The 56384-nt window shown below is 61.0% G+C and carries 54 protein-coding genes and 5 pseudogenes (1 of these 59 running past the window's edge); 23 read left to right on the top strand and 36 right to left on the bottom strand.

The genetic code is table 11. The annotated features are described in order from the left end of the window. From ABK249_RS28000 to ABK249_RS27980, 5 genes are all read right to left on the bottom strand, one after another. Positions 1 to 334, bottom strand: partial view of a CaiB/BaiF CoA transferase family protein gene (locus ABK249_RS28000; protein WP_024706834.1) — the 5' portion only. 911 nt of this gene lie to the left of the window's left edge; only the first 334 of its 1245 coding nucleotides appear in the window; its start codon is at positions 332 to 334; its stop codon lies off the left edge, out of view. 66 nt (positions 335 to 400) lie between these two features. Next, on the bottom strand, positions 401 to 1048 hold the full coding sequence (gene maiA, locus ABK249_RS27995) for a maleylacetoacetate isomerase (RefSeq protein ID WP_024706835.1): 648 nt from the start codon (positions 1046 to 1048) through the stop codon (positions 401 to 403). Beyond that, entirely contained in the window at positions 1045 to 1755 is a 711-nt protein-coding gene (locus tag ABK249_RS27990) for a fumarylacetoacetate hydrolase family protein (protein ID WP_024706836.1), read from the bottom strand. Before ABK249_RS27990 ends, maiA begins: the two co-directional genes overlap by 4 nt. A 59-nt stretch (positions 1756 to 1814) precedes the next feature. Next, the gene (locus tag ABK249_RS27985) at positions 1815 to 3692 is read right to left on the bottom strand and encodes a TRAP transporter permease (RefSeq protein WP_227705966.1); all 1878 of its coding nucleotides are present in this window, start codon (positions 3690 to 3692) and stop codon (positions 1815 to 1817) included. Between the two features lie 147 nt (positions 3693 to 3839). Beyond that, positions 3840 to 4811 (bottom strand): TAXI family TRAP transporter solute-binding subunit, encoded by a 972-nt coding sequence (locus tag ABK249_RS27980; protein ID WP_210057210.1) that lies wholly within the window; start codon positions 4809 to 4811, stop codon positions 3840 to 3842. Positions 4812 to 4992: 181 nt separating this feature from the next. Between ABK249_RS27980 and ABK249_RS27975 the strand changes: the two genes are divergently transcribed. The 5 genes from ABK249_RS27975 (at position 4993) to ABK249_RS27955 (ending at position 9756) form a co-directional block, all read left to right on the top strand. Beyond that, entirely contained in the window at positions 4993 to 6357 is a 1365-nt protein-coding gene (locus ABK249_RS27975; protein ID WP_036236102.1) for an aromatic ring-hydroxylating dioxygenase subunit alpha, read from the top strand. 84 nt (positions 6358 to 6441) lie between these two features. Then, positions 6442 to 6999: an aromatic-ring-hydroxylating dioxygenase subunit beta gene (locus ABK249_RS27970; RefSeq protein ID WP_024706840.1), complete on the top strand. Its 558-nt coding sequence runs from the start codon at positions 6442 to 6444 to the stop codon at positions 6997 to 6999. 10 nt (positions 7000 to 7009) lie between these two features. After that, on the top strand, positions 7010 to 7315 hold the full coding sequence (locus tag ABK249_RS27965; RefSeq protein WP_024706841.1) for a non-heme iron oxygenase ferredoxin subunit: 306 nt from the start codon (positions 7010 to 7012) through the stop codon (positions 7313 to 7315). A 31-nt stretch (positions 7316 to 7346) separates the two neighbouring features. Continuing rightward, positions 7347 to 8180 (top strand): 3-(cis-5,6-dihydroxycyclohexa-1,3-dien-1-yl)propanoate dehydrogenase, encoded by an 834-nt coding sequence (gene hcaB / locus ABK249_RS27960; RefSeq protein ID WP_024706842.1) that lies wholly within the window; start codon positions 7347 to 7349, stop codon positions 8178 to 8180. Between the two features lie 124 nt (positions 8181 to 8304). After that, the gene (locus ABK249_RS27955; protein ID WP_024706843.1) at positions 8305 to 9756 is read left to right on the top strand and encodes an aldehyde dehydrogenase; all 1452 of its coding nucleotides are present in this window, start codon (positions 8305 to 8307) and stop codon (positions 9754 to 9756) included. Positions 9757 to 10771: 1015 nt separating this feature from the next. On the opposite strand, the gene ABK249_RS27950 is transcribed toward ABK249_RS27955, so the two are convergent. Beyond that, on the bottom strand, positions 10772 to 11353 hold the full coding sequence (locus tag ABK249_RS27950; RefSeq protein WP_035218831.1) for a recombinase family protein: 582 nt from the start codon (positions 11351 to 11353) through the stop codon (positions 10772 to 10774). 165 nt (positions 11354 to 11518) lie between these two features. Here ABK249_RS27950 and ABK249_RS27945 point away from each other — a divergent pair, with 165 nt between their 5' ends. The 4 genes and pseudogenes from ABK249_RS27945 to istB all read left to right on the top strand — a co-directional run. Beyond that, complete coding sequence (locus ABK249_RS27945) at positions 11519 to 11845, top strand: DUF4158 domain-containing protein (RefSeq protein WP_227705912.1); 327 nt, start codon at positions 11519 to 11521, stop codon at positions 11843 to 11845. A 107-nt stretch (positions 11846 to 11952) separates the two neighbouring features. Next, positions 11953 to 12558: a recombinase family protein gene (locus ABK249_RS27940; protein WP_055971942.1), complete on the top strand. Its 606-nt coding sequence runs from the start codon at positions 11953 to 11955 to the stop codon at positions 12556 to 12558. Between the two features lie 15 nt (positions 12559 to 12573). Then, complete coding sequence (locus ABK249_RS27935) at positions 12574 to 15543, top strand: Tn3 family transposase (RefSeq protein ID WP_210057208.1); 2970 nt, start codon at positions 12574 to 12576, stop codon at positions 15541 to 15543. A gap of 33 nt (positions 15544 to 15576) precedes the next feature. After that, positions 15577 to 16073, top strand: a pseudogene (gene istB, locus ABK249_RS27930) (IS21-like element helper ATPase IstB); the annotation flags it as partial. Positions 16074 to 16257: 184 nt separating this feature from the next. On the opposite strand, the gene ABK249_RS27925 reads toward istB, so the two are convergent. The 23 genes and pseudogenes from ABK249_RS27925 to ABK249_RS27815 form a co-directional block, all read right to left on the bottom strand. Beyond that, the gene (locus tag ABK249_RS27925) at positions 16258 to 16416 is read right to left on the bottom strand and encodes a hypothetical protein (protein ID WP_210057206.1); all 159 of its coding nucleotides are present in this window, start codon (positions 16414 to 16416) and stop codon (positions 16258 to 16260) included. A gap of 393 nt (positions 16417 to 16809) precedes the next feature. Continuing rightward, a pseudogene (locus ABK249_RS33950) lies at positions 16810 to 16914 on the bottom strand (electron transfer flavoprotein subunit alpha/FixB family protein); the annotation flags it as partial. A 26-nt stretch (positions 16915 to 16940) separates the two neighbouring features. After that, a complete protein-coding gene (locus ABK249_RS27915) occupies positions 16941 to 17690 on the bottom strand; it encodes an electron transfer flavoprotein subunit beta/FixA family protein (RefSeq protein ID WP_210057204.1) in 750 nt (249 codons plus the stop codon). A gap of 4 nt (positions 17691 to 17694) precedes the next feature. Then, a complete protein-coding gene (locus ABK249_RS27910; protein WP_210057202.1) occupies positions 17695 to 18552 on the bottom strand; it encodes a PaaI family thioesterase in 858 nt (285 codons plus the stop codon). Positions 18553 to 18616: 64 nt separating this feature from the next. Beyond that, positions 18617 to 19261, bottom strand: coding sequence for a TetR/AcrR family transcriptional regulator (locus ABK249_RS27905; protein ID WP_210057200.1), 645 nt, complete (start codon positions 19259 to 19261; stop codon positions 18617 to 18619). Between the two features lie 96 nt (positions 19262 to 19357). Beyond that, entirely contained in the window at positions 19358 to 20974 is a 1617-nt protein-coding gene (locus tag ABK249_RS27900; RefSeq protein ID WP_210057198.1) for an AMP-binding protein, read from the bottom strand. A 25-nt stretch (positions 20975 to 20999) separates the two neighbouring features. Further along, positions 21000 to 21704 carry an ABC transporter ATP-binding protein gene (locus ABK249_RS27895; RefSeq protein WP_210057197.1) on the bottom strand — a complete coding sequence of 235 codons (705 nt, stop codon included), beginning with the start codon at positions 21702 to 21704 and terminating at the stop codon, positions 21000 to 21002. Beyond that, positions 21697 to 22467, bottom strand: coding sequence for an ABC transporter ATP-binding protein (locus ABK249_RS27890; protein WP_210057358.1), 771 nt, complete (start codon positions 22465 to 22467; stop codon positions 21697 to 21699). The genes ABK249_RS27895 and ABK249_RS27890 overlap by 8 nt, the downstream gene beginning before the upstream one ends. Continuing rightward, positions 22451 to 23461 (bottom strand): branched-chain amino acid ABC transporter permease, encoded by a 1011-nt coding sequence (locus tag ABK249_RS27885; protein ID WP_210057195.1) that lies wholly within the window; start codon positions 23459 to 23461, stop codon positions 22451 to 22453. The genes ABK249_RS27890 and ABK249_RS27885 overlap by 17 nt, the downstream gene beginning before the upstream one ends. Positions 23462 to 23464: 3 nt before the next feature. Continuing rightward, entirely contained in the window at positions 23465 to 24346 is an 882-nt protein-coding gene (locus tag ABK249_RS27880; RefSeq protein ID WP_210057192.1) for a branched-chain amino acid ABC transporter permease, read from the bottom strand. Positions 24347 to 24418: 72 nt separating this feature from the next. After that, positions 24419 to 25672 (bottom strand): ABC transporter substrate-binding protein, encoded by a 1254-nt coding sequence (locus ABK249_RS27875; RefSeq protein WP_210057190.1) that lies wholly within the window; start codon positions 25670 to 25672, stop codon positions 24419 to 24421. 40 nt (positions 25673 to 25712) lie between these two features. Next, positions 25713 to 27323, bottom strand: a complete 1611-nt coding sequence (locus ABK249_RS27870) for a class I adenylate-forming enzyme family protein (RefSeq protein WP_210057188.1) — start codon at positions 27321 to 27323, stop codon at positions 25713 to 25715. Positions 27324 to 27328: 5 nt separating this feature from the next. Continuing rightward, complete coding sequence (locus tag ABK249_RS27865; RefSeq protein ID WP_210057186.1) at positions 27329 to 28126, bottom strand: SDR family NAD(P)-dependent oxidoreductase; 798 nt, start codon at positions 28124 to 28126, stop codon at positions 27329 to 27331. A gap of 34 nt (positions 28127 to 28160) precedes the next feature. Beyond that, entirely contained in the window at positions 28161 to 29324 is a 1164-nt protein-coding gene (locus ABK249_RS27860) for an acyl-CoA dehydrogenase family protein (protein ID WP_210057184.1), read from the bottom strand. 33 nt (positions 29325 to 29357) lie between these two features. Continuing rightward, positions 29358 to 30152 carry an enoyl-CoA hydratase/isomerase family protein gene (locus tag ABK249_RS27855; RefSeq protein WP_210057182.1) on the bottom strand — a complete coding sequence of 265 codons (795 nt, stop codon included), beginning with the start codon at positions 30150 to 30152 and terminating at the stop codon, positions 29358 to 29360. A 197-nt stretch (positions 30153 to 30349) separates the two neighbouring features. After that, complete coding sequence (locus ABK249_RS27850; RefSeq protein WP_210057180.1) at positions 30350 to 31600, bottom strand: ABC transporter substrate-binding protein; 1251 nt, start codon at positions 31598 to 31600, stop codon at positions 30350 to 30352. 742 nt (positions 31601 to 32342) lie between these two features. After that, positions 32343 to 33113 (bottom strand): SDR family NAD(P)-dependent oxidoreductase, encoded by a 771-nt coding sequence (locus tag ABK249_RS27845; RefSeq protein WP_210057178.1) that lies wholly within the window; start codon positions 33111 to 33113, stop codon positions 32343 to 32345. A 771-nt stretch (positions 33114 to 33884) separates the two neighbouring features. Further along, positions 33885 to 35315 carry an NAD-dependent succinate-semialdehyde dehydrogenase gene (locus ABK249_RS27840; protein ID WP_210057176.1) on the bottom strand — a complete coding sequence of 477 codons (1431 nt, stop codon included), beginning with the start codon at positions 35313 to 35315 and terminating at the stop codon, positions 33885 to 33887. 2 nt (positions 35316 to 35317) lie between these two features. Beyond that, entirely contained in the window at positions 35318 to 36547 is a 1230-nt protein-coding gene (locus ABK249_RS27835) for a CaiB/BaiF CoA transferase family protein (protein WP_210057175.1), read from the bottom strand. After that, on the bottom strand, positions 36544 to 37338 hold the full coding sequence (locus tag ABK249_RS27830) for a crotonase/enoyl-CoA hydratase family protein (RefSeq protein WP_210057173.1): 795 nt from the start codon (positions 37336 to 37338) through the stop codon (positions 36544 to 36546). The genes ABK249_RS27835 and ABK249_RS27830 overlap by 4 nt, the downstream gene beginning before the upstream one ends. A 17-nt stretch (positions 37339 to 37355) precedes the next feature. Continuing rightward, positions 37356 to 38492 (bottom strand): acyl-CoA dehydrogenase family protein, encoded by a 1137-nt coding sequence (locus ABK249_RS27825; RefSeq protein ID WP_210057171.1) that lies wholly within the window; start codon positions 38490 to 38492, stop codon positions 37356 to 37358. Beyond that, positions 38492 to 39496, bottom strand: coding sequence for an acyl-CoA dehydrogenase family protein (locus ABK249_RS27820; protein WP_210057169.1), 1005 nt, complete (start codon positions 39494 to 39496; stop codon positions 38492 to 38494). Before ABK249_RS27820 ends, ABK249_RS27825 begins: the two co-directional genes overlap by 1 nt. A 10-nt stretch (positions 39497 to 39506) precedes the next feature. Next, positions 39507 to 39677 (bottom strand): hypothetical protein, encoded by a 171-nt coding sequence (locus ABK249_RS27815; RefSeq protein ID WP_210057167.1) that lies wholly within the window; start codon positions 39675 to 39677, stop codon positions 39507 to 39509. Positions 39678 to 39944: 267 nt separating this feature from the next. Between ABK249_RS27815 and ABK249_RS27810 the strand changes: the two genes are divergently transcribed. Next, positions 39945 to 40706 (top strand): IclR family transcriptional regulator domain-containing protein, encoded by a 762-nt coding sequence (locus tag ABK249_RS27810; protein WP_320443070.1) that lies wholly within the window; start codon positions 39945 to 39947, stop codon positions 40704 to 40706. 182 nt (positions 40707 to 40888) lie between these two features. On the opposite strand, the pseudogene ABK249_RS27805 reads toward ABK249_RS27810, so the two are convergent. Further along, a pseudogene (locus ABK249_RS27805) lies at positions 40889 to 41008 on the bottom strand (GNAT family N-acetyltransferase); the annotation flags it as partial. Between ABK249_RS27805 and ABK249_RS27800 the strand changes: the two are divergent. Continuing rightward, positions 41001 to 41273 (top strand): hypothetical protein, encoded by a 273-nt coding sequence (locus ABK249_RS27800; RefSeq protein WP_210057366.1) that lies wholly within the window; start codon positions 41001 to 41003, stop codon positions 41271 to 41273. The pseudogene ABK249_RS27805 and the gene ABK249_RS27800 overlap by 8 nt on opposite strands. Here ABK249_RS27800 and ABK249_RS27795 read toward each other — a convergent pair. Beyond that, positions 41201 to 41704 (bottom strand): annotated as a pseudogene (locus ABK249_RS27795) (transposase); the annotation flags it as partial. The gene ABK249_RS27800 and the pseudogene ABK249_RS27795 sit on opposite strands and share 73 nt — an antisense overlap. Between ABK249_RS27795 and ABK249_RS27790 the strand changes: the two are divergent. From ABK249_RS27790 to ABK249_RS27735, 12 genes are all read left to right on the top strand, one after another. After that, complete coding sequence (locus ABK249_RS27790) at positions 41589 to 43076, top strand: acetate--CoA ligase family protein (protein WP_320443069.1); 1488 nt, start codon at positions 41589 to 41591, stop codon at positions 43074 to 43076. The pseudogene ABK249_RS27795 and the gene ABK249_RS27790 sit on opposite strands and share 116 nt — an antisense overlap. Next, complete coding sequence (locus ABK249_RS27785) at positions 43073 to 43294, top strand: acetate--CoA ligase family protein (RefSeq protein WP_210057162.1); 222 nt, start codon at positions 43073 to 43075, stop codon at positions 43292 to 43294. Before ABK249_RS27790 ends, ABK249_RS27785 begins: the two co-directional genes overlap by 4 nt. Continuing rightward, positions 43291 to 44136: a MaoC/PaaZ C-terminal domain-containing protein gene (locus ABK249_RS27780; protein WP_227705910.1), complete on the top strand. Its 846-nt coding sequence runs from the start codon at positions 43291 to 43293 to the stop codon at positions 44134 to 44136. Before ABK249_RS27785 ends, ABK249_RS27780 begins: the two co-directional genes overlap by 4 nt. A 13-nt stretch (positions 44137 to 44149) precedes the next feature. Further along, a complete protein-coding gene (locus ABK249_RS27775) occupies positions 44150 to 45208 on the top strand; it encodes an acyl-CoA dehydrogenase family protein (protein WP_210057161.1) in 1059 nt (352 codons plus the stop codon). Further along, a complete protein-coding gene (locus tag ABK249_RS27770; RefSeq protein ID WP_210057160.1) occupies positions 45205 to 45966 on the top strand; it encodes an enoyl-CoA hydratase/isomerase family protein in 762 nt (253 codons plus the stop codon). Before ABK249_RS27775 ends, ABK249_RS27770 begins: the two co-directional genes overlap by 4 nt. Before the next feature lies 1 nt (position 45967). Then, on the top strand, positions 45968 to 47143 hold the full coding sequence (locus ABK249_RS27765) for an acyl-CoA dehydrogenase family protein (protein WP_210057159.1): 1176 nt from the start codon (positions 45968 to 45970) through the stop codon (positions 47141 to 47143). 27 nt (positions 47144 to 47170) lie between these two features. After that, the gene (locus ABK249_RS27760) at positions 47171 to 48094 is read left to right on the top strand and encodes an SDR family NAD(P)-dependent oxidoreductase (RefSeq protein ID WP_062653569.1); all 924 of its coding nucleotides are present in this window, start codon (positions 47171 to 47173) and stop codon (positions 48092 to 48094) included. 50 nt (positions 48095 to 48144) lie between these two features. Continuing rightward, positions 48145 to 48360 (top strand): hypothetical protein, encoded by a 216-nt coding sequence (locus tag ABK249_RS27755; protein ID WP_062653571.1) that lies wholly within the window; start codon positions 48145 to 48147, stop codon positions 48358 to 48360. After that, complete coding sequence (locus ABK249_RS27750; RefSeq protein WP_210057158.1) at positions 48357 to 48611, top strand: IS1096 element passenger TnpR family protein; 255 nt, start codon at positions 48357 to 48359, stop codon at positions 48609 to 48611. Before ABK249_RS27755 ends, ABK249_RS27750 begins: the two co-directional genes overlap by 4 nt. A 73-nt stretch (positions 48612 to 48684) precedes the next feature. After that, positions 48685 to 50301, top strand: coding sequence for a Mu transposase C-terminal domain-containing protein (locus ABK249_RS27745; RefSeq protein WP_210057157.1), 1617 nt, complete (start codon positions 48685 to 48687; stop codon positions 50299 to 50301). A gap of 6 nt (positions 50302 to 50307) precedes the next feature. Further along, positions 50308 to 51189: a TniB family NTP-binding protein gene (locus tag ABK249_RS27740; protein WP_092938780.1), complete on the top strand. Its 882-nt coding sequence runs from the start codon at positions 50308 to 50310 to the stop codon at positions 51187 to 51189. Further along, on the top strand, positions 51167 to 52042 hold the full coding sequence (locus ABK249_RS27735; RefSeq protein WP_210057156.1) for a TniQ family protein: 876 nt from the start codon (positions 51167 to 51169) through the stop codon (positions 52040 to 52042). Before ABK249_RS27740 ends, ABK249_RS27735 begins: the two co-directional genes overlap by 23 nt. Before the next feature lie 138 nt (positions 52043 to 52180). Here the strand turns inward: ABK249_RS27735 and ABK249_RS27730 are convergent, their stop codons facing one another. From ABK249_RS27730 to ABK249_RS27710, 5 genes and pseudogenes are all read right to left on the bottom strand, one after another. Further along, positions 52181 to 53164, bottom strand: coding sequence for a branched-chain amino acid ABC transporter permease (locus tag ABK249_RS27730; RefSeq protein ID WP_210057155.1), 984 nt, complete (start codon positions 53162 to 53164; stop codon positions 52181 to 52183). Continuing rightward, complete coding sequence (locus tag ABK249_RS27725) at positions 53161 to 54048, bottom strand: branched-chain amino acid ABC transporter permease (protein WP_210057153.1); 888 nt, start codon at positions 54046 to 54048, stop codon at positions 53161 to 53163. The genes ABK249_RS27730 and ABK249_RS27725 overlap by 4 nt, the downstream gene beginning before the upstream one ends. A 9-nt stretch (positions 54049 to 54057) precedes the next feature. Then, positions 54058 to 54777: an ABC transporter ATP-binding protein gene (locus tag ABK249_RS27720; RefSeq protein ID WP_210057151.1), complete on the bottom strand. Its 720-nt coding sequence runs from the start codon at positions 54775 to 54777 to the stop codon at positions 54058 to 54060. Beyond that, positions 54770 to 55558: an ABC transporter ATP-binding protein gene (locus ABK249_RS27715; RefSeq protein WP_227705965.1), complete on the bottom strand. Its 789-nt coding sequence runs from the start codon at positions 55556 to 55558 to the stop codon at positions 54770 to 54772. Before ABK249_RS27715 ends, ABK249_RS27720 begins: the two co-directional genes overlap by 8 nt. Positions 55559 to 55615: 57 nt before the next feature. Then, positions 55616 to 56218 (bottom strand): annotated as a pseudogene (locus tag ABK249_RS27710) (CoA transferase); the annotation flags it as partial. Between the last annotated feature and the right edge of the window lie 166 nt (positions 56219 to 56384).

Genomic DNA, 56384 nt, shown 5'->3' with positions numbered 1-56384 from the left:
CGAAGCCGAGACGCGCCAGACCGCCGGGGCGCTGATTCTCGATCAGCGCATCAGAGCGCGCGATGACACGTCCCACGGCCTCGACCCCTTCGGGGCTTTTGAGATCGACCGCGACCGAACGCTTGTTGCGACCATGAACGCTCCACCACAGCGACGCACCGTTGGATTGCGCGCCCCAGCCCCGCACAGGATCCCCATCGGGCGGTTCGATCTTGATGATTTCGGCGCCAAGATCGCCGAGAACGCGAGTGGCGAACGGAGCGGCAATGAAGTGGCCGATTTCGACAATGCGGATGCCGCTAAGGGGTGGCGGGGCTTCTGGTCTGGTGTCCATGTGTCCTCTTCGAGATATCCGGCGTCTCACTCGCTTCAGGAGAGTCCGGCTTCTGTCGGTATTGCGTCATACCGCATCTGGTTGATGTGCTGGCGCGGCGTCGCGGAAAGCGGGCAGCGCGTCGGCCGCCTGGAATATCCTCGCGATGGTGGGCCAGCGGCTTGTATCAATGTCGAAACGTCGGTTGTTCCAGACCTGCGCATAAAGGCAGCAATCAGCGAACCCCGGCGTGTCACCGTGGCAGAAACGGCCGGTGCGACTGTCTTGCGCCAGCATGATTTCGAGCGGGTCAAAGGTGGTTGCGACCCATTCGGTGAACCAGGCTTTCTGCGCGGCCTCGTCGGCGCCGAATTGCTCGGCCAGGCGGGTCAGGACGCGCAGGTTGTTCAGGGGGTGGATCTCGCAGGCGATCATGTATGAAAGCGCGCGCACGCGCGCGCGCGCGTCTGCCCCCTCAGGCAAGAGCTGCGGCCCGGGCTGGGTTTCGTCGAGCCATTCGATAATGGCAAGCGACTGCACGAGAACCTGGCCATCGTCGCGTTCCAGAACCGGCACAAGTCCGGCAGGGTTCATTGCCAGGAATTCGGGCGTGCGGGTTTCTCCCTTGCGCAGGACATAGGGCACATAGTCATAGGCGACGCCCTTGAGGTTGAGGGCAGCGCGCAGCCGCGTCGAGGTCGATGAGCGGAAGAAATTGTGAAGGCGGAAGGTCATCCGACGGGTCCCTTCGCGCGCGGTCCGATGGTCGTGGTGATCTCTCCCAGCCGACTGATCGAGACGACGCATACATCGCCCACCTGCATCGCGCCGACACCCGCAGGCGTGCCTGTCATCACCAGATCGCCGGGCCGGATCTCCATCGACCGCGACAGGATCGAGATGATCTCTGGCACCGACCAGATCAGGTCTTGCAGATCGGCGCTTTGCTTGACGGTGCCATTCAGCGTCAACTGGATCCGGCCATGCTCGGGCTTGCCGACCGGCGCGCCAGTGTGGATCGGACCTATCACCGCCGAGCGATCAAACGACTTGCCCCAGTCCCAGGGCCGGCCTGCCGCGCGAGCAGCAAGCTGCAAGTCCCGCCGCGTCAGGTCGTTGCCGATGGCGTAGCCGAAGATGTGGTCGCGCGCCTGTTCCTCGGGAATATCCGTGCCAGCCTTGCCGATGGCGATCACCAGTTCGGCTTCATAGTGGAAGTTCTGCGTTTCGGGCGGATAGGCGACGGTCTGCCCATCTTCGACAACGGCATCGGCGGGTTTGGTGAAGAAAAACGGCGGATCGCGGTCCGGATCCTTGCCCATCTCTCGCGCATGCTCTGCATAGTTGCGTCCGACGCAGAAGACCCGACGCACAGGAAAACGCTCATCCCGACCGGCGATAGGCAGGCTGACGGCAGGAGGCAGCGGGAAGCTGTAATTCATGGAGGTTATTGTCCTTTCCTCGTGGTTGTAATTCAGCGATGTGGCATCGTAGGATGCATTTATCCCGGCACCATCGCCCTGCGCAGCCACTGAAGTGCCACCATGATTGCGACACCCAGGCCATGGAGCATGAGGGTGTACCCGCCACCCAATGCTTCCGGCATAAGAAGCAGCACTCCGCCAAAGCCCAGGACTGCGCGTTCGTAGCCTGACAACATGCCCCCGAACCAGCCAACCATGGCGGCGGATATGGCATAGACCCCAATTGCCGCGGCAGACGCGGCCAGAAAGATTTCAACCGGGGTTCCCTGCATCAGCAGGGCGGGCGTGACCACGAAGATGAAGGGAATGATGTAGGCTGTCCAGCCGAGGCGCATCGAGACGAATGCGGTCTGCATCGGCGGGGCCCCGGCCAGCGCGGCGGCGAAGAAGGCGCCGATGCCGACAGGCGGGGTCACCATTGACATCATGCCCAGGTAGAAGATGAAGAAATGGGCGGCCATCGGTGTGATCCCGGCCTCTACCAGAGGCGGGGTAAGAAGGACCGCCAGCAAAAGATAGACGGCAACCGTCGGCATCCCCATGCCAAGAACAACACTGGCAACGGCCGTGAGGAACAAGAGCAGCGGAAGGTTGCCCCGACCGATCTCGGCCAGCGCGAAGGTGCCGACAAAACCCAGCCCGGTGATGTTGAGAACGCCAATGATGAAGCCGGCGGCAGCGGCGATCATCAGGATCTCGGTCATGGAGATGCCGGCGTCGGCGAGCGATTGCCAGATCATCCGCAGCGTGATGCGCCGACCACCGTAGCCGTATGCGATGCCGCAGATCAGGGCAACGCCGGCCGCCCAGAGTGCCGCCGTTTCCGGCCGCTGGCCCAGCCAGAACATGCCGATCACGATCACGGCAAACGGCAGGATGAAGATACCCCCGCGACGCAGAGTGCCGAGCGCAGAAGGAATTTCATCCTCATGCAGGGGGGCGATATTGGCCTTGGCGGCCTCAAGATCAACCTGACAGTACACCGCAAAGTAATAGAGCGCGGCCGGGATGATCGCAGCAATGGCAATCTGCGCATATGAAACGCCGAGGAAATCGGCCATTAGGAAGGCGACTGCCCCCATGACCGGGGGGGCGATCTGCCCTCCGGTCGAGGCGACGGCCTCGACTGCGGCAGCCATCTGGGGCCGATACCCCGAGCGGATCATCAGTCGGATGGTGACCACCCCGGTCGCGACTATGTTGGAAACCACGACCCCGGAAATCGTGCCAAAAAGCGCCGAGGCGAGAATCGAAATTTTGGCCGCGCCGCCGCGGCGACGCCCCAATGCGGAAAGCGCGATGTCGTTGAAGAACTCGCCACCGCCCGCCCGCACGAGGATCTGCCCGAACAGCACGAACGCGGCAACGACCGTTACGGACACATTCATGGTAAGCCCGAGCATGCCGTTGGCATCGAAGGCGATATAGGACAACAGACGATCCGGAGAGACCTGTCGCGTCTGCATCGCACCCGGAACCAGGTGGCCGATCATCCCGTAACCGACAATGAAGAGCACCACCAGAACCAGGGTCCAGCCCACGACCCGGCGCAACCCCTCGAGCACCAGCAGAGCCAGCCCAATGGCCATTGCCACGATATCGGCGGGAGCGGACATCACACGAGAGACGATATCGGCGTAGTTCACCGCAACATATAGAGAAAGGAACAGCCCCAGAACCGCAAGAATCCAGTCATTGGAACTGCCACCAGGCACCGGATCATTCTCGCCGCCGCTGCCCAGATCTCTCTCGCCGACGCTTCTTCTGTCGATCAGGAACACAAGGCCCAGGCCAAGCCCCAGAGCGACTGCCAATATCTGTTCGACATAGACGTTCAGCCCGAGGCGGCTGGGCGCGTCAAACCCAACGGAAATGGCCAGAAGCGAAAGTGCCACCGCCTGTGTATGGACAGCGATACGACGAATCGTCGGCGTCCGGGTGCCAGTTGTTTGAGCCAAGACCCACTCCCTCCGAGTTGAGCGAACACAAAAACAAGGACCGGGCAGGTAAGTCTCCCGACCCGGCACACAGTCATAGTCTTGTCAGTCAACAGGACGGATGGCGACGCCACGCTGGGCAAAGAAGGCCACCGCAGCAGGATGATATTCCACACCCGGGTAATCGACATAGGCGGTATCCAGGTTCATCATGCGAAGCGGAGGATAGGAATCACCGATCGCATCCACATTATCGAAGATCGCGGCCAGCAGCGCCGTGACCTGTTCGTCGGAAACATGGGCACCGGCAACAAGGACATTGTCCCATGTCAGCATCATTATCGGTGCTTCGATACCCACCCGAACCGGCGAGGGTGTAACCTCCGAGAAGTAATAGGCCGGGCGGTATTTGCGTATCGCCTTGAGCGCCTTTTCATCCGAGGCGACCTGAAGATAGCGGACCCCGCCTACCGTCGCGCCAACCTCGGCGACCTTCGGCCCGCCCACCGCGAAGAAGGCCGCATCCGTCAGGCCCGAGGCCAAAGCATCGGCACCGCGAATGATGTCGGGGATCGGCATTTGAACCACTTCGTCATAGCTGATCCCGTCCGCCTCGAGAAGCGCACTCACCAGCGGACGGTTCAGCGGGAAAGCCTCCCAGCCCGCGGGCACACGCTTCCCGGCGAGATCGGACACGCGCGTCATGCCGGAATCCGCCCGGACGAACAGCCCCACCGCAAAGGGATTGATCTTCGCCAAGACACGCAGATTCGGCAGCGGCGCAGAGTAATCACCCTCCCCCGCGACCGCGACGATCATGTCATTGATGTCAGTAAGTGTGAATTCTGCGTCCTTGCTGTCCACGGCCTGAAGCATCTGTGCGTTTCCGCTATACGCCTGGACCACCAGCCGCCCGCCATCGCTCCTCTGGGCCTGGGCCGAGATGACCGAAGCCATCGTATTCCAGACCGAACCCGCAGGAGGTGTCGTGATCGACGCAACCTGAGCGGAGACACCGCCCGTCGCCGTCGCCGCAACCATCATCGCGCCTGCTATGCGCGCACAAAATGTATTCATCTCCTTGGCCTCCCTCTGACTGCACTCCCCCAACAGATTTGCCTTATGCCCGCCCCGGCATTCATTGTAAAGCATGCTTTTCTTATTGCCAGGGTCGCCTGGAACGGATAAATGTAAACAAGGACGCATGGTCTGCATTAAGTGGACAAGGCGGACATCGAAGCCACAGGGAGGAGTTTAGATGAACGTAAGAACGATTGCGGGCGCCGCTGGCGCTTATTCCGATGCCGAAATTCTTGCAATGGTCGACGAGAAGGGCGGTAAGTACGATCCTAAGATTTATGTTGACGAGGCCCTTTATCGTCTTGAGCTTGAGCGCATTTTTGCGCGCACCTGGATTTGCATGGGTCACGAATCGCAAATCCCGAAGCCGGGCGACTTCACGACCGCCTACATCGGCGAGGATCCTGTGGTCGTTGTGCGCCAGAAGGACGCCAGCATCCGGGTGTTCCTAAACCAGTGCCAGCACCGCGGAATGAGGATCTGCCGGGCCGATTCGGGCAACGCTAAGTCCTTTACATGTACCTACCATGGTTGGGCATACAATCAGGGTGGCGATCTGGTAAGCGTACCGATGGAGAAGGAAGCCTTCGGTGGTTGCCTGAACAAGGCGGAGTGGGGACCGAAGCAGGCGCGCGTCGAAACCTACAAGGGCCTGATTTTTGCCAACTGGGACGCCGACGCGCCTCCGCTCGACGAATACCTGGGTGACGTCAAATTCTATATGGACATTATGCTCGACCGCTGTGAGGAGGGGACCGAGGCGATCCCCGGCATCCAGAAGTGGGTCATTCCCTGCAACTGGAAGTTCGCGGCAGAGCAGTTCGCTTCGGACGCTTATCATGCAGGCACCACCTCACACCTGTCCGGCATCATGGCGGGCGTGCCGGAAGATGTGGATATTACCCAGGTTGCCCCTCCGACGGAGGGCTTGAATGTCCATTTGGAGAACGGACACGGGTGCGGCTTGTTCCTGCGTAACCCGATGTTTTACATGACAATTCTCGGACCGAAGGTGACGGAATACCTGACGACCGGGCCGGCTTACGAGGAGACCGTGCGCCGTTTGGGTCAGGGACGGGCAGATGTACATCTTTGCCATACCAACGTCTTCCCGAACCTGTCGTTCCTGGCAGGGATTAACACGGTCCGCATGTGGCAGCCTCGCGGTCCAAACGAGATCGAGGTCTGGACGTTCACTGTCGTTGACAAAACTGCCCCGCAGGAGATCAAGGACGAATGGCGTCGCAACACATCGCGCACATTCTCGGCGGGTGGCGTGTTCGAACAGGATGATGGCGAAAACTGGTGCGACATCCAACAAGTGCTGCGCGGTCATGTTGCTCAAAACCAGAAGTTCAACATCGAGATGGGAACACATACGGTGACGGCCGATAATCCTGAGGGCTTCCCCGGGCTGAGCTTCGCCTACACCTATAGTGAGGAGTCGGCGCGCGGCCTGTACCGCTACTGGACCGAGATCATGACAGCACCGGATTGGCCTGCCATCCGTCGGAGCCAGCAAAGGCCGCTCGCCGCGGAGTAACGTTCAACCGGCGGAAATGTCTGCATATGTATCAAACGTCTGCCGACGCTGTCGGCAGATAGTTCTGCACTGAGGGAGGAAAAAATGCTCGATGACACTTTCAAGGCTGCCTTCGAAAGCAAGCCCAAGGTCGTTTCTCTGGAACTTCAGCACGAAGTCGAACAGTTCCTGTATTGGGAATCCAAGCTTCTGACGGATCGCCGTTACAAAGAGTGGTTCAGTCTTTTGGCTGAGGACATTCACTATTGGATGCCGATCCGTTCAACGAAAATCATGCGCGAAGTGGCACAGGAATATACGGATGAGCAAGGCTTTGCTCATTTCGACGACAACTGGCACACGATGAAAGGCCGGATCCGCAAGATCCTGTCGGATGTGGGGTGGTCCGAAAACCCGGCCTCTCGCTTGCGCTATCTGATCAGCAACGTCATGCTCGTTCCCGAGAATGAGAACACGATCAATGTCATTTCGGCGTCGATGGTGTACAGGACGCGGCAGGAGCGCCAGCTCGACGTTTTCGCTTGTGAGCGACGGGATGTCCTGCGTCGGGTTGAAACCGAAGCGGGCTTCGAGATTGTGCGCCGCACGATCCTGATCGACCAGAGCACAATCCTGTCGAACAATCTCAGCTTTTTCTTTTAATGGGGTAAAAATGGCGTGGATGAAGGTGTTCCCTTCGGCAGATGTGTCGGAGGGAGAGATGAAGGTATTCGAAGGTGGCCCTGAGCCGATACTGGTGTGCCGAGTGGACGGCGAAATACACGCCGTCCAAGACACCTGTACGCATGACACATGGTCACTCGCGGACGGTTTTATCGAGGACGGAGTTATCGAGTGCAGTCTGCACTTCGCGAAATTTTGCGTCAGAACCGGCAAGGTGAAGGCCCTGCCTGCTTGTGAGGCACTCAAGGTGTTTCCTGCAAAGGTCGACGGCGACTTCATATACATTAACTGCTGAGAAGCAGCGTTAAAATACGGGAGGAATTACAATGCAACTCAAGGATCAAGTCGCGCTCGTGACGGGCGGAGGGTCCGGTCTTGGACAAGCCATCGTCGAACGCTTCGTCGAGGAAGGCGCGCGTGTCGCAATCTTCGACCGCTCGCAGGAGCGCATCGATGAGGTCGTGAAGGCACTCGGCGACAAGGTTGTTGGCATCGCGGGTGATGTGCGCGAGGTGGCTGACAACAATCGGGCGGTTGCCGAATGTCTCAAGGCCTTCGGCAAGCTCGACACGTTCATCGGCAACGCCGGCATCTGGGACTATTCGAAAACCATGGTTTCGACAGAAGATGGCGACTTGTCATCTGCTTTCGACGAGATGTTCGGCATCAACGTCAAGGGCTATGTCCTAGGGGCCAAGGCGGCATTGCCCGCGCTTTACAAGACCAAGGGCCACATGATTTTCACTGCTTCGAACGCGTCCTTCTATCCTGGCGGTGGCGGTGTTCTTTACACCGCGACGAAGCATGCAGTGGTCGGCATGATCAAGCAGATGGCGCATGAGTTCGCACCGTATGTGCGGGTGAACGGTATCGCGCCGGGAGGTGTTGGCGGAAGCAACCTCGCCGGAACCAGTGCGCTTTCACAACAGGGAATCAAGTTTTCCGATATTCCGCTCGACGACCTGATGAAGCAGATGCTGCCACTTGAGCGCGCATTTAATGCGCGGGAATATGCCGGTGCCTACGTCTTCTTTGCCAATCGTCGCGACAATACGCCAGGCACCGGCGGCGTCCTAAATTTCGATGGCGGTATCGGTATGCGGGGCTTCGCCTCTCCGAACATGGGTGCGGATCTCGTTGAAAAGTTCGGCGCAATCTAACCAAGGAAGCGCGCCGGATAGTGCGCGCGGTTGAGACTGGACCGTTCTCCAGACAGATCTTCGCGCAACCGTCTGGTCGGCGCGAGCCCCAAGAGTAGCGACACAAACTCCATAAGGACATGGCATGACTATTCAGCTCTATATCGACAACGAGCCCCGGAATGCTACAGGCAACGTCACATTTGAACGCCGCTCACCGGTAAGTGGCGAGGTCGTGACGCAGGGCGCGGCCGCGAATCCGCAGGATGCCGTGGCGGCGATCGAATCCGCCGAGCGCGCATTTGCATCCTGGTCGCAGACTGGCCCCGGCCAGCGCCGCGTACTGCTTATGAAGGCCGCCGAAGAGATCGAAAGGCGCACAGAAGAGTTCGTTCTTGCGATGAAGGCCGAGGTCGGGGCAGGCGATCTTTGGGCGCGTTTCAATGTCATGCTCGCGGCGAATGTATTCCGCGAGGCCGCTGCGATGACTACGCAGATCCAGGGCAACACTATCCCCTCTGACAAGCCGGGCACTTTGTCGATGACCGTGCGCCAGCCGGTCGGTGTTATCCTGTCGATCGTACCCTGGAACGGGCCGATTGTTCTGGCGGCACGGGCTATCGCCTATCCGCTGATGTGCGGTAACACGGTTGTCTTCCGCGCATCGGAAACCTCGCCCAAGACCCATGTGCTGGTTGCCGAGGCCGTCCATGCAGCCGGTTTCCCCCCCGGAACGCTCAACTTCGTGATCAACGACCCGAAGGACGCGCCCGAAGTCGTGGAGGCAATGATCGCGCATCCGGCTGTGCGGCGTGTTAACTTCACCGGTTCGACGCATGTGGGCCGGATCATTGCCACAGCTTGTGGCCGCCATCTCAAGCGCAGCCTGATGGAACTCGGCGACAAGTCGCCCATGGTGGTGCTTGCGGATGCGGATATCGACGGCGCCGTGAATGCGACCATCTTCGGCGCATTTCTCTATCAGGGCCAGATCTGTATGACGACCGAGCGCGCCATTGTCGATGAGTCTGTCGCCGATGCGTTTGTCGAGAAACTCGCTGCGCGGGCAGCACAACTGGAGGCGGGCGATCCACGCTCCCAGGCGGCTTGCGCGCTTGGCCCGATCATCAGCCAGGGCGCCGTTGATCGCTTGAACGGTTTGCTGGCCGACGCGGTCGCAAAGGGTGCGAAGATACGGTCTGGCGGGCACGCAGACACCACCTTGATGGCACCGACTGTGCTCGACGGAGTCACACCCGAGATGCGCATCTATTCCGAGGAAGCCTTTGGTCCGATCTTGCAGGTGATCCGTGTATGCGGCGCGGAGGAAGCTGTGCGGGTGGCCAATGACACTGAATACGGCTTGTCCGCTGCCGTCTTCGGAACAGACATGGCACGAGCACTTGATGTCGCAATGCGCATCCAGACCGGTGCGGTGCACATCAACGGTTCCACCGTCTCCAATGAGGCCCAAGCGCCTTATGGGGGCACGAAGGCCAGCGGTTGGGGTCGGTTCGATAGCATTGCGGTGATTGATGAATTCACCGAGTTGAAGTGGATTACGATCGAACAGCCGTCCCAACCGTATCCGCTGTAAGAGCGCGCCCGAAACCGGGCGGATGCGGTTTGCAAATTGACCGTCTTCAGTGATGTCGGTCATGCTGTTCGCATCCGCCCAATCAAGATCGTTGGGCTATGGGACTGGATTTCAGCGAGCTCGGGGGTTGGGTAACGAGATCGTGCCGGTTGGCCGAAACCTTGTGGTCCCTCGTTCAAAACGAGAGTGCTTCGCCCGAAAAATTCTCGGCCAACTGGCGGATGTGGCTCAAGCCATTGAAATAGTGTAGTAATTCGTTATCGTTGCGAATCCCCGCGATTTCTGGAGACCCGACCCGCCGTGTCCGACGGAGAGCGGCCGTGCAAAATTAATCCACGGAAGCGGCGGGATCATTCTGCTGCGGAAGGCGTAAAAGTCGGCCACATATTTACCCTTCTGCGACGACAGCAGGAGCGCGTGGGGATCTACACTGTGTAATTATATCTGAAGGTCCGCCTGGCTTGTTCTGAAGAAATGAGCCGGCGTCACGTTGCCCAGAAGGGAAGGTTGTCAACGGCGGAGTAAAAACCGGCAGTCGCGGTGTTGGCTCGCCTTCTACTGCTCTTGCAATCCAACGGATCGCCGTGGAAACCCAACGCCGAAACGACCGGCAACCTGCCAGTACAAACAGGCAGCAGACGCTTTCAACACCCGCATTCAAAATACATCTCTCAGTGCTCGTGCCGTCATCTAGAATCGTGGAGAAGTTGAATCAGCTTCGGTCACTCTCGTCACATCACGTTTGATTCATCGACCACAGGATTGCTCTAGGTGCCTGGGGAAGGGGCACGCCACATGAACCACGTAGGGATCAATGCGAGCATGAAGATCGCACATACGACGAGGAAAGCGTCCTGAAAAGCTGCGTTCGAGGACTGGATTACCACGGCCTGACTCAGGAAAGATGCTGCGGCGGGCATAAGCTGAGTTTCTGGCAATCCCGCACTTTGCATCAAGCTGGCGTCACGACACGAAAGTGGCGAATCTGTCCGACTTTTAAGAACGTATCCGGAACTCAGGTTGGTTTGACCGTGGATGTCGTTGCTTTTTCGGCCTTGAGAGCTTCGTAGAGGGCGGTTTTCCCGATTTTCACGCGGGCCGCGGCTTCCCGGACGTTCAAACCGGCCGCCAGATGCTGGCGGGCTTTGGCAAGTTTGTCCGGGGTTACGACGACTTGTCGGCCACCGCGTCGGCCGCGTTCCTCTGCGGCTTGCAGACCGGCACGTGTTCGTTCCCGGATCAGATCGCGCTCGAACTGTGCCAGCGCGCCGAACAGGTGGAAGACCAGGCGACCGCCGGATGTCGTGGTGTCGATGTTTTCGGTGATGGATCGGAAGCCGACGCCTTTGGCCTCCAGTTCGGTGATGATCTCGATGAGGTGCTTCATCGACCGGCCGAGGCGGTCGAGCTTCCAGACTGTGAGCGTGTCGCCGTCGCGAACGTAGCGGATCGCCTCCGCCAATCCGAGTCGGTCAGTCTTCATGCCGGATGCCTTATCCTCGAACAGCCTTTCACAACCTGCTTTGCGCAAAGCGTCGAGTTGCAGGGCGGTGTCCTGGTCGCCGGTGGAGACCCTTGCATAGCCGATAGCGGTCATGAGACGTGGTTTGTCCGTTTTTCCGTTGAATACGGACATTGTCCGATTCGCCGTTTCATGACAAGGTTTGCGGACAAGAACTGTGGATGCCGCGAAACGTTCGTTTGTCGGACACGCATTTTCCGTTTCGCTGCACTCTCCGCGGCGAAACGGGAAGATCAGTGAATGGCGCGAAGAGCATTACTGAGCGAGGCATGGTGGCAACAGGCGACGATCATCCCGGATAACGAAAGGGAGATCGCCAAACATTATACGCTGGATCGATCGGATCTCGAACTGATCATGCGACAGAACAAGGCCGCGAACAGACTGGGCCTCGCCTGTGTTCTGGCCACGCTACGATACCCTGGCCGACCGCTTGCGGATGGCGAGGTCCTGCCGGCTGGCGTCTTACGATTTCTGGCGCGGCAGATCGGGGCTCCGTGGGAATCTCTGCAATATTACCCGCTAAGAGATTTTTGGCGTGACGGAAAACAGATGATTTCCGCGTAGCGGTTCGGCGGGTCGAAATCGACGGGGTGACTGGGCAATTATTTGCGCGACAAACCCTGTCGGAATGTGAGACTGTGCGGCAACACGGAATTTGAGGTTTGTCGTGCATGTTGATCGGTTACATGCGGGTATCGAGCGGTGATGAGCGGCAGTCGGTTGCCTTGCAGCGCGACGCCCTGCTCGCGGCCGGGGTCGATCAGCGTCACCTGCATCAGGATCGCGCTTCGGGCGCGCGCGACGATCGGCCGGGGCTGAAGGCTTGCCTTGCGGAATTGTGCGAGGGTGACGTGCTGGTCGTTTGGAAGCTCGACCGTCTGGGCCGATCACTCTCCCACCTGATCAGAATCGTTGAGGATCTGAAGATGCGCGGGGTCGCCTTCCGCTCTTTGACGGAAGCTATCGACACGACGAATTCGCACGGTGCGTTCCTGTTCAACCTGTTTGGCACGCTCGCCGAATACGAGAGAGTGCTGATCACGGAGCGGGTCAACGCTGGACTGGCGGCGGCACGCCGGCGCGGTCGCAAGGGCGGTAGGCCACCGACGATCGACACCGAAAAGGTTGAGCAGATTCTGGCGGCGCTGGAAGCCGGCGCCAGCAAGGCGTCGGTGTGTCGGACATTCAAGGTGCCGCGCTCGACTCTCATCGATACATTGCGGCGAACCGGATGGACCGGACCGGGCAAAGAAGATGAGCCTGCTCCCCCAGTTTGAGAGCGGGTGTGACCGATGGCCTTCCTCGACGCGCAGTCGCGCACCGTTGTGTTCGACCCACCCGATGTTTATGAAGAGGCCCTCGCGCGCTATGCGCTGTCCGCTGAGGACATCGCTTTCGCCAGGGCGCATCGCCGATCGCATAATCGTCTGGGTTTTGCCATCCAACTCGCCCTGGTGCGTGATCTCGGTCGTCCGCTCCGCGCTGGGGAAGTTCCGCCTCAGGCAGTCGTCTCCGTTGTCGCCGACCAGTTGGGCATCGACGCTGCGGTGTTCGCACTCTATGCCCAGCGGGAGGAAACCCGTCGAGAACATACGCGGGAGATTGTCGTCGCACTGGATCTCCGGCCCGTCCGGGCGAGCGATTATCGATCCCTGATCACCGCGGCGGCACGCGAGGCAGCCGCTACCGAACAAGGCGAGCCGATCACCAAGGCCGTGATCGAAGCCCTGAAGGAGAGGAAGCTGCTCGTTCCTGTGCCGGAACTGCTGATACGTCTGGCGATGGCGGGCCGGGCGGCAGCGCGACGACAGGCTTATCGCGGCTTGATCCGGGGCATGGAGCAACCGTCCATCGAGGCGCTTGATCAGCTTCTCATCGATCGGTCCGGCGATCGGAGCCATCTCGGCTGGATTGCGGAAGCGCCGGAGGGGACGAAACTGAAAAACCTCAAGGGCCTGATTGCCCGGCTTGAGGTTCTGCGTTCGGCGGCGATTTCCGATGAGCGACGTAAAACGATCCATGCCAACCGCTATGGCATCATCGCCCGGGACGCCCGCATTCTGCATGCCCGTGAGATACGACGCCTTACATCCGAGCGCCGCTACGCCACGCTGACGGCGTTCGTCATCGAGAGGCAGGCGGCAATCACCGACCTTGCGATCGACATGTTCTGCAAACTGATCGGCAGCACCCGGCGCAAGGCTGAACTGAGCCGCACAGAACGCCGGCTGAAAGAAGCCGAGATTCTTGATGGGGTGGCGCTCGATCATCTCAAGCTTGGCGAGGCGCTTCTGGCCGCCCGTGAGAACAACACCGATCTCGCATCCGCAATTGCAGTCTCACTCGGCTGGGACGGATTGACCGCCAGCGTGGCCGCAGCCAGGTCCGTCGTGCGCCCCGATCGCAGCGACGAATTCGATGAGCTCATAGAGCGGCACAAATCGCTGCGAAAGCTGGGCAGGCTCATGTTCGGCGCGTTCTCTTTCCGGTCGTTTCGTCCCGATGATCCGGTTTTGAAGGCAGTGGATCATCTGCGTGCGCTCTACAGTGGCAGGAAACTACCCGCGCAGGTGCCGTTCGCGTTCATGACCCGCAAGTGGCGGCGACGTGTGCGCTCGGACGGTGTCACCATCGACCTTCGGGCTTGGGAAGTGGCGGTACTCGTTCACCTTCGGGAGCGCCTGCGGGCCGGTGACATATGGGTTGATGGCAGCCGGGCATGGCGCAGTTTCGAGGATTATCTTCTGCCTCGACCGATCTTTGCCCTGATGCGCGCCGAAGGCCGGCTCGGGCTTGCCATCCCTGACAGCTTTGCCGAATGGCGAGCCGAACGCACCGCCACGCTCGACGCGAAACTCAAAGAGCTGGCAAGGGCGGCGGCCGCCAACGCCATTCCGGATGCGGCTATTTCCGACAAGGGTTTGTCGGTCTCCCCGATCCGCGAGGAGGAGCGTCACGGGATCGTCGCGCTCAGCCGGCGTCTTTACATCCTCGTTCCCCGGATCAGGATCACCAGCCTGCTTGCCGAGGTCCACAGCTGGACCAGGTTCCTTGACAGCTTCACACACTATCGCACCGGCGAGACGGCGAACGACGAGCCGGCGCTGATGGCCGCTATCCTTGCCGACGCCACCAACGCCGGTGCTGAACGCATGGCGGAAAGCTCACGCGGCGTCACGATCCACCAGATGATGCTGATGGTAGATAGGCATCTGCGCTCGGAAACCTATGCTACGGCGACCGCCGTGCTGGTCGATGCGCAGCAGGCTCATCCCTTCGCCGCGGTCTGGGGCGACGGTCATATCTCCTCCTCGGACGGGCAGTTCTTTCCGGCAGGCGGGCGCGGTGAAGCCAGCCTCGAATACAATGCAAAATACGGCAAAAGACCAGGTGCTTCGGTCTATGGCTTCCTGTCCAATCGTTTCGCCTCCTTCTTCTCCCGGATGATCCAGGCGTCCGAGAGCGAAGCGCCCTACGTGCTCGACGGCCTCCTTCACAACGAAAGCTCCGTCGAAATCCATGAGCATGCAACCGATACCGCCGGCGCGACCGAAACGACATTCGCTATGTTCCATGGCTTCGGCTATAGGCTCATTCCTCGTATCCGCAATCTCGGCAATCGCAGGCTCTTCGTCATCGATCCCGACGCGGCGTACGAGCCGCTCGGGGCGCTGATCTCGGGAGCCGTCAACATGGATGTCATCGAGCAGCACTGGGATGAGGTCTTGCGGCTGAAGTCATCGATTGGCGCGGGCCTCGTGCCGCCGTCCGTCATCCTCAAGAAGCTTGCCGCATCGCCTCGGCAAAATCGGCTCAATCAGGCGCTACGCGAAATGGGCCGGATTGAACGCTCGATCTTCATCTGCGACTGGTTGCTCGACACCAAGCTCCGGCGCAGATCGCATGCCATCCTCAACAAGGGTGAAAGCCGTCACGCCCTTGCCCGGGCGGTCTTCCTCCACCAGCTTGGCGAGCTGCGCAACCGCGTGGCGGAAACCATGGCCTATCGGGCGTCAGGTCTCAACCTCGTCGTCAACGCCATTATCCTGTGGAACACCGTCTATCTCAGCCGCGCTGTCGATTATGTCCGCACCCAGGGCATCGATATTCCCGCCGAGCTGCTCTCCCAAGTCGCACCACTTCCCTGGGCTCATATCGCACTCACCGGCGACTATCTCTGGAACGAAATTGACCGACCCCTCGAACGCTTCAGGCCGATCCGCGCTAACCGTTTCAATCCAAACAACTTCGCTTTCCCTTAGCGGGTATTATTGCAGAAATGCCCACGGAGCCCCAACAAGATGCAGGTGCTGGAACTGGCGCGATGCGAATGGATCGAGCGCCGGGAGAACGTCATCGCTCTCGGCCCGAGCGGCACGGGCAAGACCCATGTTGCTCTCGGCCTCGGCCTGGCCGCCTGCCAGAAGGGCTTGTCTGTCGGCTTCACCACGGCGGCCGCACTGGTCAGCGAGATGATGGAGGCCCGTGACGAGCGGCGACTGCAGCGTTTCCAGAAGCAAATGGCCGCCTACCAGCTTCTCATCATCGATGAGCTGGGCTTCGTGCCACTCTCCAAGACAGGCGCCGAATTGCTGTTCGAGCTGATCTCGCAACGCTACGAACGGCGTGCCACGCTGATCACCAGCAATCTTCCTTTTGACGAATGGACGGAAACTTTGGGGTCCGAGCGCCTGGAGTGCTTCTGGATCGCATCACCCACCACGTCAGCATCCTCGAGATGAATGGCGACAGCTATCGTCTCGCCCAAAGCCGCGCCCGAAAGGCCGGCTGAAACCCTCTCAAAAAATCGCCGCGCGCGCATGAGACCACCGCTCGGGCTTAAGCCCTCCCGGCGGTCTCATGCGCGCCACAAGTGGCCGACTATTGCGCCGCCGCGTGGCCGGTTTTTACTCCGCCGTTCACAATCCGGACTTTCAGCATGCCGTGCAGTTTGATGCGATGGGTGACAAGCGGCTTCAGGTCAACACGGCCGACGCACAGACTTCCATCAGCCGGCCCATGCGTTCCGTGCCACCTGGGTAAAGCATGGTCAAGATCCTGTTGTCTCCGCGCTTTGCCGAGAAGGCCTCAAGCGTTATGGTCAGATCGCTCGTATCGACCCAGAGGTTCGACATCGACGCCCCGGCCGTCCGTCAGCGTCATGATCTGTTCCTTGGATCGCCACATTCAATTCGAACACATGATCGGCGCCAAGTTTTTCGCAACCTCTATGCGCGAGACCAGCTTATGGCATCGGCGATCGTCGTCGAAGCTATAACGAGTAGAAATAGTGCCGCTTTCCAGTGGCTGTTCGGGGCATTTGTCCTGTCTGCCGGCTTTGCTCTTTGCGCAGATTTTGTAACGGTTGACGGGGAGAGCAGTTTTGGACCTGTCGTCCCCTCTGCCAGGTCGCACTCCACCACTCACGCGCTTGCCATGATGGTTTTTAACAATGTGGTCAGATAGCTTTCGAGCTCGCCGCCTTCGTCGTCAAGCAAGGGATCCATCTGCAGAACATTTCTCATTATGCCGAGGCCGGTAATAAGAGCAGTGACGAAGGCGGCCGTCAGCGCCTTGGCGGTCTGGTCGGACAGGGTTGCGTTGTCGTGTTCTGCCAGAAGAAGAATGGCCATATCTTGTGTCTCCTATCCCGGTCCGGTTACAGCACGCCGGCTTCGTTCTTCAGCTTGTCGACAAGCTCGGCGACCGACTTGACCTTGACGCCTGCCTTGCGGCCGCTGGGTTCTTCGGTCTTCAGCACCTTCAGGCGCGCCGTGGTGTCGACGCCGAAGTCGCCGGGCGTCTTCTTGTCGAGCGGCTTCTTCTTCGCCTTCATGATGTTCGGCAGCGAAGCGTAGCGCGGCTCGTTGAGGCGCAGGTCGGTGGTGATGACCGCCGGAAGCTTGACTTCGATGGTCTGCAGGCCGCCGTCGACTTCGCGGGTGACGGACGCCTTGCCGTCGCCGATCTCGACTTTGGAGGCAAACGTGCCTTGCGCCCAGCCGAGCAGCGCCGAAAGCATCTGGCCGGTCTGGTTCGAATCGTCGTCGATCGCCTGCTTGCCGGTGATGACGAGGCCGGGCTGTTCGGCGTCGATGACGCCCTTCAGCAGCTTGGCGACGGCGAGCGGCTCGACGGCGGCGTCGGTCTCGACCAGGACGGCGCGGTCGGCGCCCATGGCGAGTGCGGTGCGCAGGGTTTCTTCGGCCTTGGCCGGGCCGATCGAGACGACCACGACTTCCGATGCCTTGCCGGCTTCCTTCAGGCGCAGGGCCTCTTCGACGGCGATTTCGTCGAACGGGTTCATCGACATCTTGACATTGGCCAGCTCGACGCCGGAGCCGTCCGGCTTCACGCGGATCTTGACGTTGTAGTCCACAACCCGCTTAACGGTCACGAGTATCTTCATGCATTTACTCCTGCTGGAAAGTCATCGTTGCATTCATTTGGGCGATCCTGGTGCGGCCGTGGCCGGCGATATCCTGCACCAGCCTGGCCTCGAAGAAGGCGAGCCGGCGTCCCGCGCGACGGATCCGCGCCTGGACGATCATCTCGGTCTCCCTCGCGCTCTCTAGGAACTCGGTCGTGCTGTCGAGCAATTCCGCCCGACGTCCATCCTGCGCCAGAAGCCGTTCGCTCCCTTCAAAGAGAACGGAGCATACGAGGCCGCCATGCAACGCTGACCGGTTGCTGTTACCCATGTAGAACTTGCGGGCCGGCACCACCACCTCGATCTCGTCCTCCTTGACACTCACAGTGGCACCCAACACCTCGGAAAAGGCAGAAAACCCATCTGGGTGGTCCGCCGATACAGGGGGATCGAAGGGATCGCCCGGATCGAGCCTGCGCACGATTACCATGCGCGCGCGCGCCCTGCGGATCGCCAGCTCCGGCATGTCCTGCGGGTGAAGCGCGATATCCACCAGCATGGTATCGGCATCGTGGAAGACCGGCCGCACGTGCGCGACGACGCCCTGACCTGACGGAAGGTCGCCGGTCTTCGAGTAAACCAGGCTCGAGGTTGCCGCCTGCACGCGCCAGCCGGAGATGCCCATCGCCCCCTGCCCCGCCGCCATGTCGGCGATCGCGGCAAGCATACCTTCACTGATCCGACCGGAATCATCGCAAAGCGACTGCCGCCAGGGCACGAACACCTCGGCGCTTTCCGGGCCAGCGCGACGATATCGCGCTCCCATCCACTCGTTGAAGGGAATGCTGCCGCGATAGGCGCGGTAGAGATTGTCTCTCAGAAGAGCATGACTGTCGGACACGGGAATTGTCGTCTTTCTCGCAGGAATGTGGAAATCAGGAGGAAGATGCGTCCTTCTTGTCGCATCAGTGGTCGGACGTCGCGACGGGGCGATACAGCAATCCCCCGGAAATGAACTTCACGAAGGCGTTGACGACCCAGTCCGGGATCGGTTTCGGACCGCTCTCGTCCTTCGAATAGCGAAGATACAGATAGCTTCTGGCCGCCATCAGGATATAGGCGAGGACTTCCATTTCCTCGAGCGCGTAACCCGCCAGTTGACCACGCGCCCAACTGCGCTCCAACGAATCCACATAGCGTTTCCTGAGCTTGTCGAAGTGCTCCTCGTAGGCACGCGGCGCGGCGACTTCCGCCTCATTTAGCACGCGGAAGAACGAGGGATTGCGCTGCAGGTAGTCGAAGAACCCGCGAAAGCCGCGCTCTTCGACGTCGAGCATGTCGGTGGCACCTTCGACGCGGCTGTGCAGGAAATCAAGAAGCCCTTGCCCCATATGCGGCAAGAGCTCGTCGAACAGTGCTTGGCGGCTCTCGAAATAGAGATAGAAGGTACCCTGGGCGAGGCCGGCGCGCTGGGTGATGCGGGCGATCGACGCCTCTGCATAGCCCAGTTCACCGACGATCTCGGCGGCAGCCTCAAGGATCGAATTGCGGTTTTCGATCGACTTTTCCGCTCGTGTCTTCTTTGCTCTTTTCGGCGCCTCGGCGGCCATCCGTATCTCCTTCGACTTCTCGGTCTTGCGCGTTACCGCACAAGTTGCGCTGCGTAGACCCCGTCCTGCAAGGACGTAGGGTTGGAATTCAGTATTCTAAGTGGCTTTCTCCGACGGGACCTGTGCTTCGTCCTGCAACCGCTTGCGTAGCAGAAACTTCTGTACCTTGCCCGATGCCGTCCGTGGCAGCTCAGCGACGACCACGACGCGTTCGGGGTGCTTCTGCCGCGCCAGCCCCCTGTCGTCGAGAAAACGCGACAGTTGCACAGCATCGAGCCCGGTATCCGTCGAACGCAGAAATGCACAGCAGGTTTCCCCGAGCCGGGCATGCGGCATGGCGACCACCGCAGCCTCCAGGATCGCCGGATGCTCATGCAGAACGTCCTCGACCTCCTTGGCGCTGATATTTTCGCCGCCGCGAATGATAAGGTCCTTCTTGCGATCGGTGATAACGAGGAAGCCAGCCATGTCCAGATGAGCGATGTCGCCGGTGCGGAAATACCCGTCGCCGTCATAGGCAGCATGGTCGTCCTCAGGATCCAGATAGCCCATCATCATTTCCGGCCCGCGCGTCACGATCTCCCCGTCACCGATCACTACCCGTCCCTCGTCGTCGACGATGCGCACATCATGGCCGACGATCATCCCCTCCGTATTGGCGGCGGCGCGCAGATCCTGCCGCGAGGCAACGCCGAGCGACACCGTTGGCGCCTCGGTCGATCCGTATACTCGGCAGGAAAGCAGTCCGGGGAACTGCCGCCATGCACGCTCGATCAGCTCCGGAGGCACCGGAGCGCCGCCACAGGCAAAGATGCGCAACGAGGAAAGCGCAGAGCCCTGCGCCTCCGCCCGGTCGAGCAGTTCGCGCAAAAACGGAGTTGCCCCCATCGTGAAGCTGATTTCCTCTTGCCCGACCAGCCCGACCGCGTCTTCGGCGCTCCAGCGCTCCATCAAAACCGATCGGATGCCGAGCGCGAACGGCATGAGGATGCCAAACAGGAAGCCGGTGACGTGGGTAACGGGCGACGCCATCAGCGTGACGTCACGCGCAGAGTCGAGCGTCCACCATCGCGCGACGTTGCAGACTTCGCAGTCGAGCGAATTGGTGTTGTGGACGACGCCCTTGGGCTTGCCGGTCGTGCCCGAGGTGTACATCAGCATCCAGGGGTCTTCAGCCCTCCCGCGTGCCGGACCGACGAAGGCCTCGCCCATCTCGAACGGATCGTCGACCGCTTCGTCGCGAACCGCGACAACATGAACGAGCGAAGGCACATCGCGTTTCAGGTTATCGCCCATCGCCGCATAGTGGAAATTGCGGAACGTGCGCGGCACGAAGAAAACCTTTGCCCCAGCATCCTCCAGAATGAAACGGAGTTCCGCCTCGCGATAGATCGGCACGATCGGCAGGCAGACGAGCCCCAGCAATGAGGCGGCGAGTGCAATCACCGCCGTCTCGTGCCAATTGGGCAACTGGAAGGCGACCACATCGCCGCAGGCGAGGCCGCTGCGATCGAACCATCCCGCCAGCTTACGAGCCTTGCGGTCGATCTCTTCGATCGTGTAACGGCCGGCGTCGTCGACGAGGCACACCCAATCCGACCGGTCAGCCAGGAGGGCGGCGAGCCCGTCCGCCATCGTAAGGTCGCGCCACAGCCCTTTCCGGCGATAGCGTCCAGCCTCTTCCGGCAGGTGGCGATTGGGCCAATTCCTCATTTCTCGTCCTCTCTACCCGTAGTACTCACAGCGACAGATGGCGCTCGCGGATTTCCGGGTTGCCGTCGAACTCCGCCCAGCTTCCCGAAAAGACGATCCGGCCGACGTCCAGCACAACGAGGTGATCGGTGCAGTGGCGGGCGAAGTCGACGTTCTGCTCGGCGAGCAGCAGACCCATCTTCTCCCGATGGCGGATGGCGCGAATTTCCTCGCCCATGCTGTCGACGATCAGCGGCGCTAGCCCCTCTGTCGGTTCGTCGAGAAGCAGAAAGCGCGGACGCGGAAGCACGGCACGGGCGACGGCCGCCAATTGCTGTTCACCGCCGGAGAGCTGGAAGCCCTTTCGCAGCGCGAGCTTCTTCAGAAGCGGAAAGAAATCCAGAATCTCCTCGACGCTGTAGGGCTTGCCGGTCTCGCTCTTGGCGTGGCCGGCAAGGGCGATGTTCTCGGCGACCGTGAGATGCGGGTAGATGCGTCGGTCCTCCGGCACCAGCGAAATGCCCATGCGGCAGCGCTTGAACGGCGCAAGGCCGCGTAGTTCCCGGCCGTCGAGCCGGATCGTGCCCGTCACACGCGGGCCTGCTCCCATCACGCTCTTGAGCAGGGTCGACTTGCCCATGCCGTTTCGCCCGACAATCGCCACGCCCGCACCATCGGCAAGGCTGAGCGAAATGTCGTGCAGGATGTGGCTTGTCTCGTAGTAGGCCTGCAGGTTGGCGATCTCAAGCATGAGCGGCTCCCTTGCCGAAATAGATGCTCCTGACGGTGGGGTCGCGGCGAACCTCCTCCGGATCACCGCTGGCGATGATCTCGCCATGGTTCAAGACGGTCAGGCGCGTGGCAAGGCCGAAGACGACCTCCATGTCGTGCTCGGTCAAAAGCAGTGTCAGGCCTTCCGACTGGCGCAGGCGATTGATCGTCTCGATCGCTGCACGCCGGTCCTCCGGCGCCATGCCGGCGGTCGGTTCGTCAAGCATGATCAGCTTGGGCCGCAGGGCCAGCGTCAGGAGCAGTTCCAGCCGCTTCTTGTCACCGTGGGACAGATTGGCGGCAAGGTCGTCCACCCGCTTAAGGAGCCCATATTCGGCAAGCCGCAAGTGCGCTTCTTCCACGATCTCCTTCGTCGGCGACAGCCTCCACCAGCGGCCATGGGCGGTTTTCTTGATCCGCTCGCGGCTCTCAAGCGCCATGATCACATTGTCGAGGACAGTCTGCTCGACGAACAGCCGCGCCATCTGGAATGTGCGGCCGATGCCGCGATGGACGCGCTGCCAGGCATCGAGCGCGGACACGTCCTGCCCCTCGTAAAAGACCTGGCCGCTCTTGGCGAACATCTCGCCGCTCAGCACCTTGAACAGAGTCGTCTTGCCAGCACCGTTCGGTCCGATGATCACGTGGCTCTCGCCTTCCCTGATCGTCAGGTTGATGTCGGTCAGCACCTTCAGGCTCGGATAGGCGAAGTTGACGCCGCGCACCTCAAGCAGATTGCTCATTGAGCCGCTCCTTTCCGTTCTTCGTCAGTTTGCGAGCAAGCAAGCTGAGTGTGCCGACGATCCCGCCCGGCATCGCCAGCACGACCACCAGCAGAGCACCGCCGACGATCAGTTCGCTCACGCCGACCATGGTGCGGGTAGCGTATTCCAGACCGGCGAAGACGATCGCACCGACCGCCGGCCCCCAGAAGCGCGAGGCGCCGCCGAGCAGGCAGAACAGGATCGGCAGCGCCGAATAGCTCCAGTGGGCAATTGCGGGCGTGATGATCTGGCTCCAAGGCGCGACCAGCGCACCGGCAAGGGCAGTCACGCCACCGCTGATGATAAAGGCGATCTCACGATAGCGCCGGACGTTGACGCCGAAGAAGCGTATACGTTCGGCATCCTGGCGCAGTGCGGCCAGCAGCCGACCGAGTTGGCCGTGCCAAACCCACCAGAGGAGACCGAGCAGGATCCCGCAGGCGACCAGGAGGAAATAGTAGTACCGGTCGCCGATCGACAGGTCGAGCGTACCGACGAAGAGGTCGATAACCGGTCTCTTGATGCCGACCAGACCGTCTTCGCGCCCGAGAGCATCGGATTTGCCAATGAGCGTGTAGACCAACTGGCCGAGCGCCAGCGTCAGGATCGCGAAATAAATGCCGCTGGCACGGCGCAGGGCCACCACCCCGATCAGGAGTGCCAACAGGGCGCCGACGAGGCCCCCGGCAAGGCAGAAAATAAGGAAGGGGAGTTCCGGCACGGCGCGCCCCAGCCATGCCGCGGTGTAGGCGCCGGCGGCAAAGAATGCCGCCTGGCCGAAACTGACGAGACCCGTGAGGCCGAACATCAGGTTGAAGCTTACCGCAAAGACGATCTGCACCATGACGATGCCGGCCAGGAAAACCAGGCCCTTGTCGGCCCAAAGTGGCAGGGTCGCAAAGACAAGCGCTGCAGCCAGGATCGCCGCGTTGGCTGCCGAGGTGGTCGATGACGTGTTCTGTCCTCTGCTCATGGTTCAACGAATCCCACTCAGAAGGCCTTGCGGTCGGTACATCAGGATACCGGCAACGGCGATGTAGAAGAAAATGCCAGGGTATTCTGGCACATAGACGGTGCCAAAGGCATCGATCATGCCGAGGACCAGTGCCGCGATAAAGGCGCCACGGACATTGCCGATGCCACCGACGATGATCACGCCGAAAGCCTGGATGATGTAAGTGCCGCCGAGCCCAGGCGAGAGGCTCTGGTTCGGGGCCAGCAACCCGCCGGCGAGCCCCGCTAGTGCGAAGCCGGCGACGACGGCGGTGGTAAACATGGCATTGATGTTGATGCCGAGCACGTTCGCCATCCACGGATCGAGGGCGACGGACTGCATCACCTTGCCCGAACGTGTGCGGTGGATCCAGAAGTCGAGAACCAGAAACACGACGATGCCGGAAAGTATCACGAAGAGCGAATAGGACGGGATGAAGAGGTCGCCGAGGAGCAGCGCCCCGTCGAGGCCAGCAGGCGGGGGCAACGCGATGAAATCCGGACCCCATACCAGCTTGACCCCGCCTTCGCAAAGGATCAGCATCGCGTAGGTGGCGATCAGCGAATAGGAATCATCGACGGCCTTCAGCCGCTCAAACACCGTCCGGTCGATCACGTAGCCGAGCACGCCAACCACGGCCGCGCACAGGACGGCAACGGCAAGGAACACGAATATTCCAGTCGGCCCGCTCGTCTGATTGATCAGTGTGTAGGTTAGGTAGGCGCCGATCATGACGAAGCCGCCATGGGAGAAGTTCAGGATATGAAGAATGCCGAAGATCAGCGTGAGCCCGGCAGCGACTAGGAAAACCGCCATCGCCCAGGTCATGCCGTTCAAACCGACCAGTAGAAAATCGCCCACCATTGGAGGGACCTCTCCGCAAAATAAATCTATCAGGCGGAAGGCGGCAGCCATTGGCTGCCGCCTTCCGGTGACTCAGAATGTCAGCTTGACACCCGGTGTTGCCGGATCGATCACGGTCGCTCCGTCTATCACCCGATGCTCGACCACCTCGATGCCGTCAGCGTTGGACGCGCCGCGAACGCGGTAGAGCACGACCGGCTTGATCGTCTGGTGATCCTCGGCGCGGATCGTGCGCTTGCCCGTCGGACTGTCGAAGGTGAGGCCTTCGAGCGCCTTGATCACGTCTGCCGTCTTGCCGCTATCGGCAGTCTTCAGTGCTTCGGCATAGGCGCGGACGGCGGAATAGCCTTCGCCGATGAAGCCGTCGAGGAACTTGATACCCGTGCGCTCGGTCATTTTGCGGGCAAGTTCGTCGTTCATCGGGTTGCCGGTGAAGGCGCCCGAGTACCAGTGCGAGCCAATCCACATTTCGGGGAAATTTTCCTTCATCGCGCGGGCGACGATGAATTCGTTGGCCGCATCGACGATCGGGTGCTTCTTCTTGAAGAAGCCGTAGGGCAGCGCCTGCTGGTACATGGTGATGGCATCGCCGCCATAGGCGGAAACGAAAAAACCGACCGCGGGATCGCGCATTGCAGACGCCACGAAGTTGCGATAGTCGCTGCCGCCGTAGGTTGTCATGACCGGCTTGGAGATCGTGGGCTCGGCCTTGGCGAGTTCCGGATAGTAGGTCTTCAGTCCGTTGTCGAAACATTCCCAGGTAGAACGACCGTATTCGTGATCCGGGATCAAGCCGCCCCAGGTGGTAACTTCGCCAAACCGCTCGGCCATGACATGGGCCTGCGCACGCTGGCGCATGAAAGGATTGTCGGTGATGCGGAAGTAGTTGCGGTTGAAGTCTTCCTTGGTCAACCGCATCGAATGGGCCGCACAGGTGATCAGAACGGCATCTTCCTGCTGGAGGACGGCGCTGACGGCGAGCGCGACCGCGCTCGAGACGACGCCGAGAAGCATGCTGCAACCTTCCCCGACAAGCTCGCGCGCCGCCGCCGTGCCGACATCGGGCTTGGCCTTGTCGTCGCGGACCACCAGTTCAAGTTGCCTCCCATTGGTGCCGCCGGCGGCGTTGATGTCCTCGACGGCGATCTTCACACCCTCCAGCATCGGAGCGCCAAGCGATTCCGCCGGACCGCTGAGCGAACCGAGGAAGCCGATCTTGTAGGGACCGCTCGCTTGGGCGTTGCGGACCCAGGGCATGCCGAGTGCGCCCGCCGCAACCCCGACACCCAGCAGTTTCAGTGCGTTACGTCTCGTTGTCCTAACCATTTGCTCCTCCTGTTGGTCGCGACAATTCAGAAATTGGAATCTAGGCGTTCAATCCGCGCGCCTGCTCCCGCAACTTGTTCTTGAGAATCTTGCCAGTGGGATTGCGCGGCAGTTCACTCACGAAAGTCCACCGGCGCGGCACTTTGTAGTCGGCGATGCGTACCTTGCAAAACGCCGTCAGTTCCTCCGCATCGAGCACAGCCCCTTCGCGCCCCACGACAAAGACGCACAGGTCCTCTCCCAGCTTGTCATGGGGTATGGAGACAACCGCCGCCTCCTTGACGTCCGGATGCTCGAAGATCGCGTTCTCGACTTCCATCGAACTGATGTTGAAGCCACCACGGATGATCACGTCCTTGTTGCGGTCGAGGTAGAAGATGTAGCCGTCTTCATCGAGGGTCGCGAGATCGCCGGTCCACAGCCAGCCGTCGTGCAGCGACTTCGCCGTTTCCTCCGGGCGCTTATAGTAGCCCTGCATGACGGTTGGACCACGCATGACGATCTCGCCGGTCTCGCCGGGCTTCGCGTGACTGAGGTCGCTCTTTCTGACCGTCGTCTCGCAGAGCGGCATCGCCGTCCCGATCGAGCCGAGCTTGCCAATCGCATCGCATCCGGCAAGGAAGGTTCCGCTCGGTCCCGCCTCCGTCAGACCGTAGGTCTGGCGCAATTCCACGTGCGGGAAGGTGTCAGCGAGCTTGCGGATCACCTCGCGCGCCATCGGCGCCCCGCCGTAGTCGAAAACGCGCATGGCCGAGAGGTCGTGAATGCCGGCCGTATAGCGCTCGAGCATGAAGATGTAGACGGCCGGCACGGCGCAATAGACCGTGGTGCGTTCGCGTGTCATGCGGGCAAGCGTCGCCTCGACGTCTACGCCCGGTTCGATGACCAGCGTCGCACCGGCCCACCAGGTCGCCATAATGTTGAAGTGGAAGCCGGAGCTGGTGAACAGCGGGAACGGACTCTGGTAGATGTCGTCCGGCCGTAGCGACAGCCCGCCCGCTACCGCGACACCGGTCGCCACGGCATTGCCATGGGTCAGCATTACGCCCTTGGAACGTCCGGTCGTGCCGGAGGTCAGCAACAGGTCGGCAAGGTCGTCTTCGCCGACCTCCGGAAATCCACTGCGGTCGGCGCGGCCGGCATCCATCAGCGTCTGCCAGTCAAGCGCATCGCCATCCGCACCGGCTCCTACCTGGATTCGCAGCCGCGGCGCAACGGCAAGCGTCGGGATGAAGGCGGATACGCGGGCGGCGAACTCCTTGCCATAGGCGAGCGCGACGCAGTCCATGTCCTCGATCGCAGCTACGAGTTCACGATCGGCAAAACGGGCATTGAGCGGCACGACGACCCCACCTAGGCGCATGGCGCCGAAGGCGAGGCACAGATATTCCAATGCCGAAGCGTTGGTGAGCAGGATGCCAAGGTGCTCGCCGCGCGAGAGGCCGGCACCGCGCAGGGTCTCGGCAGCCTTGTCCACATGCCAGGCAAGCGCCGAATAGGTCAGGCTCACCTGCGTGCCCGTGCAGGATTCTGCGACGATTGCGAGCTTGTTCGGATAGAGCGTCGCGTTACGGGCGAGAAGCTGCAGTGGCGTGCGGCATTCGATGTCGGCCGGCAGCGGACGTGTGGCGCTGGAGATGTCTTCGTTCACCGGTCTCACTCCGCAACTGGAAGCGCGATGCCGCCGAACGCGGCCCATCCGCCATCGACCGAGAGGCACGCACCGGTCACGTAGGAGGCAGCCGACGAACAGAGGAACAGAACCGGCTTTGCGATTTCGGAGGGTTCGCCGAAACGGCGCAGCGGCGTGCGGCTGTGCACCATCTCATCGGTGATGCGGCCACGGCTCATCAGGTCGTCGACCATCGGCGTCTCGATGTAGCCGGGCGCGATCGCGTTGACGCGAACGCCGAGCCCGCCCCATTCGGCCGCCATCGTCTTCGTCATCATTACGATCCCGGCCTTGGCCGCGCTGTAGGCGTTGCGCCCCGGCAGCCCGACGACGCCGGCGATGGATGCGAAGTTTATGATCTTTCCCGAGCGCGCCGCCGTCATCAGGCGGCCGGCCTCTCGCGACATGAGGTAGCTACCGCGCAGACTGACGTCGACTACGCGTTGCCAGCGGTCAAGGTCCTGCTCGAGTGTCGGCACCATCTCGTCGGCGATCCCGGCACTATTGACCAGAATGTCGAGCTTGCCGAATTTCGCCTTGGCAGCTTCAACGATACTGGTCGCGGTCGAAAGCACGGTTACGTCGCCAGCGGCGGCAATGGCGTTGTCGCCGAGTTCGGCAGCCACGGCCCCGACCCTGGCCGGGTCGAGATCGTTGACATAAACCGTAGCTCCCGCGGCAACGAGCTGGCGGGCAACCTCCTTGCCGATACCGCTTGCGGCCCCGGTGACGACGGCCACCTCACCGGAAAAATCGAAACTTACCCTGTCTCGCTTTTCCATGTCCGGGTCCTCCTCCAGAATAGCCTTTTCGGCGTCAGCCTTTCGGCAGCGCCATCCAGTTGACAATGTTGTTGCGCTGGATTGCCGAAGATCCTCCAATGATCGGCATCAGCAGGCTGTCGCGGACATAGCGTTCGACGTCGAATTCCTTGGAGTAGCCGTAGGCGCCGAAGATCGTCTGGGCGTCCTGGGCAATCTTCTTGCCGGTATCGCAGACGTAGAGCTTGGTCATCGACGTCTCGACGCGGCAGGGGCGCTCCTCCTGGGCGAGCCAGGCGGCATGCATCATCATCAGCCGGCAGGCATGCAGCGACGTCTTCATGTCGGCGAGCTGATGGCGGATCGACTGGTTGGCACAGATCGGCTTATTGAACTGGCGGCGCTCCTGCGCATACTCCCAGGCATCGTCGACAGCGGCGGTGGCGATGCCGAGCGCAAGAGCCGCGACTTCCAGCTTCTCGACGTCGAGCCCTGAGCCGACGATGAAGTCCCAGCCCCGGTTCCACCCTTCCTCGCCGCCGATGACGTTGGCGGCGGGAACGCGCACGTCCATGAAGGAGACGTCCGTCGTTGCCGCACCCTTCATGCCCATGCATTCGAGGCCGACGATCGACACCCCCGGTGCGGTCGGCGGGATCAGCACGATCGAGAGGTTCTTGTATCGCTCCGTCGCCGGGCCGGTGCGGACCAGCGCATAGATGTAGTCGGCAATGCCGGCGCCCGAGCAGAAGCGCTTGGCGCCGTTGATGACGAGTTCATCCCCTTCACGAACCGCCGTCGTCTTGACCGAAGCGAGGTCGGCACCAATGTCCGGCTCCGTCCAGCCGTAGGCAAACATCAGCTCGCCGGTGGCAATCTTCGGTAGCAGCGTCCTTTTCTGCTCTACGGAGGCACATTCGGCGATGTTCATGCCGGCGTAACAGGCGCACATGATGTAAGGCACGGCGACGGCGAGGCTGCGCTTGGCAAGCTCCTCGATGACGATCATCGTTGCCGGAATGTCGCGGCCGCTGCCGCCATATTCCTCATCGACCGTCAGGCCCATTATGCCGAGCGCGGCGAGCTTGTTGTAGACGTCGCGCGGGAAGTGATTTTCCTTGTCCCATTTGCGAGCAAGCTCGCGCGGCATCTCCGCCTCCACGAAACGGCGCAACGTCTCACGGATCATCGTGATATGTTCGGACTCATCGAAATTCATCAGTGATTTTCCTGTCGGTAGCTCGGCCGGCCGTCAGCGACCGGTAAAAACCGGCGTTCGCTTTTCGCGGAACGCGTTGACGGCTTCCTGGTGGTCGTCGGTCATGTTCGACTGCGCCTCTAGGCTGAGCGAGGCGTCCATCATGCTGTGGGCGAGTTGCTTCAATCCGATATTGACCGAAACCTTGGTCCAGCGGATCGCCTTCCTGGCGCCGGCCTGAAGGCGGGCGACGAATTCATCGACCCGCACATCAAGCTCTTCGTTGGAAACGGCATAATTGATCAGGCCGATCTGCGCGGCATAGGTAGCGGGGATCAATTCGCCCGTCATCAGATATTCCTTGGCACGGGCATAGCCGATCAGCTGCGGCCAGATCACTGCGCCACCGTCACCGGCAACGAAGCCGACCGAAACGTGAGGATCGCCTATCTTCGCCTTATCGGATGCGAAGATCACGTCGCAAAAAAGCGCCATGGTAGCACCGAGCCCGGCCGCATGGCCGTTGACCTTGGCGACTATCGGCTTTTCACAATCGAGCATGGAGAAGACGATACGGCGCCCCTCGGCAGCGGTCTTTTCGAACGCAGAGGGCTGGTCGATCATCTTCTGAAACCAGTCGACGTCGCCGCCAGCGGAAAAGGCGCGGCCGGCGCCGGTCAATACGATCACGTCGACGTCATCGTCGAGCGCCGCATCCTGGAAAATGCGCGCCAACTCCTCGTGCATCGGCTCATTGACGGCATTGGCCTTATCCGGGCGATTAAGCGTGATCGTCAGCACACGGTCACGAATTTCGAGACCGAGCTCGCGGTAGCTTTCATACGTCATGTATCTCCTCCTCCGGCGACGGCGCCACTCCCTGGACCGTTCGTCCTTCGCTGATCAAAAAGACCACAATTGCGGGAGACCGTCAATAACAAAATGACTACCGGTTCATAATTCATTTTTATTCACGCCGGGCAGTGCTCAACACCTCGAAATCGAGGCTGCCGGAGGCGCCAGGCACCTGGCACCTCCGGTGCAGATCACCAAACGACCGGCGCGCCAGGTGTAGGCTTATCCATCACCTGGTCGCCGGGGATGGTCCGGTACTCGACCACCTCGATCCCGTCGGCAGTATTGGTACCGCGGACCCGGTAGAGGATGACCGGCTTGATCACCTGATGGTCTTCAGGACGGATTGTGCGTAGGCCGGTAGCTGTCTCGAAGGTCATCCCTTCCAGCGCGGCGATGATGTCTTCCGTATTGCCTTCGGGCGCCGTCTTCAGCGCCTCGGCATAGGCCAGGATGCAGGCGTGGCCTTCCGCAACGAAGCCGTCGGGAAACTTGTTGCCGGTGCGCTCCACATACTTGGCGTAAAGTTCGTCATTGAACGGGTTGCCCTTGAAAGCGCCGAAATACCAGTGCGCACCGGTCCACATGTCAGGCATTTCCGACTTCATCGCGCGCGCCACCATGAACTCGTTGGCAGTGTCGACAACTAGCGCCTTCTTCTGGAAGAAGCCGTATGGCTTTGCCTGCTGGAAGAGCGTGATCGCGTCGCCTCCGTACATAGAATTCAGGAAACCGACGGCCGGATCGCGCATGGCGGAGACAACATAGTTCCGATAATCGCTGCCGCCGTACTGACACATGATAGGATTCGAGATCGTCGGCTCGCTCTTGGCGATCTCGGGATAATAGGCTTCCAGCCCGTGCTTGAACGAATCCCAGGTCGAGCGACCATATTCGTGGTCGGGGATCAGGCCGCCCCAGCTCGTGACCTCCGGATGCAGCTCCGCCATCAGCTTCGCCTGCGCGCGCTGCCGCATGTATGGATTGTCGGTGATGCGGAAATAGTGGCGGTTGAAGTCCTCGTGCGTGAGGCGCAGCGAGTGCGCGGCTGCCGTCAGCAGAACCGCGTTCTCTTGCGGAAGGATTGCGGTGATTGCCAACCCTACCGCGCTTGAGGAAACTCCCATCAGGAGATGGCAACCCTCGCCGATCAGTTCGCGAGCGGCCACGGTACCTGAATCAGGCTTGCCCTTGTCATCGCGCACGACAAGTTCGATCTGCCGACCATTGACGCCACCCGAGGAGTTAATGCGCTCGATCGCGATCGTCGCGCCCTCGAGCATGCCTCGGCCTAGCATTTCCGACGGGCCGGAAAGGGCAGAAACAAAACCTATCCTGTACGGCGCGCCTTGCGCCCGAGCGATCATCGGCGCGCCGAGCGCACCTGCGGTCGCACCGGCACCCAGCATCTTCATGAGTGTTCGTCTTTTCAGTTCGACCATTTGCTCCTCCTACTGGTCGTCTTCGATCAATCATCGCGTCTGTCTGCAGTCGCCCTCCAACTCAACTGTCCGCGCATTCTTGCGATGTCGGTCCCAGCCGACGTGGATCAGCGACCCGGCGCATCCGAGCACAGAACCACTTTCGAATCAATTGAAACCTTGCTTCACTAGATGAAATAGCGCGGAGTTCATTTTTTCTGTTTTCGCCGTAGCGATCTCAGCGAGATCTATTTATTGAAATCGTATTTCAATAAGTGAAATGCAGGAACATAGAATGAAAACGACCCACGTTCTGATCGACGGCGAATGGTGGCGTCGAATACGACAGCATCTTGGCAACGCTGTCGCGCGATATGTTGAGAGACGTTGCAGCCTGGCGTCGGCTCATACCTTCCGAGCAAGCCAGACGGACCTTCAGATATAGTTCCATATGTGGACGGCTCCCACTTGCAAGTGATTTTTACAGATATTTTGATCGGATCGCTTGCTTCCATATGTGCGGCCTTTTCGTGTGGTCGCACATGACCACTGGCCGAGATGGTTTCCGCAACGCATGTTCCTAGATGAGAATGTCTGAGATACCATTCCCGCGTGCGATGCATGTAGCGCACCGGCTTATCGTACTCCGGTGCAAACTCCATCTGGGCCTTCGGTACGGCGGACATCTGTTGCTTCCCTCGCCGCCAATCGTGTCGAGCGATGTTTCGCCCCCCCGCTTCGCTGCAACGCACGCGCAGAATCGTTATTTCGCGGTGAACCCCCCGTCCACGGGAAGAGCGACACCTGTGACGTAGGCAGAGTCGTTCGAGGCCAGCCACAGGGCGGCCTGCGCCATATCTTCGGGACGCCCGAGCCGTTTCAACGGTACGGAATTGATCATCATCTCCTTGTTTCTGGCGGCTTCGTCCGGATCACCCTTCCGGCTGGTGAATTCCAAGGCCATCGGCGTCTCCGTCAGACCGGGACAGATCGCGTTCACGCGCACATTGTCGGGGGCGTAGGTCTGGCAGAGGGATTTGGTCAGGCCGACGATACCGAATTTGGCAACGGAGTAGAGCGGGCTCCACATGGACCCCACGAGTCCGGATATCGAGCTGGTGAAAATGATTGAGCCGCCCCCGCGCTTACGCATGTGGCCCACCGCCTCGCCGGCCCCAATGACTGCGGCTTCGACATTTACGGCGAGCGACTTGCGAAACGCCGCCATGTCCACTTGTTCGATGCCAGCCGGTCCGGGTATCCCCGCATGAGCCCAGAGAACATCAAGGCCGCCCAACGCCTTGACGGCGGCGTTAAGGCTGTCGCGTGCGCCGCTCTCCGTCGACAGGTCGGCGGCGATGGTGACGATGTCGAAGCCTTTCTTCTTCATCTCCGCCTTGAGCGAAGCCAGTCCTTCCTCATTGAGGTCGATCGCCGCAACGCGCGCGCCCTCTTTCGAAAAAAGTTCCACGGCGGCCTTGCCCATGCCGGATGCGGCAGCGGTGATGACCGTAAGTTTGTTTGCGAGACGCATAATCTCTTCTCCTTCCCTTTTGTGTTTTACTGCGCTCGGGCATCGGAACCGATCGGTCCAGAAGCCGTCTCTCGAAGTTCAAGGTGGTCGCCCAGTTTCCCAAGGGCCGCGCGGCCATTCAGCCGTCCGAACCCTTGTGGCGCTGTGTGGCTTACCGACCATTTTCCAGACACCCGTCCATTAAGCTCTCTGGAAACCCGAGAGCCCCTCTGCGATCGACTTCTCGCATTCCTCGAGATACGAGGGCAGCCCTGCCGGATACATGCTCAGCTCACGCGGGTTGCCGGGGATGAGCGGGCAATCCTTGGCCTGCTGCACAATGCGCCTGAAAAGCCGACGGCCCAGGTTGTCATTCCGCCCCAACGTTCCTCCGAAGCTACCCACGGGAATCCGCATTTTGACAGCTCCATCGTCACAGACGATTGGCATGCTGTCAATGAAATTGAATTTCAACAAGTGAAATATCGCGCGTAGCGCATCCCTGTCGAGCATGCGCCGGGCCGGGAGCAGATGTGCGACGAGCACGCGATGCCGAGCGGCGATGATAATGATACGCGCATGAGGTGCCGATCGTCGAAAATCAGGTCATTGCCGATGATCACAAGGTGGTTGCTGGGACGGCGTGCCTGGACTTTCAGCGCCCACCGTCGGCGCATTTGCGCAAGAGACGCCTGAAGCATGATCTTGCTGCAATGCCCTCCCCCATCTGGATGGGGGCGGGCATTGATGACATTGGTTTCCGTAGACTTTCGGAACCTGCTCAGGGTTTCACTATGATTCCCGTGCGGTGACCAGGAACGGTGTCAGATAGGCGCTTATGCCTTCTATCCCCCCTTCCGACCCCATTCCGCTGTCGAGCACACCACCGAAAGGTGTCTCGGGCATCGCCAAGGCGAAATGATTGACGCCCAGCATCCCGGCCTTGATGCCGGAAACGATGCGATGCCGTGTTCGTGAATTTTCCGTAAAGGCATAGGATGCGAGCCCGACCGGCATCCGGTTCGCCTCTGCCAGCGCGGCGTCGATATTATCGACCTTTGCCACCAGGGCCAGGGGGCCGAAGGGCTCTTCGTTCATGGCGCGCATGTCTGTCGTCATGTCCGCAAGAACGGTCGGGGCAAAGAACCAGCCCTGATTGCCGATCCGTTCACCGCCCGCGGCGACACGAGCGCCCTTGGCGACAGCGTCGTCGTAAAGCCCCTGCACCTTGGTCAACTGCGCCGCGGTTGTCAGCGGCCCCATGACTGTCTTCGGGTCTGCCCCGTTGCCGACGGTAATTTTCGCGGCCGCCTCGGCCATACCTGCAACGAAGTCGTCATAGAGAGGGGTCTCGACCAGAAACCGCGTCGGCGAAACGCAGACCTGCCCAGTATTTCGGAACTTCCACTCTGCCGCCAGCGGAACCAACTGGGATAGATCGGCATCTCGGGCAACGATCACCGGCGCATGGCCACCCAGTTCCATCGTGACCTTCTTGAGCTCATGGCCGGCGGCGCTGGCGAGCAGGCGTCCGACGCGGATGGACCCGGTCAGGGAAACCTTGCGGATCTCCGGCGCCTTGATCAGCGTGTCGGAAATTTCCGCCGGATCGCCCCAGATCAACCCGATGGCCTTGGGCGGCAATCCCGCGTCAAGCAGCGCCCGGCAGATGCGCCACGCCGTCATTGGCGTTTCCTCCGCCGGTTTCAGGACCACGGAGCAGCCCGCTGCCAGCGCCGGCGCAAGTTTCTGCATCACCGTGAAGGCGGGGAAGTTCCAGGGCGTGAAGGCCGCGATCGGCCCGACGGGCCGCTGATGCGCGGTCCATGTCATGTTTGCCGCCCGCGACGGGACGAGGCGTCCATAGGTGCGGCGCCCCTCTTCGGCAAACCATTCGAGGCAATCGGCGGAAACCATCCATTCGCCCCGCGCCTGCGCCAGGGGCTTGCCCTGCTCACGGGTCATGTCGGCGGCGGCGGCCTCCGCCTGTTCCCGCATGATCGCCGCCGCGGCACGCAGGATCTTGCTGCGCTCAAAGGGCGAAACGACGGACCACTCGGCAAAGCCCTCGGCGGCAAGTCGCGCGGCCTCGATCGCCTCGGCCCGGCCCGCTTTGGGGATTTGGGCGATTTCGGTTTCGGTCGCCGGGTCCATCAACGGTAACGTTCCCAGGGTTCCCGTGTCCCTGGCCTCTCCGTTCAGGATGAAGGTGGGGTGAGTCATTGTCATTTTCTCCCTTGATTTGGCTCAGGTATGCAGATTACCCCGACCGTAATAAGCTGCTGTATTTCGGCGTCGTCGAGCCCCAGACCACGCAATATCGCCGCACCATCAGCCCCAAGCGCCGGTGGTGCGCGCCGGATCGTGGCAGGTGAGGCAGTCATGATCGGAGGAAACCGGACCTGTGGCGTTTCTTGTCCGGCAGAGGTGGCGACGGGCACGACCATGCCGCGCGCCTGCACCTGCGGGTCGGCAAAAACCTCATTGATGCGGTTGATCGGTCCGCCCGGCACTCGGGCAGCCTCCATCGCGGCAAGAAGTTCAGGGCTGTTCCAGTTGGCGATCTCGCGTTCAAGTTCCGGCTCCAGCATCGCGCGGTTGCGATTGCGCAGTTCATTGGTCAGATATTCGGGGTGTTGGACCAGGTCGGCCCGGCCCAGCACCCGGCACAGCGCAGCGAACTGTTTGTCGTTACCCACGGCAACGATGATATGCCCGTCAGCCGTCGCAAAGGCGCGGTAGGGCACGACATTGGGATGTGAATTGCCCATGGGGCGAGGCGTCACGCCGCCGATAAGCCAGTTCATCCCCTGATTGGACAGAATGGCGACAGAAGTATCCAGCAGGGCGCAATCGATGTACTGCCCCTCACCGGAGCGTTCGCGGTGGCGCAGGGCGGCCTGAATGGCGATGGTGGCGTAGAGGCCGGTAAAAATATCTATGACCGGCACGCCGACCTTCACCGGGTCGTCGGCAGAGTTGCCGGTGACGCTCATCAGTCCGCCCATTCCCTGCACCAGAAAATCATAGCCGCCGCGCCCGGCATAGGGTCCGGTCTGACCGAACCCTGTAACGGAACAATAGATCAGCCGCGGGTTGATCACGTGCAAGCTGTCATAGTCCAGCCCGTAACGCGCCAGATCGCCGGTCTTGAAATTCTCGACCAGGATATCCGCCTCGCGGGCCATGCGACGGATGAGCGCCGCCCCCTCGGGCCGGGCCATGTCAATGGCGATAGATTGCTTGTTGCGGTTGCAGGCCAGGTAATAGGCTGAAAACTGCTCTCCGCCCAGCTCGGCCGAAGGCGGCCCCCAAGCGCGCGTGTCGTCGCCCGCGCCGGGTCGTTCGACCTTGATCACCTCGGCCCCCAGATCGCCCAGAATCTGCGTGGCCCAAGGCCCTGCCAGAACCCGAGAAAGATCGAGCACCCGGATCCCGTCAAGCGCGCCGGTCATGATCTGGACTTCTCGATGCGCGCGCGCATGGCCGCAAGCGTCTTGGTGTAGTCATCGGTTTCATGCGCAAGGGCCTGCATGGCCGATGATAGCTCCAGCGTGACGGACAGATCACGATTATAGGCCTGACGCAGCAGCCGGCGGGTCATGCGCACGGCATGACCCGGATTAGCGGCAATGCGTCCGGCGATGGCGCGCGCTTCATTCAACAGCTCGTCGTCTGGAACGACGCGGCTGACCAGCCCATAGCTCAGCGCGGTTTGCGCATCAATCGTGTCGCCGGTCAGCGCCATTTCCGAGGCGCGCGCAAAACCCACCACGCGCGGCAGCAGCCACGCGCCGCCATCGCCCGGCACGATGCCGATGCGGACAAAGCTTTCGGCGAACGTCGCAGACGCGCCAGCGATACGCAGATCGCACATCAGTGTCAGATCGCAACCGGCGCCGACCGCCGGGCCATTGACGGCGGCGACGATGGGCAGGTCGCAATCCTCGAACGCAAGCGGCAGCCGTTGAATCCCGGCCCGGTAGTTGCGCCGCGTGATCGCCGGAACCTTGTCCACCAGCCCCTGTCCCGGCGACATCGACTTGATGTTCCCGCCCGAGGAAAAGGCGGCCCCCGCCCCCGTCAGCAAAATCACCCGGGCCTCCGGATCAGCCTGCGCTTCGGTCAGCGCGGCAAGAATTGCCTCGATCATGGGCATGTCCGAAATGGCATTGCGGGTTTCTGGCGCGTTGAGCGTCATTGTCACAATGCCCGCATCGTCACGCTCTGTCGTTACAAGCGTCATGTTTTCGTCCCTTTTCTTCACCGCAGACCGAGGCCACGGGCAATGATCCCGCGCAGGATTTCGCGGGTTCCTCCCCGCAGCGAAAAACTGGGGGCGGCCAGTAGGATGCGCCGAAACACCGCCGCATATTCGGGGTCCGACGCATTTTCGTGCAGAACTCGCCGCGCGATTTCCGGCACGTCCTGTTCGAACAATGCACCCAGATCCTTGACGATTGCGGCCGCCAGAACCGGCTGCTCGCCCCGCGCCAGACGCCCGGCGACTGACAGCGACATTTGCCGCAGAATCATCAGCCGGGCGACCATGCGGCCCAGATCGGAGGTTTCTGCCGCGCCGGGCATGCGTTTGAGGCAGCGCAGCAACTCATCCACCAACACGAAGGATGAAAGGAACCGGTCCGGGCCGCTGCGTTCGAACGCCAGTTCCGACATGACCTGTGCCCAGCCGTCGCCTTCCTTGCCCAGGAGGGCGTCAGGGGGCAGCAGCACATTGTCAAACGACACTTCGTTGAAGTGGTGCTCTCCAGCGATGTCCAGAACCGGGCTGACGGAAATCCCCGGAAGGCTCATGTCCACGAGAACCTGACTAAAGCCGCCGTATCGGCTCTCGGCCTGGCCAGTAAGGCAAAAGACGATCATGTAATGCGCCTTGTGCGCGTATGTCGTCCACAGCTTGGTTCCGTTCAGGACATAGCCATCAGCCGTCTTTTCGGCCCGTGTCCGCGCGGACGCCAGATCCGAGCCGCTGTTGGCCTCGCTCATGCCGATGCCAAAGAAACAGGTTCCCGCCGCGATGCGCGGCAGGATGGTCCGGCGCTGTTCCTCGGTGCCATGGCGCAGGATCAGGGGCGCGCTTTGGCGATCCGCAATCCAGTGGGCCGCAACGGGCGCCCCCGCCGCGAGCAGTTCTTCGACGACGATATGCCGGTCCACGGCACTGCGGTCATGGCCGCCGTATTCTTTCGGCAGGGTCATACCCAGCCAGCCGCGTTCGCCCAGTTTCCTGCTGAAACCTGCGTCGAACCCGGTCCAGGATCGTGCCCGTTCGCGGGCGGGCAGATCCGTAAGCGCTTCGGCCAGAAAGGCGCGGACCTCATCCCTCAGCGCCGCCTGCGCCGGAGTCGTCGCTTCAAGCGGAAAGGTCGGAAGTGCCATCACGCCACCTTTGCCAGGTCGCAGGCGGTCAGTGCGGGCCACAGACCACGCTCGGGTTGGGTTTGCGCCCAGTTCGCCAGATACTCGGCCCATTGTGATTCAGAACCGTCCTCGTCCCGCCACGACCAGAGACGGCGGGTCAGCAGATGCAGGGGATATTCCTCGCTGAAACCGATCGCTCCATGAACCTGATGCGCGATTGACGCTGCGGCCGTCGCGGCCTCTGCCGCGCGCAGTTTTGCCGCGGCCGCAGTCGGAATGAAAACCTCTTCCCCCTGCGTCGCGAGTGTTTCAAAAGCTGCCACCGCCATGTCGGCGGCAACGGTGGCGGCACAGCTGTGGGTCGCAAGAATGGCCAGTTGGTGTTGGATCGCCTGAAACTTTCCCAGCGGGCGCCCGAATTGTTCGCGCACATTGCAATAGCGCAGGCACATATCGGCAACCGCCTCGATCGCGCCGGCCATCTGCACTGTGCGCAAGGTCGACATGATCGCGCGCAGAGCGACTGGGGACATTGCGACACGAGCCTGCGGCGCGACCGGTTCGGTAGCGACCAGCACATCACGCTCCTCGCCCGCGTGGTTGGTGCCCGCGTGCCAGAGTTCGGCGGCGGGATGCAGAAGGGACAGCCCGACACCGCCATCCAGTTTGGACAGGCAGACGACCGTGCGCAGATAACGCCCGAACGGCATCGCCGCCACGCCACTCCAGGCCAGCGCCACGGGCCCCTCGAGCGTTCCCAGCCCGGCCAGCGACGCCACCCAGTTGGCCAGCAGCGTTTCGCCCAGCGGCAGGGCAACGGCACAGGCCGCCGCCACCCGCACGGGGGCAAAGGCTTCCCGGGCGGAGAAACCGAATCCACCGTGTTCTTCGCTCAGCAGGGCGAGTGGAAACCCTGCCTCTTCGGCGGCCAACCAGAGAGCGGGGTCGAAACCCTCCCCCCCGCAACCGGCAAAAAGCTTCTCCGATGTCTCAAGGACCATGGAATAGGTCGAACTGTCCATTGCACCGCCCTCAGCCATGGGTCAAACGCGACCGCTCGACGCCAGCCCCAAGACCGCGCCTGCCGCACGCACGCACCGCCCGAACAATATCATATGCGCTGATCGCAAGACGCTTTCGCGCGACACTGGACATCATCGGGCCAGCCATGGCCCCAAGGTCGATAAATGCAGTCCTGGACATGATCCCCTCCGATTCTGAGAACTTCACCAAGTGAAATTTCATTTCATTATTAGCATAGTCCTCCTCATGCAAAATGCAACCTGGTTCGGCAGGCTGTTCACCGGTCACAAAAACGGCTATGTGAAAGCCGCAAACGGAGAATTTTCTTGTCACCCCATCCACTTCATTCTTGGCACCACTCTCGATCCGTGGAAGCCCCGGTTGGGGAAATGACAAGTTCGGGAGGGAATTGACATGGCCTACCAACCGGTGATCGCGGCCTTGCGGGTGCTCGACGTTCTGGCCGCGATCAACAAGACGACAGGAAACGCCACGGTGGGCGAAATTCACCGCCTGACATCGCTGGACAAGGCAACCATCGTCCGGATGCTGACCACGCTGGCCCATGCCGGATATATTGTGCGCGACAGCGACAGCCGGACCTACCGTGTCACCGGCAAGACCCTGCAGCTCAGCGTTGGCTACAACCGGCATCAGGCCATCGGCGCAATTGTGTCCGAGGATCTGGCGCAGTTCCGGCAATCCATTGGTTGGCCTTCGGATGTGTCGATCTTCGACGAGGACGCAATGCTGGTCATCGAGACATCGCGCGAAACCGAGCCGATGCGCTTTTTCCGCAAGCCGGGATACCGGGCACCGGTGCTCCACACCAGCCTCGGGCGGGCCTATCTCGCCTTCTGCCCGGAAGAGGAACGGCAAGCTTTCCTGGAGCGCGCACAGAAGAATCCCGCACCGGAATTCGCCCTCGCGCGCGCCTTGGACGCATTGGAAGCGCTGCTCGAAAACGTGCGGGCACGGGGCTATGCCACGATGGACGAAAGCTATTCGCGCGAAAACTACGAGTCCAAGTTTTTCAGCATCGGCGTCCCGATCAGGACGCACTCGCAGGTGTTCGGCGCCATGAACATCATCTATCTGCGCCGCGCCATGACGCCGGATGCGGCGCGCGATCAGTTTCTTGTGCCGCTGATCGAGGTTGCGGACAAATTGGCCGCGAAACTCGAAACGCATACGGGCGACATCGCCTGATATGTGTCGCTGCCGCGCGTCCCGACCATTCCACTCCCGAATGATGGAGTTGTCTAATCGCAGTTGGGGCGTCAAGAATATGCTTCCAGCTTCCGGAGCTTGGTTGGCCCCTGAACATTAAAGGGCACCGATATACGGTAGGCTTATATTGGGGCATTCACGGGCGATTTATTTATGGCGCGTTACGAGGCCCGAGGTGGAATGCGCCGAACCTGGAAGCCTGTCTTGTTCTGCTCGAAGCCTACATCGTGATAGAACTTCAATGTGGCAGCCTACTTTGAACCCGTGAGCAACATGACCTTGGAAAAAGGTGCGGAGAAACTCGCGTCTTACGACGAAGCACTGTTCCTGTTCGGTCCGCGCTTCGTGCAGATCTACGGCCAGGCGCAAAGCCCGATGACAATCACCTCGCTGCGGCGGAAGTTGGTCGGATCGTGTCCCAGGGGGTGTAGCTTCGGCGTTCGCCGTGCCTTCCGGGCAGAGCCGGGACTGGATCAGCTTGCCGCGGCGGGCAGGCTGATGAGGGGATCATCGCTCATTGTCGCGATGGTCTCAAGGGTCATTTAGCGTGATCGCTGGACGGCCCATTCGTCGTTCTGCTCGAGCAACAAGGCACCGACGAGCCTGACGACGGCATCGTCGTTGGGAAAGATGCCGACGACCTCGGTGCGCCGCTTGATCTTGCCGTTCAGCCGCTCGATGGGATTGGTCGAGTGCAGCTTGGTCCAATGCGCCTTGGGAAAGGTCATGTAGGCCAGCACGTCCTCCTCGGCACTGTCCATGAGAGTTGCGAGCTTGGGCACTTTCGGTCTGATCTGATCGGCGACGTTGCGCCACTGCTGGCTTGCAGCCTCCGGCGTGTCCTGGGCAAACGCCGTGGCAATGAAGGCGGAGACGACACGCCGACCGCTCTTCCCGGCATGGGCCAATGCGTTTCTCATGAAGTGGACCCTGCAGCGCTGCCAGGTCGCGGAAAGAACCTTGGACACGTCCGCCTTGGGATATTACGGCACCTTTTCCTCGTTTCTGGAAATGGACTTCCCCCTGCCGGGCAATGTCGGCATCGCCAGCCAGTCGGGCGCTTACGGAACGCATCTTGCGGCCGTGGCGCGGGTGCGCGGCCTTGGGACCTCGGTTCTGGTCACCACCGGCAACGAGGCGGATGTGACGGTCGCCGACGCCATCGGCTGGATGGCCGGCAGTGATGCGGTGGACGTGATCTGCGCCTATCAGGAGGGTTTTCGCGACGCGGACCGCATGATCGCCGCCCTCGATGCGGCGCGAGCGGCCGGCAAGCCGGTCTTCATGCTGAAATCCGGACGCAGCCCGATCGGCGCTTCGGCGGCCGCCTCGCATACGGCCTCGCTCACCGGGGACGATGCCGTGGCCGAGGCAGTTCTCGCCGAACATGGCGTCATCCGGGTGCGTGATACCGAGCAGATGCTTGATTTCGCCTACGCGGCGCGGCAGCGGATCTATCCTGCCCACAATAGTCTCGGCGTGATCACCATCAGCGGCGGCGCGGGGATTGTCGCCAGCGATGAGGCAGAACTGGTGGGCTTGCCGATGCCGACCATGCCGGCCGAGGCGCAGGTCCGGTTGAAACAGCTTCTGCCTTATGGCGCTCCGGCCAATCCGCTCGACTGCACGGCCCAGGCACTGAACGACATGTCATTGTTCGAGCAGTTCACCCGCGCGGCGATCAGGGATGGCGAATATCGCTCTATCCTTTGTTTCATGACCTATGTAGCCGGGAGCGCGACGCTTGCGCCGAAACTGCGCGAAACCTTGCACAAGATCCGCGCCGAATTTCCCGACCGGCTGCTGGCGCTCTGCATCATCGCGGATGATGCCGTCACGCGCGCGTACGAAGAGGCCGGTTTCCTTGTATTTTCCGATCCAAGCCGGGCCGTGCGGGCCATTGCGGCGATGGGACGGGTCGGCGAAATGATGGCCCGGAAGCCGAAGGCGCTGCCGGAACTGCCGAATGTCCGCCTGCCGGCCGTCAGTCCCGACGAATACGCGGCAAAGGCGCTTCTCGCGAAAGCCGGCATAGCGGCTGCCGCCGAGCGGATCGTGCACTCGGCGGAGGAGGCGGTAGCCGCCGCTGCCGAACTCGGTTTCCCTGTCGTGATGAAGATCGTTTCGCCCGACATCGTTCACAAGTCCGATATCGGCGGCGTCAGGCTGAACCTGGTCGATACCGATTCCGTCCGGGCCGCCTATCACGATATTCTTGGCACGGTTGGCAGGACGGCTCCCGAGGCGCGCATTGCCGGTATCCTGGTTGCCCGACAGCTTTCGGGTGGCGTCGAATGCCTGATGGGTATCGGCCGCGACCTTGTCTTTGGCCCCGTCGCCGGGAAATGATCCTGTCGATCAAGGCAGCGGCAATCCTGACCGGGGCACGCGGTCGCGCGCCCGTCGATCTCGATGCGCTTGCATCCATGTTGTCACGGCTTTCCGCATTTGCCGTCGCTGCGGGCCCTCGCCTGCGCGCGATCGATCTCAATCCGGTGCTCGCGCTGCCCGACGGGGCCTTCGCGCTCGACGCGGTGATCGAGTGCGATGAGGAGGTTTTGCCGTGATCGACTACGAAAAGTTGATGGCCTACGACATTCCCGAGGTCCGTCAGAGCTACGGTCCGCGCGAGTGTGCCTTCTATGCTTTGTCGATCGGTGTCGGACAGGATCCGATGGACCGCGGTGATTTGCAGTTTGTTGGCGCTGGCGCGCTGGCACCCTTTCCGACCTTGCCGCTGGTGCTCGGCCACCCGGGGTTCTGGCTTGCAAATCCCGATACCGGGGTCGACGCGCTGCGCCTTGTCCATGGCGAGCAAGGCATTACGCTGCATGCCCCGTTACCGCCTGAAGGTGTAGTGATCGGCAAGACCCGCGTTACCGGCATCATCGACAAGGGCGCCGGGCGCGGCGCGCTACTCTATACCGAAAAGGAATTGCGCGACGCGGACGATGGCAGGCTCTACGCGACAACCCATGCCACCACCTTCCTGCGCGGGGACGGAGGTTTCGGGGGGCCGGTCGGTCCGGTGAAGCAGACCCATACGCTTCCCGAAACGGATCCCACGTTTGTGCGCAAGACGCAAACTCGACCCGAGCAGGCGCTCTGGTACCGTTGGAATGGCGACGACAATCCCTTGCACATTGATCCTGATGTTGCCGCCAAGGCCGGATTCGAGCGGCCCATCCTGCACGGATTGTGCAGCCTGGGCATCGCCGCGCATGCTCTGATGAAGACGCTTTGCGCAGGCGATCCGACGCGACTCAAGGGGCTTGACGTTCGTTTCAGTTCGACAGTCCTGCCGGGGGAGACATTGCTTACGGAAATCTGGCCGGACGGCTCCTTCCGCGTGTGCGCGGCGGAGCGCGGCATGGTGGTGCTCGGAAACGGTCTCGCCCAATTCGAATGAGGAGGAAACGGCGATGGATGCAGCGCTCGCAACTGGCGAGGACAGGCTTGAGGGGGTGCGCCTGTTGGTCGAAAGCGCTGCAGGCATTGCCTCGCGCGATGGCGATCTCAAGGCGATTCGACATCTGCGCTTTAGCAGGCCGGGAATAGATCGAGGACGCTGGAGCGAGATCTCCGCCATGGGTTGGCTTGGAATTCGGCTGCCGGAAGCGGCAGGCGGCGCAGGCCTTGGCATGGCGGAATATGCGGCGCTCGCTGGCGAAGTAGGAGCGGCGTTGCTGCCCGAGCCGCTCATCGAGGCCCAGCTTGCTCTCGATTTCATGGGCAAGGACGCACCCGCCGAAGCGTTGAGCGGTGACAAGCTTATCTTGCCGGCCTGGCTCGATGCTCCCGATGGCCTCACGATCGCCGGAGACATCACGGAGGCCGAGGGGCGGATCTCGGGAAGACAGCGTTTCGTGCCAATGGCCGCCGCCGCCAATGCGTTTCTCGTCGTTTCGACTGAAGCCTGCTGGTTGGTCGACGCGAAAGCCGCGGGCATGTCGCTTGAAATCGAAAACACCATCGATGGCGGTCACACGGCGACCTTGATCCTCGATGGGGTCGAGGCGGAACGGCTATCTGCGCCAGATGCGAAGGCGCTCGAAGCCGCGGCCCTGGCCACGGCGTCGGCATTGCTTGGAATCATGGGGCGCGCCTTTGCCATCACGCTCGACTATCTCAAGACACGCGTCCAGTTCGGCCAACCTATCGGCCACTTCCAGGCGCTGCAGCACAGGGCTGTGGATATGGAAATCGAGATTGGCTTGACGCGGGCGGTGCTACGCGATGCCGTCGAAGCGTTCGATTCGGGCGACGACTGCCGTCGTATCGTCTCCAGAGCGAAGGCGCGGGCCGCCGATGCCGCCATGCTGGTTACGAGACAGGCGGTGCAGCTTCACGGTGCCATCGGATATACGGAAGAGGCCGATATCGGATTGTTCCTGCGCCGTGCCATGGTGCTGGCACCGCGTTACGGCAGCGCGGGTTTCCATCGCCAACGTTACGGCGGCCTGACGGAGGGGCGGCCATGACCGGGATTGCGGCGGCCCTTGAAGAGGGACTTCTGATCCTCACGATGGACGAGCCCGAGCGTTGCAATCCCGTCGGTCATGCAGTGCGACGCAGGTTGGTCCAGCTTCTCTCGGATGCTGAACACGACCGAGCCGTTCACGCTGTTGTTTTGACGGGTGCAGGTGGGCACTTTTCCACCGGCGGCGATATTCGTGACCAGAAGGCTGTGACCAACATCGCCGAGGCGCGCGATCGTTTCTCGGTTGTGAAGGATCTCGTGGGGCGAATGGTGAGGTTTCCCAAGCCGCTCGTCTCCGCCGTTGAAGGGTGGGCTGCTGGCGGTGGCTTCGCTTTGGCGTTGGCTTGCGAAACCGTCGTTGCTGCGGAAACGGCTCGTTTTGCCTCGAGTTTTGGCAAGATAGGTCTGATCCCCAGTATGGGGCTGCTGGCCACGCTGCCAGCGCGCATAGGCTTCGCACGGGCGCCGTATCATCCTCGCCTCGGCAACGATCGATGCGCTGGAGGGGTACCGCCTCGGCTTCGTGGACGAACTCGTACCGGAAGGTGGAGCGCTTGCCGCAGCCAAGGCTTTCGCCGGCACTGCGGCAGAAGCTGCGCCTTTGCCGAGGCCTATGTAAAGGACTTCCTCGCCTTGGAGGTCGACAGGGCGCTCGAATTCGAACGCCAGATCCAGCCGACGCTCTTGTTCAGCGCTGACGCGTTGGAAGGGCGCGCAGCCTTTTTCGAGAAGCGTGCAGCAGTATTCAGGGGAGAATGAAATGACAGCCATCGCTAGCCTGACGGCACCCGAGCCGCATGCGGACCTGAACACGCTTTCGGATGCGGACTTCCGCGCTACGATAGGTCGCTGGATCGCTACCAACTATCCGCAGGAACTGCGCAGTCCACCCAAGCGGCTGCACGCCGCAGAAGCCATGCCCTGGTACAAGATCCTGTCGCTGCAGGGCTGGGTAGCGCCTGGATGGCCGCGCGAACATGGCGGGATGGGACTCTCTCCCTCGAAGCTGCTGATCATGTTCGAGGAAATGGAGCGCTATGGTTGTGCGCGACTGCCCGATACTGGCCTGACCATGGTCGGTCCTCTCCTGATCGCTCACGGAACAGATGCTCAGCGCGCCTACCATCTGCCGAAGATCCTCTCGGGCGAAATAGTCTGGTGTCAAGGCTATAGCGAACCCAACGCCGGCTCCGACCTTGCGGCGCTCCGCACGTCGGCCGTGCGCGAAGGCGATCAGTGGGTGATCAACGGGCAGAAGATCTGGACGACGCTGGGCATGGACGCGCAATGGATCTTCGTGCTTGCCCGCACGGACCAGCAGGCCGCCAAGCAAAAAGGCATAAGCTTCTTTCTTGTGCCGATGGATACGCCCGGCGTGAAGGTTCGTCCGATCGTCAACATCGACATGCACGACGAATTCGCAGAGGTCTTCTTCGACGATGTTCGCATCCCCGCCGACTCGATCGTCGGGGAGGTGAATTCGGGCTGGACCACCGCCAAGAACCTGCTTGGCTTCGAACGTCTGTTCCTGGGCTCACCAAAGCAATCGGAAGGAGCGCTCGACCATCTCGAGCGGCTTTGCGACCATCTGGGAAAGAGCGCTGACTATGCATCACTCCTCAACGGATTGCGCATGGAGCTCGAGGACCACAAGTCCTTTTACAAGACCTTCGCAGACAAGGTGCGACGCGGCGAAACGCTCGGCCCTGACGTTTCCATGCTGAAGATCAACCAGTCCGCGCTCTACCAGGAGATCACAGACCGGATACTGGAGGTCGCCGGCGAACTGGGAACGCTTGCAGGGCCGCTGCTGGACGCTCCGACGCTCTACCCCGGCAGTGTCTTCCTTCAGGCGCGACCAACATCGATTTATGGTGGCTCATCGGAAATTCAGCGCAACATTGTTGCCAAACAAGTGCTCGGTCTCGGCCGATAAAACGCCTGTTCAAGGAGGGAATTCGAAATGACAGTCGATTTGGGACTGGAGGGCAAGGTCGCGGTCGTCACGGGAGCGGGCGGTGGCATCGGTCGAGGCATTGCGCTGGAGTTTGCCCGGGCGGGCGCTCGCGTGGTGATCAATGATATCGGCGTTTCACTGGGAGGGAGCGGCGAGCGCTCCAGCGCACCCGCAGAGGAAACCAAGGCGATGATCGAGCAGCTCGGCGGCCAGGCGATCATCTCGAGCGAAAGCGTGTCCGAATGGAACGCCGCACGCCGCACCATCGAAATGACCATGGACAGCTTCGGTCAGGTGGATGTGGTGGTCAACAATGCCGGGATCCTTCGAGACGTCATCTTCCACAAGATGGATCCTTCCGACTGGGAGGCGGTGATAAATGTGCATTTGAACGGCAGCTTCTATATGAGCCGTGCGGCCGCTGAGCCGTTTCGTGCTCAAGGCAGAGGCGCCTTCGTGCATATGACCAGCACCTCCGGCCTGATCGGAAATTTCGGTCAGGCGAACTACGCCGCGGCCAAGCTCGGCATCGTTGGCCTTTCGAAATCAATCGCTCTGGACATGAGCCGGTTCGGCGTGCGCTCGAACTGCGTCGCGCCCTTCGCCTGGAGCCGGATGACGAGCTCCATTCCTGCAACGACTCCGGAGGAACAGGCGCGCGTCGAACGCATGAAGCGCATGACGCCGGAGACCAACGCGCCGCTCGTCGTCTTCCTGGCATCGGCCGCGGCGGAGGGAATTACAGGCCAGGTTTTCGCAGCTCGTCTCAATGAACTGTTCCTGTTCAACGCCATGCGACCGATTCGCAGCGTCCAATCGGGAGGAGGTTGGACGCCGGCCCTGATAGCCGAACGCGTCCTACCCGCCTTCAAGGCGAGCGTCGTCCCGATGGAGCGTTCGGGTGACGTATTCTGCTGGGATCCGATCTGAGGACTGTGGAGGCTACCGTCAAGCCGACTCCACCCCTCTCTGTGCAGGAAATGACCGCGGCGGCACTGATCTGCGTGGCGATCGTTTTCGGTGTTTCGAGCGTCTTTGTTCGGTATCCGGCGGTCACGGGAGCCGGTGGTCTGGCATTGGTCGCCTTCCTCGTTCTTTCCTATCGGCGTCTGGGGCTCATCGCTTTGGTGCCGCTGTGGATCTCGACACTGGCCTTCGCCGGGGCGATCTGGCGCGGTGTGTGTCCCCGGCCATGACGCTTGGCGAATTGAAGCTGCGCAAAGGCCGCCGGTTCCTGTACGAATACGACCTCAACATTCCCTGGGAGCACGAGTTTCGGCTGGAGGAGCGCCAGCCAGTCACTCCGGGCGCTCACTATCCGGCATGCATGGGAGGAGACGGCGCCTGCCCGCAGGAAGACTGCTGTCGCTTTGCACTTAACCCCAAGAATCCGTCGCAGCAATTTCAGAAGGATAGCCTGGCACTTAATTTGAGAATAGGCACTTAACTTGAGAATTTCGCATAAATCTGATCAGTTAATGTGAGAATCAGACTACCGAGGAAATCGACGGTATCTTGCTGTGAGTGACGCCTTCCCTGACGAAGTTGACGAAGCGCTTTGGGATGAAGCGTGCCGGCGCGCAGACGCAATTCGAGACTTTTTGAAAAGCCGCACTGGCAGGATGTCGGTGGCGGATGTGGCGCTGCTTGCGACCGAGCTCGAAATCAGTCAAGCGACTGCATACCGCCTCATCAAGCTATTCCGGGCCGGCGGGACCGTGATGAGCCTGGTGGAGCGCAAGCCCGGCCGACCAGGAGGCCATCGGGTACTAGATGACAGGCGGGAGGAGATCATTCGGACGACGATCAGCCGGTACTACCTTACCCGCAATCGTGCGTCATTTACACAGCTGGTCCGGGATGTGCAGACGAACTGCATCTCCGCTGGACTTCGGCCGCCCCATCGCCGAACAATCAAAGCTCGACTCGAAGACATCGATCTACAGAAGCGGGCCAAACGGCGCGGCGAAGCCAAAATCGTCAAGAACACTCGTGCTGTTCCCGGGGTGTTAGCCGCCTCCCGGCCATTGCAGATCGTGCAGGTCGATCATACGAAAGCGGATATCTTTGTCGTTGACGAGGAAACGCGGCAGCCGATCGGCCGGCCTTGGCTGACGCTGGCGATGGATGTCTGCAGCCGGATGGTGACGGGCTTCTACCTCACGATGGATGCCCCTTCCCGCCTTTCGACCAGTCTTTGCCTTCTGCATTCCGTTTTTGACAAGTCAGCTTGGCTGCGTGAACGGGAGATCAGCGAGGCTTGGCCCGTTGCAGGTTTGCCAGATACCTTACACGTCGACAACGGCGCCGATTTTAGGAGCCAGTCTTTCAAGCGGGGATGCCAGGATGCCGGCATCGCGATCGACTGGCGGCCGCCAGGGGAGCCACGCTTCGGTGGTCACATCGAGCGTCTGATTGGGACGCAGATGGGAAAACTCCACCTGCTGCCTGGCACGACGTTCAGCAATGCCCAGGAGCTTGGCGAATACGACTCTAAGCGACATGCGGCACTCACTTTGCGCGAGCTCGAGCGTTACATCGCGCTGGACATTGTCGGCTCCTATCACCATTCGATACACGGCAGCTTGGGCCGGCCGCCGATTGCAGTATGGCGGGAGCACGAGGACGTGATACCGCTTCGACTTCCCCAGGACCGGATGCGTTTCTGGCTGACGTTCCTGCCGGAGCAGGAACGCACGCTGCGGCCAACCGGGATTCACCTGTTCGGGCTGCGTTATTGGTCAGCTGCCCTCACCGCCGATGTTGGGCGCTCTAACCGGCGTCTCCTTGTAAAGTACGACCCACGGGATATGGCTCGCGTCTTCGTCCGGCGCCCGTCCGGCAACTTCGTGGAAGCCCGCTATGCCGACGTTACCTTGCCCTCGGTGACACTACACGAGGCACTGGCGGCGCGCCGCGCGCTGCTGACAAAGGGGCGACGGGAACTAGACACCCGCACCATAGTCGGCACGGCAGTTGAGCAGCGCAAGCTGGTCGAGGCAGCAGTCAAAAAGACGGCGTTCGCCCGACGCGGTCCCGCAAGCCGCCACAAAACGAGAGTGGAAGACGGCGGATGGGGGTCGCTTCGCGGGATAGACTCCAGCAAACCTGTGGCCTTCGACGAGGACACGGAGTGAACTGGCATGAACACGGAAATCTCCCACCTAACCTCAAACGCCGCGGCTTTGCTTGCGGAGACGGATGCGCAACGCATCAGGGCGATCAGATCACGCCGCTGGCTGGTTTATCCGCGCGCCAAGCAGGTGCTTGAGCGGCTCAACCAACTGCTCGATCATCCACGCGGCACACGCATGCCTTCGCTCGCCATCTACGGCGACAGCGGAATGGGCAAGACGATGATCATGAAGCGTTTCCGTGATCAGCATCCACCGAGCTTCAGTTCTCTTACCGGCAAGTTGAAGACACCGGTTCTGGCCATGGAGATGACCAGCCGACCCGGCGAACGACGGTTCTACGCGGAACTACTAACCCTTCTCGGCGCACCGCAAAGGCCACGCGCCGATATCGCCCAGATGGAGCAGGCGGCGATGCGCATCATGGAGGCTATCGGCGTTCAGGTGTTAGTGATTGACGAGGTGCACAATATCCTCGCCGGAACCTATCGCGAGCAACGCATCGTCCTCAACACCTTGCGCTTCCTCAGCAACCGACTTCAGATCTCCCTCGTCTGCTTTGGCGTCAATGATGCCCGCGAAGCGATCGGTGGCGATGTGCAACTGGCCCGCCGCTTTGAACAGTTCACCCTAAGCCGCTGGGCTGCAAACGAGCAGTTCGAGATCCTGATCTCTTTGATCCTGCGCAACACGCCCCTACGCCAGCCGTCGGTGTTGACCGCAAAATCGCTACGGCGGATGTTGCAGATATCCGAGGGCATCACCGCAAACCTCTTCCATATGTTAAACACACTCGCAATCGAGGCCATCGAAAGCGGCCAAGAGAGAATTACGGACGCAGCTGTCGAGAGATGGGAGCCGGAGTTTGATGCGGAAGCCGCCTTCGCATGACCTTCAAGCCCCCCAGCAGTTGCCGGTAACACTGGCTCCCTGCACCGATGAGCTGCTGTCGTCGTGGGTTGCTCGGCATGCGGTGTTCTATGGTGTCCCTCCCCTTGCCATGCTTCGGCATTGCCTCCCAGAGACGCCATCCCTGCGCGCCACCGATCTTAGTCTCAACGACAATCAGATCCTCCGCCTGGCGCATATACTCTGCGTGGATGAGGCAACGATCCGCCGCACCACCTTCACAGATATCGCCCGGTCGTCGCGGTGCCTGATTGCGACGGATGCGATACAGTCATGCTCAACCTGTTGTCCCGCAAAGACGGAACCGAGAGCCATTCTTCGAAGTCAGTTGCTCGGCTGGCGTATCACCTGTGCTCTCTGCGGCGACCTGCTACAGAGCCCCTCGGGGGTTAGCTGCGCCTCAACCTTCGGTCACTATAGCGCAACGGCTCTCATCGGCGAACGGCTGCTCCACGATGAGGCCTCACGAAAAGCTCGAACCTGGGTATCACCGGCCAGGATTGCACAACTTTTGCTGATGCGCCGCGTGAAGAACCCCACCTTTGGAAATTATGAGCCATGGCGTTACCGGGTACTTGGCGCACTCATTCCTGATCTCGATGATGTCGTTGATCGGCAGAGTCTGCCAATGTCGTCATGCCCAATCCTGCCCCTGCACCTGCGGCCGGCTCTGCTGGCCGCAATAGCCATGGTTGAGCGCTCAGGGCCAGAGATGCTCGAAATGCTTTGCGGACAAATGAGGGGCGAGAACAAGGTGCGTTTCAGCAGCGCCATCAACGAGATCATGAGGGGTACCTCCCGATCAACCGCGTCATCCCAACTGCAACTAATCTGAGAATCTTCCCGGCAAGATTCTCACGTTAACTGCCAATTCTGGCTCAAAGCGGCCGCATTCTCACGGTTAACTGCCAACCAACACCTGCTTTTTCCTTCCTGTAACCTTGCGGAGACGATGAGCCTCCGCGTCTGATTGTTATTCTCGAGGCTCCGGCAAACGCTCGTTCGCTCGCAGCTTCCAGACGGCGCCGACAATTCCCTCCCTGAACATCAGGACACAGACGATGAACGTCGCACCCTGAATGGCCGTGACCCACGAGCCGCTCTCGGCGAGATAGGTCTGCATCGCGACGATGATGATGGCCCCGACTACGGGACCCAGCGTCGTGCCGAGACCGCCGATCAGCGTCATCAGCACCACCTCACCGGACATCGTCCAGTGGACGTCCGTCAGCGATGCGAGCTGGAACACCAGTGCCTTGGTCGCGCCTGCGAGGCCAGCGATCGCAGCTGACAACACGAAGGCAAGATGCTTGTAGCGATTAGAATCATAGCCCAGGGAGATCGCACGGTTCTCGTTGTCGCGAATGGCCTTCAGGGTCTGGCCGAACGGTGATTCGACCGCACGGTGCAGAACAGCAAGGCCGATCAGGAAAACCGCAACAACGAAGGCATACATCGCCATCGTGTTGTTGAGATCGATGATGCCAAACAGAAACCCGCGGGGAATTCCCTGCATGCCATTCTCCCCACCGGTGAGCGGGGCCTGTACCGCGAAGAAGTAGACCATCTGCGCCAGCGCCAGCGTGACCATGGCGAAGTAGATGCCATGGCGACGGATAGCGATCGCACCGATCACGTAGCCCAGCAGTCCGGCACCCACAGTCCCGACGAGGACACTGAGTTCCGGGGTAAGACCCAGGTCCCGCGCCGCGTAACCACAGAGATAGGCTGCGGAGCCGAAGAAGGCAGCATGTCCGAAGGACAAGAGCCCGCCATAGCCGATCAGAAGATTGAACGCACAGGCGAAGAGTGCAAAGCACAAGGCTTTCATCAAGAAGACCGGATAGACGACGTACGGCGCAATGGCAAGCACGGCCGCCGCGAGGATGAAAATCGCGATCCGGCGAGAAAGGCGGCCATTGTGCCGTGACAAGGGACGCGTCTTGGTGGTGTTCATTCGGCCCTCCCGAACAGACCAGTGGGTTTCACGAGCAGCACGATGGCCATGACGACAAAGATGACGGTGCTGGACGCTTCAGGGTAAAAGACCTTCGTTAATCCCTCGATGAGTCCGAGACCAAAGCCTGAGACGATGGCACCGAGAATCGAGCCCATGCCGCCAATGACGACAACGGCGAACACGACAATGATGATGTTGGAGCCCATGACAGGGCTTACCTGATAGATGGGGGCAGCCATTACGCCGGCAAGCGCCGCCAGTGCAACCCCAAACGCATAGGTGAGTGTGATCATCAACGGCACGTTGATGCCGAAAGCTTGCACGAGCTTCGGGTTCTCCGTCGCGGCGCGCAGATAGGAGCCTAATCGCGTTTTTTCGATCAGGAACCAGGTCGCGAAACATATGAAGAGAGAGGCGACCAGCACCCAGGCCCGATAGTTCGGGAGAAAGATGAAGCCAAGGTTCTGAACGCCCTGAAGCTGCGCGGGGATCGGGTAGGCAAGCCCCGACACGCCAAACTGGTTCCGGAAAACGCCTTCGATCAGAAGAGCGGTGCCGAAGGTAAGAAGAAGGCCATAGATATGGTCCAGCTTGTAAATGCGGCGGAGCATATAGCGCTCCATGGCGACCGCGAGCACGCCCACGATAAACGGAGAAAGGATTAGCGCACCCCAATAGTTGACGCCGAGATAGTTGAGCAGGAGCCACGCGGCGAAGGCGCCGAGCATGTAGAGCGCGCCATGCGCGAAGTTGATGATATTGAGCAGGCCGAAGATGATCGCAAGACCGAGACTTAGGAGTGCATAGAAGGCGCCGTTGATGAGCCCGATCAGGATCTGGCCGAGCAGCGCCTGCATGGGAATGCCAAGGATAGTCGTCATGCTCGCCTCCTAAACGCCGAGAAACGAGTGCAGGCGTTCTGCCACACCCGGATCATTGAGGTCGTCCTTCGCCACCATGTCGACCACGCGTCCGTTCTCGACTACGTAATGGCGGTCGGCGATGCGACTGGCAAAGGGGAAGTTCTGCTCCACCAGCAGGATCGTGAAGCCCCGCTCCTTGAGAAGCCCGATCGCGATGCCGATCTGCTCGATGATGACCGGCGCCAAACCCTCCGTAACCTCGTCCAACAACAGGAAATCGGCGCCAGTACGCAGGATACGCGCCATCGCAAGCATCTGCTGTTCGCCCCCAGAGAGTTTCGTGCCCTGGCTTCCCGCCCGCTCCTTAAGATTGGGAAACAGCGTGTAGATCTCTTCGATGGTCATGCCGCCCGGCTTGATCGTGGGCGGAAGCAGAAGGTTTTCCGTGACGTCGAGGCTTGAAAAGATGCCGCGTTCTTCCGGCACGTAGCCGATACCGAAGCGGGCAATCTTATGCGGAGGAAGCCGGGACAGATCAGCGCCGTCGAAGCGGATGTCACCGCGCCGCTCGACGAGGCCCATGATGGCGCGCAATGTGGTGGTCTTTCCGGCGCCGTTGCGTCCGAGAAGCGTAACGAGTTCACCGCGCTCGACATGCAGATCGATGCCATGCAGTACATGGCTGTCTCCGTAGAAAGCGTTCAGTCCCTCGATACGCAGGCGTTTTTCGCAATGGGTGTCAAGCATGGACGCCTCCGATATAAGCTTCCCGGACCGCCGGGTTTTGGGAAACAGAGGCGTAGTCGCCCTCTGCGAGAATGCTGCCTCGCGTCAGCACGGTGATGGTGTCGGAAAGGTCGGAAACCACATCCAGATTGTGCTCGACCATCAGCACGGTGCGGCCTTCGGATACACGCCGCACCAATTCGGCGACACGACCGATGTCCTCGTGGCCGAGCCCCGCCATCGGTTCGTCGAGAAGCAGCAACTCCGGATCGAGTGCGAGCGTGGTCGCGAGTTCGAGAACACGTTTGCGCCCATAGGAGAGGTCGCCGGCAAGCGTATCTCGATAGGTCTCGAGGCCGACCCATTCGATGAGCTCGTCCGCCCTAACGTGAAGCGGGTAAAGCGAACGCTTCGGCTTCCAGAAGTGGAACGAGGTGCCGAGCTTGCGTTGAAGCGCCATGCGAACGTTCTCAATCACCGTCAGATGGGGGAAGATCGAGGAGATTTGGAAGGACCTGACCATTCCGAGCCGGGCCATCGCCGCGGGTCCGGTTCTCGTGACGTCCCGACCATTGAAAACGATCGAACCACCCGTCGGGGTGAGGAACTTCGTCAAGAGATTGAAACAGGTTGTCTTGCCCGCCCCGTTCGGCCCTATAAGCGCATGTATAGTGTGGCGCCTCACGTTCAGATCGACGTTGCGCACGGCGACGAAGCCGTGAAACTCCATCGTCAGTCCGCGTGTTTGCAGAATATGATCGTCTACTCCTCCCGGCTTTACGCCGGCTTCGTTTCTCTCCATGGTCCTCCCCCGAGAGTTGATGTTGTTAGACCCGCTCGATGATCGTCGCGATCCCCTGTTCGTCATCGCGCCATCGATATACATGCCACGGCCTGTGCCGTCGCGCTGACGAAGCGCGAGCAAGATGTTGATCACCACCGGCGGCGCGCCACCTGCAATGTCTCCCGCGAGGAACACCGGTAGAGCCGGCACGCCATAATTACCGGCGGAAAGACCCAACAGTCCCGCCTCGGCGACGAAGTTCAGATCACGGTTGCCCTTACCTGCCTTTGGACCAGTCTGGTCCCAGCCGGGGATCGAGCAATAGAGCAGCCGCGGGTTGCGCTTTGCCAACACATCGTATCCGAGGCCAAGGCGGTCCATGCCCCCCGGCCGGAACTCCTCAATCAGTGCGTCCGCCTTTTCAATCAGCGGCCAGAGTACCTCCATGTCGGCAGGCGATTTCAAATCGACCGCCATTGACTGCTTGCCGCGGTTGAGCATGGCGAACAGCAGGCTTTCGCCGTCGACAATGGGCTTGTAAGTGCGCATCGCGTCGCCGTCGTCCGGACGTTCGATCTTGATCACCTGCGCGCCCACCTCAGCCCGCCTCGGGCTCGCGAGCGGCCCGGGAAGGAGCGTCGAGAAATCAATAACGAGAAAATCTGTTAAAGGAGGCATGCGGTAACCCTCATTCACGATCAGCCTTCACGAACCGCCGAAGTTTGGCGTCCGTTTTTCGATGAAGGCGGTGATGCCTTCCTGCGCGTCCTTTGACTGGAAGGCGAGGGTTGAGATCTCGGCTTCGATCTTCAACCCGTCTTGCAATGTGGTCGACAGAGCACGC

The organism is Neorhizobium phenanthreniclasticum (genome assembly GCF_040066075.1).
GTDB classification, from domain to species: Bacteria; Pseudomonadota; Alphaproteobacteria; order Rhizobiales; family Rhizobiaceae; genus Neorhizobium; species Neorhizobium petrolearium.
The sequence above is the reverse complement of the archived record's forward strand: the minus strand, read 5'-3'. Positions and strand labels throughout refer to the sequence as shown.

Coding starts and splice junctions, on each gene's coding strand:
- ABK249_RS27750 (WP_210057158.1), top strand. CDS start 48,357: ATGACGCTTGGCGAATTGAAGCTGCGCAAAGGCCGCCGGTTCCTGTAC.
- ABK249_RS27970 (WP_024706840.1), top strand. CDS start 6,442: ATGCTCGATGACACTTTCAAGGCTGCCTTCGAAAGCAAGCCCAAGGTC.
- ABK249_RS27945 (WP_227705912.1), top strand. CDS start 11,519: ATGGCGCGAAGAGCATTACTGAGCGAGGCATGGTGGCAACAGGCGACG.
- ABK249_RS27895 (WP_210057197.1), bottom strand. CDS start 21,704: ATGCTTGAGATCGCCAACCTGCAGGCCTACTACGAGACAAGCCACATC.
- ABK249_RS27950 (WP_035218831.1), bottom strand. CDS start 11,353: ATGACCGCTATCGGCTATGCAAGGGTCTCCACCGGCGACCAGGACACC.
- ABK249_RS27925 (WP_210057206.1), bottom strand. CDS start 16,416: ATGTCGAACCTCTGGGTCGATACGAGCGATCTGACCATAACGCTTGAG.
- ABK249_RS27855 (WP_210057182.1), bottom strand. CDS start 30,152: ATGACGTATGAAAGCTACCGCGAGCTCGGTCTCGAAATTCGTGACCGT.
- ABK249_RS27975 (WP_036236102.1), top strand. CDS start 4,993: ATGAACGTAAGAACGATTGCGGGCGCCGCTGGCGCTTATTCCGATGCC.
- ABK249_RS27850 (WP_210057180.1), bottom strand. CDS start 31,600: ATGGTCGAACTGAAAAGACGAACACTCATGAAGATGCTGGGTGCCGGT.
- ABK249_RS27765 (WP_210057159.1), top strand. CDS start 45,968: ATGACAGCCATCGCTAGCCTGACGGCACCCGAGCCGCATGCGGACCTG.
- ABK249_RS27865 (WP_210057186.1), bottom strand. CDS start 28,126: ATGGAAAAGCGAGACAGGGTAAGTTTCGATTTTTCCGGTGAGGTGGCC.
- ABK249_RS27720 (WP_210057151.1), bottom strand. CDS start 54,777: ATGCTTGACACCCATTGCGAAAAACGCCTGCGTATCGAGGGACTGAAC.
- ABK249_RS27825 (WP_210057171.1), bottom strand. CDS start 38,492: ATGGCACTTCCGACCTTTCCGCTTGAAGCGACGACTCCGGCGCAGGCG.
- ABK249_RS27770 (WP_210057160.1), top strand. CDS start 45,205: ATGACCGGGATTGCGGCGGCCCTTGAAGAGGGACTTCTGATCCTCACG.
- ABK249_RS27885 (WP_210057195.1), bottom strand. CDS start 23,461: ATGAGCAGAGGACAGAACACGTCATCGACCACCTCGGCAGCCAACGCG.
- ABK249_RS27875 (WP_210057190.1), bottom strand. CDS start 25,672: ATGGTTAGGACAACGAGACGTAACGCACTGAAACTGCTGGGTGTCGGG.
- ABK249_RS27830 (WP_210057173.1), bottom strand. CDS start 37,338: ATGACGCTTGTAACGACAGAGCGTGACGATGCGGGCATTGTGACAATG.
- ABK249_RS27935 (WP_210057208.1), top strand. CDS start 12,574: ATGGCCTTCCTCGACGCGCAGTCGCGCACCGTTGTGTTCGACCCACCC.
- ABK249_RS27980 (WP_210057210.1), bottom strand. CDS start 4,811: ATGAATACATTTTGTGCGCGCATAGCAGGCGCGATGATGGTTGCGGCG.
- ABK249_RS27755 (WP_062653571.1), top strand. CDS start 48,145: ATGACCGCGGCGGCACTGATCTGCGTGGCGATCGTTTTCGGTGTTTCG.
- ABK249_RS27740 (WP_092938780.1), top strand. CDS start 50,308: ATGAACACGGAAATCTCCCACCTAACCTCAAACGCCGCGGCTTTGCTT.
- ABK249_RS27775 (WP_210057161.1), top strand. CDS start 44,150: ATGGATGCAGCGCTCGCAACTGGCGAGGACAGGCTTGAGGGGGTGCGC.
- ABK249_RS27820 (WP_210057169.1), bottom strand. CDS start 39,496: ATGGACAGTTCGACCTATTCCATGGTCCTTGAGACATCGGAGAAGCTT.
- ABK249_RS27730 (WP_210057155.1), bottom strand. CDS start 53,164: ATGAACACCACCAAGACGCGTCCCTTGTCACGGCACAATGGCCGCCTT.
- ABK249_RS27840 (WP_210057176.1), bottom strand. CDS start 35,315: ATGACTCACCCCACCTTCATCCTGAACGGAGAGGCCAGGGACACGGGA.
- ABK249_RS27880 (WP_210057192.1), bottom strand. CDS start 24,346: ATGGTGGGCGATTTTCTACTGGTCGGTTTGAACGGCATGACCTGGGCG.
- ABK249_RS27800 (WP_210057366.1), top strand. CDS start 41,001: ATGACCTTGGAAAAAGGTGCGGAGAAACTCGCGTCTTACGACGAAGCA.
- ABK249_RS27965 (WP_024706841.1), top strand. CDS start 7,010: ATGGCGTGGATGAAGGTGTTCCCTTCGGCAGATGTGTCGGAGGGAGAG.
- ABK249_RS27940 (WP_055971942.1), top strand. CDS start 11,953: ATGTTGATCGGTTACATGCGGGTATCGAGCGGTGATGAGCGGCAGTCG.
- ABK249_RS27835 (WP_210057175.1), bottom strand. CDS start 36,547: ATGACCGGCGCGCTTGACGGGATCCGGGTGCTCGATCTTTCTCGGGTT.
- ABK249_RS27785 (WP_210057162.1), top strand. CDS start 43,073: ATGATCCTGTCGATCAAGGCAGCGGCAATCCTGACCGGGGCACGCGGT.
- ABK249_RS27905 (WP_210057200.1), bottom strand. CDS start 19,261: ATGGCCGCCGAGGCGCCGAAAAGAGCAAAGAAGACACGAGCGGAAAAG.
- ABK249_RS27845 (WP_210057178.1), bottom strand. CDS start 33,113: ATGCGTCTCGCAAACAAACTTACGGTCATCACCGCTGCCGCATCCGGC.
- ABK249_RS27715 (WP_227705965.1), bottom strand. CDS start 55,558: ATGGAGAGAAACGAAGCCGGCGTAAAGCCGGGAGGAGTAGACGATCAT.
- ABK249_RS27790 (WP_320443069.1), top strand. CDS start 41,589: ATGAAGGCGGAGACGACACGCCGACCGCTCTTCCCGGCATGGGCCAAT.
- ABK249_RS27900 (WP_210057198.1), bottom strand. CDS start 20,974: ATGAGGAATTGGCCCAATCGCCACCTGCCGGAAGAGGCTGGACGCTAT.
- ABK249_RS27735 (WP_210057156.1), top strand. CDS start 51,167: ATGCGGAAGCCGCCTTCGCATGACCTTCAAGCCCCCCAGCAGTTGCCG.
- ABK249_RS27760 (WP_062653569.1), top strand. CDS start 47,171: ATGACAGTCGATTTGGGACTGGAGGGCAAGGTCGCGGTCGTCACGGGA.
- maiA (WP_024706835.1), bottom strand. CDS start 1,048: ATGACCTTCCGCCTTCACAATTTCTTCCGCTCATCGACCTCGACGCGG.
- ABK249_RS27990 (WP_024706836.1), bottom strand. CDS start 1,755: ATGAATTACAGCTTCCCGCTGCCTCCTGCCGTCAGCCTGCCTATCGCC.
- ABK249_RS27915 (WP_210057204.1), bottom strand. CDS start 17,690: ATGAAGATACTCGTGACCGTTAAGCGGGTTGTGGACTACAACGTCAAG.
- ABK249_RS27860 (WP_210057184.1), bottom strand. CDS start 29,324: ATGAATTTCGATGAGTCCGAACATATCACGATGATCCGTGAGACGTTG.
- hcaB (WP_024706842.1), top strand. CDS start 7,347: ATGCAACTCAAGGATCAAGTCGCGCTCGTGACGGGCGGAGGGTCCGGT.
- ABK249_RS27955 (WP_024706843.1), top strand. CDS start 8,305: ATGACTATTCAGCTCTATATCGACAACGAGCCCCGGAATGCTACAGGC.
- ABK249_RS27890 (WP_210057358.1), bottom strand. CDS start 22,467: ATGAGCAATCTGCTTGAGGTGCGCGGCGTCAACTTCGCCTATCCGAGC.
- ABK249_RS27725 (WP_210057153.1), bottom strand. CDS start 54,048: ATGACGACTATCCTTGGCATTCCCATGCAGGCGCTGCTCGGCCAGATC.
- ABK249_RS27815 (WP_210057167.1), bottom strand. CDS start 39,677: ATGTCCAGGACTGCATTTATCGACCTTGGGGCCATGGCTGGCCCGATG.